Origin of the sequence: Morganella sp. HMSC11D09 (genome assembly GCF_001807955.1) — a bacterium.
Lineage (GTDB): Bacteria > Pseudomonadota > Gammaproteobacteria > Enterobacterales > Enterobacteriaceae > Morganella > Morganella morganii.
The window spans coordinates 127,390-176,752 of sequence record NZ_KV791684.1 but is presented as its reverse complement, the minus strand read 5'-3'; the positions used below and the strand labels follow the sequence as shown (position 1 = coordinate 176,752).

Below are 49,363 nucleotides of genomic sequence, written 5' to 3'. Positions count from 1 at the left end.
GATGCCAACTTTAAGGAAACGCAGCTCAGCAGTGTGCGCATCGGGCAACCGGTCACCATTACCAGTGATTTTTACGGCGATAAAGTGACCTTTAACGGCACGGTAGCCGGGCTGGATATGGGTACCGGCAGTGCCTTCTCTCTGCTGCCTGCGCAGAATGCCACCGGGAACTGGATCAAAGTGGTGCAGCGTCTGCCGGTCCGGGTAGAGCTGGATCCGCAGCAGGTTGCCAGATATCCGCTGCGTATCGGGTTATCGATGAACGTGACTATCGAAACCAAAAATACCGATGGCCCGGTTCTGGCCAATGTCCAGCGTGATACCCCGGCCTTTAAGAGTGATGTGCTGATCCCGGATCTGGCACCGGTCAATGCGGTGATTGCACAAATCATTACCGATAACGCCAGTTAATCAGCGCGGGGCTTTATTGTGGCTAATCAACCATTAACAGGCATGAAACTGGTCTGGGCGACCATCGCGCTGTCGATGGCCACCTTTATGCAGGTGCTGGACTCCACTATTGCCAACGTGGCGATCCCGACCATTTCCGGCGATCTCGGTGCTTCTGTCTCTCAGGGCACCTGGGTTATTACCTCATTCGGGGTATCCAACGCGATTTCCATCGCGATTACCGGGTTTCTGGCCAAGCGTTTCGGGGAAGTACGGGTGTTTATCTGGTCCACCGGGCTGTTTACCCTGACGTCACTGCTGTGCGGGTTATCAGAAAGCCTGGAAATGCTGATTTTCTTCCGCGTGTTACAGGGCGGGGTGGCCGGGCCGATTATCCCGCTCTCACAAAGCCTGCTGCTGAAAAGTTACCCGCCCGCCAAACAGAATACCGCGCTGGCACTCTGGTCGATGACCATCATTCTGGCGCCGGTGTTCGGGCCGATTATGGGCGGCTATATCAGTGATAACTTCCACTGGGGCTGGATTTTCTTTATCAACGTACCTATCGGTATTGCGGTGGTACTGGTCAGCCTGATGCTGCTGCGCGGTATGGAATCGAAGGTGACAAAGGTTCCGCTCAATGTGATTGGCTTGTCGCTGCTGGTGGTCGGGATCGGCTGTCTGCAAATCCTGCTGGATAAAGGGAAAGATCTCGGCTGGCTGGAGTCAGATGAAATTGTCGCACTGGCCATTATTGCAGCCGTTGCGCTGGTCTTCCTGGTGATCTGGGAACTGACGGATAAAAACCCGATTGTCGAGTTGTCGCTGTTTAAGTCGCGTAACTTTACCATCGGCACACTGTCGGTCAGTCTGGCGTATATGGTCTATTTCGGCGCAATTGTACTGCTGCCGCAGCTGCTCCAGGAGGTGTACGGCTATACGGCTGAATGGGCAGGGCTGGCGCTGGCGCCTATCGGGCTGGTGCCGATACTGATTTCCGCGTTTGTCGGTAAAATCTCCAATGTGGTGGATTTGCGCTGGATTGTAACCTTTAGTTTCGTGGTGTATTCCGTCTGTTTCTACTGGCGCGCCTATACTTTCGAGCCACAGATGGGGTTCTATGCCTCGGTCTGGCCGCAGCTGGTGCAGGGTTTTGCAGTGGCCTGTTTCTTTATGCCGCTCACCACCATCACGCTTTCCGGTCTGCCGCCGGAGAAACTGGCCTCGGCCTCCGCGCTGGCCAATTTCTTCCGGACACTGGCGGGATCTATCGGTACATCGATCACCACCACGCTGTGGAGCCGTCGCGAATCGTTACATCATTCTCAGCTTACGGAATCCATCACCGCGTATAATCCGGAATCGGTACAGATGTATCAGGAGATGGCGCAGCACGGGTTATCAGAAGCGCAGACCTCCGCCTATCTGGCGAAGGAAATTACCGCCCAGGGGCTGATTATCAGTGCCAATGAGATTTTCTGGCTCTCCGGCGGCGTCTTCATCGGATTGATTGTTCTTATCTGGTTTGCCCGGCCGCCGTTTGCCACAAAATCCTGATAAGGACTACAGTAATAAGGAAGCGTAACCGGTAAGCTGCCGGTTGCCGGACGCAATGAAAAGGGGTTTTTCATGACATTTAAGCGAATTATACTTGCCGGTGCGGTCGCGTCGGCCACATTACTGGCTGCCCAGATTGCTTCCGCCTGCACCCGGCTGGTGTATCTCGGGGATGATGCGCAGGTGATCACTGCCCGGTCAATGGACTGGAAAAGTGATGTCGGTACCAATTTATGGATCTTCCCGCAGGGGATGGAACGCGATGGTGCCGCCGGGCCGAATTCCGTGAAATGGGTGTCAAAATACGGCAGTGTGGTGGCATCCGGCTATGATGTTTCCACCACCGACGGCATTAATGAAAAAGGATTGTCCGCAAACCTGCTGTGGCTGGTCGAATCTGTGTATCCGACACCGGAAAGCAACAAACCGACCCTGAGTATCTCTGCCTGGGCACAGTATGTGCTGGATAACTATGCGACCGTTGAAGAAGCGGTTACCGCGCTGGAAAAAGAGCCGTTCGCAGTGATCACCGATAAAGTCCCGGGTGAAGAGCGCCTGGCGACACTGCACCTTTCATTATCCGACGCTTCCGGTGACAGCGCCATTATTGAATATATTGATGGTAAGCAGGTAATTCATCACAGCCGTAAATATCAGGTAATGACCAACTCTCCGGTATTCAGCGAGCAACTGGCGCTGGACAGCTACTGGCAGCAAATCAACGGCACCGTGATGCTGCCGGGCACCAACCGTTCCGCTGACCGTTTTGCGCGCGGGTCTTTCTATATTAATGCGATTCCGAAAGCGACCACGCCGAATAAAGCGGTGGCGTCTGTATTCAGTGTGATCCGCAATGTGTCTGTGCCGTTCGGGCTGAATACCGAAGAAGAGCCGAATATCTCTTCCACCCGCTGGCGTACGGTGGTGGATCACAAACGTCAGATTTATTTCTTTGAATCGGCGCTGACACCCAATATCTTCTGGGTTGACCTGAAGAAAGTGGATTTCAGCAAAGAAAACGGCAAAGTGAAGAAACTGGATTTGGGTCCTGAACAGCAAAACATTTATTCCGGTGATGTGGCAAAGGATTTCACCGATGCTAAACCGTTTGTCTTTCAGGGGATAAACGAAGTTATCGCCCGTCAGAAATAAAAGTCATTTACGCCTCACCGGAAAGGATATAAGATGTATTTAAAATGCATCTTTAAGGTGAGGCGTAAAATGGAAAACTTAGTCTGCTATAAAACCCTGCCGGTCTGGCAAAAAACCACTATCCCGATGGCCTTTACGGATCGCCATAATACGGCGGAAGGTACATGGGCGCAGCTGACGGTTCTGGCGGGGGAGATGGATTTTGTCGTTTTCGGTGAAAATGGCGAAGAGACCCGCTACCACTTTGATACCGCGCATCAGCCGCCGCGTCTTGACCCGCAGGTGTGGCACAAAATTGAATCCGTCAGTGATGATATTTCCTGTCAGCTTGCCTTCTGGTGTCAGCCTGAAGATGAATTCTATAAAATCCACGGACTGACCCGTCCGCACTCCGAAGTCCGTGAACTGGTGACAATGACAAAACCGGGTAAAACACTCGATTTAGGCTCCGGACGCGGGCGCAACAGCTTTTTCCTGGCGCAGCTCGGTTATGACGTGACGGCCATGGATATCAATCCGCAGCACATTCAGGCGATTGAGGATGTGAAAGCCGCTGCGGGGATCAGCAATATCCGCACGCAGGTGTATGACATCAACCAGCATGCATTACAGGATGATTACGACATCATTATTTCCACTGTGGTGCTGATGTTCCTGAAAAGAGAGAATATTGCTGCGATCATCGCCGATATGCAGGCGCATACCCGCCCGGACGGGTATAACCTGATTGTCTGCCCGGTGGAAACAGAGAATATGCCGTATGATGAACTGCCGTTTGACTGCTTCCTGAAACCGGACGAGTTATCCGGTTATTATGCGGACTGGGAGATCCTGAAATACAACGAAAACCCGGGACATCTGCACCGCACTGATGCGGCAGGCAACCGGATCCGATTAAATTTTGCCACCCTGATTGCCCGCAAAAAAGCCTGATTAATATTACCCCCGCGGCGCGTCACCGGTTTTTTCCGGCGGCGTGCCGTTCTGCATCAGGATCCGCTCCAGCAGTACCGAATACAGCGGACGTCCGCCCAGATACTGCGCCAGCAGTGTTGCCCCCAGACATGTGATAATCATCGGCAGGATCAGCTGATAGTTATCGGTCATCTCCAGCACCAGCACAATACCGGTCAGCGGCGCACGGACGGTGGCGGCAAAGAGCGCCCCCATCCCCGCAATGGCGAAGGTCGCCGGTTCAATCTGATACTGCGGAAACAGCAGCATGGCGGCATAGCCGAAGAAACTGCCGAATAGTGTGCCGAGTGCGAGTGTCGGCGCGAAGATCCCGCCCGGCGCACCGGAACTGAAGCAGATAACCGTGGTGAGCACACGGAACAGGAAGATCATCAGAATACCGGTCAGGGAGTAGTGCAGCGCAGCGACATCCGGGATCACCGCGAACCCGCCGCCGGTTACCTGCGGCCAGTACAGCCCGGCAATGCCGCATAACCCGCCAATCAGACCGCCGGTGGCAACAAAACGGGATGTTTTATCCTGATAAAAACGGCGGAACTGTGTCTGCATGGTGAGCAGAAAGCGGTTAAACATCACACCAATCACACCGAAAACCATTCCCAGCACCAGATAGAGCCAGAGAGTATTCAGCGGGGCGGCATGGTATTTGCCGATATCCAGAATCGGCGCGCCGCTGTTAAAGGTCTGAAAAACAATGCTCGACATGATCACGCCGATAAAAACGGCTTTGATGGAAATCAGGCTGTAACGGAACTGCGGACGCATTTCCTCAATGATAAACAGGATCCCTGCGAGCGGTGCGTTAAAGGCGGCGGTCAGACCGGCGGCGGCACCGGTGGCCAGCAATGTGTGGCGGGATTCCTGGTTTTTCACCCCGGCCAGCGCACTGACCAGCCCGCTGATATTTGCCCCTAACTGCACGGTCGGGCCTTCACGCCCCAGCACCATACCGGAGCCGAGAGTACCCAGCCCGCCGATAAATTTTACCGGCAGCACCCGCCACCAGCGTACCGGGCGGACATCCTGCAATGCCCCTTCAATTTCCGGGATCCCCGACCCGCCGGATTCAGGCGAAAAACGCCGCACCAGCCAGTAACCTGACATGGCCAGCAGGGCGGAAACAATAAACATCAGCGGGATAAGTATTTCTTTATTATCTGTCAGTGAAGACAGAGAGCTGACCCGGTATTCACCAACCCAATTGACCCCGCGTTCAAACAGCACACCGGTAAAACCGGCGAGTGCGCCGACGGCAGCCGCCAGCAGCAGGACAGTAACAGGTGCGAGATTGCGTTCTTTAAGGCGTTTGAGCACACGATAACGGCGTTTAAGCGTGGCTGTCGTATGCGGTAAAGCATCTGACATGGCTGAACATGATCCATTCTAAATAAAAATTAATCACTATTTTAATTCAATTTGTGACAAGTGACACCCTTCACAGATTCAAAAATCCAACGCAAATCCGGACATTTTTTGTTCGCATTCCCGGCATTTTTCCGCTTTATTAATAAATGATAAATAAATGTTATTTATATGTAATGCGTAAAATAAAAAAGTAACAGGGCCGGTCAGGAGGGGTGAATGGATTTGATAACAGAGTGGCTGGGCGCGCTGAACGGCGTGGTATGGGGTGTGCCGATGCTGGTGGGAATACTGGGTGTCGGCTTATATATGCAGATTCGGCTGGGTTTTTTGCCGATTCGTAAACTGGGAACCGGGTTCAGATTATTATTTCAGCGCAATGAATCACGCGGGGAAGGGCAGATCTCCCCGTTTAACGCGCTGATGACGGCATTATCCGCCACTATCGGCACCGGCAATATTGCCGGTGTGGCAACAGCAGTGGTGATGGGCGGGCCGGGGGCGCTGTTCTGGATGTGGATGACGGCACTGGTGGGTATGGCGACAAAATACTCAGAAGCCGTGCTGGCGGTTCGTTATCGTGAAGTGGATAAATACGGGCAGTATGTCGGCGGCCCGATGTATTACATCAAAAACGGCCTCGGCCCGAAATGGGTCTGGCTGGGAACACTGTTTGCGGTATTCGGTGCCTGTGCCGGGTTCGGTATCGGGAACACGGTTCAGGCCAACTCGGTGGCGGATGTGCTGGAGAGTAACTTCGGCATCAATAAATGGGTGACCAGCGTGGCGCTGGTGCTGCTGGTCGGTGCGGTACTGATTGGCGGGATCCGCCGTATCTCAGACGTGGCCGGTAAACTGGTACCGTTTATGACCGTCGGCTACTTTGGTGCCGGTCTTGTGGTGCTCGCGCTGAATATCAGTGAAATTCCGGCGGCGTTTTCCCTCATTATTACTTCTGCCTTTACACCGGTGGCGGCACAGGGCGGGTTTGCCGGGGCGACCGTCTGGGCGGCTATCCGTTTCGGGGTGGCGCGCGGCGTATTCTCCAACGAGGCGGGTCTGGGCAGTGCGCCGATAGCGCATGCTGCCGCGAAAACCCAGAACCCGATCCGTCAGGGGCTGATCGCCATGCTCGGTACCTTTATTGACACCATTATTGTCTGCTCGGTAACCGGCCTGACCATTGTCATTATGGGCGGCTGGCTGACAGCGGAAACCGGTGCCACACTGACCGCTTCCTCTTTCAAAGCGGCGATTCCGGGCGGAAACTATATTGTGGCGATTGCACTGACGATTTTTGCCTTCACTACAATCCTCGGCTGGAGTTTTTACGGTGAGAAGTGCGTCCAGTATCTGTTCGGCGTGAAGGCGATTAAGGTTTTCCGTGTGCTGTGGCTGATAGCACTACCGATTGGCGCCACACAGTCTCTGGAGTTTGTCTGGCTGCTGGCGGATACCCTGAATGCCATGATGGCGATCCCGAACCTGATAGCACTGATCTTATTAAGCCCGGTGGTATACCGTCTGACGCGTGACCACATCCGGGATGTTAATGCGGACAGTATTGATATGGCGAATGAGTTATATCAGAAGAAATAACGGTGGGAATTGTAAATAACGGGCAGGAAACTGCCCGTTATTTTTCTGATGCAGCAACTGATGTGATGATCAGGGTTGCAGCCAGAACAGGCCGCTGCCGTCCAGAGCGGTAAAGGTTTTATGCAGCATCAGGCTGTCTGCCTGCGGATCGAGCTCAGGAAACAGTGCCGGATGCAGCATTTTGGCAATAGCTTCCACCGCAATAATATTGAACGGAGTGTCATAGTATTGCTGATACAGTGCCAGTACCTGTTTCTGCTGATACGCCGTGAGATACTGCAGTTTCGGCCGTGCCATCAGTTTTTCCAGTGCCGGTACAGCCCGCTCCTCAGAGCCGGTATAGCCGAGCGGTACTGAAGCACTGCCTTTGCGGGTATTTTCCCAGTCGGCGACGGTCATCAGATAAAACTGCGGGTCGGCAGCAATAATCTGTTCTTCACTCACCTCACCGCCCATACCGTTTTTAAACCAGTCTGCACCGAGGTTATGACCTCCCGCAGCGGCAACAAACTCCCCGAAGTTACCGTTACCAAAGGTTTTACAACAGCTGTTTTCCCCGGCAAGACCCGCCGCTCGTTCAATAAAGACTGTGGGCTTTTTGTCTTCCGGAATATTTGCAACCCGCGAGCGGATAAGATCCAGCCGCTGACGGTAAAAATCATTAAATGCTGCCGCCTGTTTTTCCTGCCCGAAGACCTGCCCCAAAAGCGTCATGCTTGGCATGGTGTTTTGCAGCGGATACTGACGGAAATCGATAAATATCACCGGAATACCGCTTTTTTCCAGCAAATCCAGGGTGCCGCTTTCGGTCAGTTTACTTTGCAGTCCGGTATCGAAAATCACCAGATCCGGCTGATAAGTCAGTGCTTTTTCGACACTGAAATCCGATGTGTAAGGGTTCGGAAATACCGGAATATCTTTCAGCTGCGGAAATTGTTTTTCATAAGCAATACGCAGGTCCGGCGCTTTTTTGGTCAGTGCATCATCCCATGCCGCAATACCTTTCAGCGGTTCAGACGGATGCAGAATATTCAGCGCAACCAGTACCCGGCTGTCTGCCAGCATGATACGGGATACCGGGGCATTGACGGTGACTGTCCGCCCGGCAATATCCGTCACCGTTATCAGTTCCGCTGTTGCATTGAGCGGAAACAGTGCCGCGAGTGCGGCACAAAGGGTGATGATAAGGGCCGGAAAACGTCCGGCAGCGTGGAATATGCGTTTCATTATATGAATGACCTTTAAAACTTCACGGAAGCCTGTGCAAAGAAAGTGCGCGGCTGCCCGGCGTAAATGCCGTAGTTATTATCTGTTGAACGGGTAAAGCTGGCCTGATCAAACAGGTTTTTCACCCCGGCGGCAAGTGTCAGATCTGACCATTGCGGGCCGAAATGATACTCCGCACGCGCATCCCACATCATATAGCCCGGAATAATGCCGTAACGTCCGTCTGCACTGCCTTCGGTAATGTAATTTTTCCCGGTTCCCGGTGACTGCTGTTTTGACTGCGCATAGGTGTTGAGATTCCACACCCAGTTTCCGGTTTCATAGCGGGCACCGGCAGTAAAGAGCTGGCGGGAGTAGAACGGCAGATCTTTATCCGCAAAATTACCGCGTTTGCTCACTGCTTTTGTGTAGGTATAAGTGCTGTAGATACTGACGCCGTCGAGCCATTTCGCGGTTTCACTCAGGTCATAATTCAGTGCCAGTTCTACCCCCTGATGGGTGGTCGCACCGAGGTTGGTCCAGCCGGTCGAGTTTTCAATGTATTGCAGCTGATCATTGAAATCGATATAGAACAGGGTCATTTCCGCAGACAGCAGACCATCATCAAACCGTGTACCGGCTTCATAGTTATGGGCTTTTTCCGCACTCAGGCCGTTTGCCGGATCATTACCCGCGCCGCCGGTATTGAGCTGGAAATATTGCAGGCTGCCGAATGAGCTGCCGGCGTTGGCGAACAGTTTCCACTGATCATCAATATGATAAATCACCGACAGTGCCGGTAACGGTTCGCTGTAGCTCTTGCTGCGGAACTGGTTACGGAAACCGTCATCGAGATGAATTTTTATATTTTCATAACGCAGGCCGGGAATAACCGTCCAGTTACCAACATTAATGGTGTCATCGATATAGATGGCATGGGCCTCTGTACCGCCGGAGGTGTGCTGATAGTAGCTGTCGGTCTGAGGGCGTGAGCTTTGAGAACCGGTCGGATACCAGCCGGAGCGGTAGGCTTTTTCATCCGCCGTTTCATTCAGATAGCGGTAACCCAGGGTGATTTCGTGGGACTGGTTATCAAAGCGGAACAGCTGTGAATAGCTCGGTTCAATGGCGTAAGCTGTGTAGTGACGCGGATAGGAAACAAGGCGGCTCTTACCGGCACTAGCATTTGTTCCCTCACTTTCAATATAACTGCCCCGGTAACTTTTGCTGAACCAGGTCAGTAATTCAAACTGTTTATCATCTTCCTGGTGGCGGTATTTAAAGGACATATCCTGACGGTTGCCTTCAAAACGGTCAAACGGACGGACAGACTGGTAAGGATCGGCTTTGTACTGTGCCTCTGTCAGGCCGCCCGGCATCCCGGATTGCGCATGGTAATAGTGAAAGTTTGCCAGCAACTCATCAGTGTCACTGAAGGCATAGCGGGTTTTCAGGATGATGTCATCAATATCGGTATTGTCATTATTCTTGCGGTAGCCCTGGCCGTGCAGACCGGAGTAGAGCAGCAGCGCACCTGCAGAACCGTCTTCTTTTGAGCCACCGACAGAGGCATCGGTCAGGGTTTTCAGCCCGCCGGTGCGTGCACCCTGTGTTTTGACGGACGCGGAACCGCCGAAGCGTTCCAGAATAGGTTTAGTGACAAAGTTAATCACGCCGCCGACGTTTTGCGGCCCGTAGCGGACAGAGGTGGCACCACGCATCACATCAATGCTGCTGATTGAGCCTAATGAGAGTGGTGACATCGATAACTGCGGCTGCCCGTAGGGGGCAGCGGCCAGCGGAATACCGTCGAGCAGAATGGTAGAGCGCGGGGACAACCGTGCCGGAAGCCCGCGGATACCGACATTGAGTGAAACGTCACTGCCGCCGGTGCCGTTACTGTCCCGCACCTGAACACCCGGAATACCACGCAGGGCGTCCGCTATGGTTTCTGCCCCTGACTCATCGATTTGTTTTTTGGTTTTGATGGTCCGTGCGCCGCCGTGGTTCAGCAGCGTATCGCTGTTATCAGTGTTATCCAGCCAGTTGCCGACAACCACAACCGGGTCTTCGGTATCTGCGGTGGCGGCGATACTGCCACCGCTGATAACAGCGAGCGCCAGTGCCAGCGGCGTGAGGCGGGCAGGGCGGCAGGATGCGTTACAGGAATCAGTCATCACTCAGTTTTCCGTGAGAATTTAAGAAGACAAATGATAATAATAACTATTACCTGTGCGCAATAATTTTTTAACGGAAAGTTACTAATATGCTGATTTTTTGGTTCGAAATTCGGGGGTTAAATGATAGTCGTGAGAATTATTTTTGGTGTGAATGTGATCTTGCTGTTTTAGCGGGGAAAGGGCGGTTTTATGGATTAATCCGCCTGTTTTATTCTTTCGTTCCATATCTGGATGCAAGTGCATTTATCCATCTTCTGGTCAGTTGCCTTACCGGTTTATATCACGCCACCTTACCCCAAAATACCGGATAATTCCTTACTCCATATTGCATCTGTAAATAATGTAAATGTTAATCATTCGCGATAGTGATGTGTCGTGCCGGTTAATTTTTGCTTTAGATCAAGCAAAGGAATGATAGTCAGGAAAACCCCTTTTCACCGGTCTGAAATGGCGTATTCTTATGTTGCATATAAAATACAACTTATAAGGAAGCAAGAGCATGTACTGTGTGCAATGTGAACAAACGATGCGTACACCGGTGGGTAATGGCTGTGCCTATGCCCAGGGCATGTGCGGTAAAACCGCAGAAACATCTGACTTACAGGATCTGCTGGTGGCAGTACTGGAAAGTCTTTCAGCGTGGGCGGTTGCTGCGCGTGAATCAGGTATCATCGATCACGACACAGACAGCTTTGCGCCGCGTGCATTTTTCTCCACATTAACTAACGTTAACTTCGATTCTGAGCGCATCATCGGTTATGCGCAGGAAGCGATTGTGATGCGTGACAGCCTGATGAAACGCTGCCTGGCGAAAAACCCGGCACTGGTTCTGAATCACCCGTTAGCAAACCTGCAACTGAAGGGCACGGATATTGCGTCACTGGTGAAACAGGCGGATGAATTTGCCCTGAATAAAGATAAGCAGGCTATCGGTGATGATATCCACGGTCTGCGTATGCTCTGCCTGTACGGCCTGAAAGGGGCGGCGGCATATATGGAGCACGCCCATGTGCTGGGCAAATACAGTGATGAGATTTACGGCCAGTACCATGAAATCATGGCGTGGCTCGGTACTGATCCGTCTGATATGGGTGAGCTGCTCAACCAGTCTATGGCGATTGGTATGATGAACTTTAAAATCATGGAAATGCTGGATGCCGGTGAAACCGAAGCTTACGGTCACCCGACGCCATCTTCCGTGAACGTCCGTCCGGTGGCAGGTAAAGCGATTCTGATCTCCGGTCATGACCTCAAAGATCTGCATATGCTGCTGCAACAGACAGAAGGCACCGGTGTGAACATTTACACTCACGGTGAAATGCTGCCTGCACACGGCTATCCGGAACTGAAAAAATACAAGCATCTGGTCGGTAACTACGGCAGCGGCTGGCAGAACCAGCAGACTGAGTTTGCCAAATTCCCGGGCCCGATCCTGATGACCTCCAACTGTATTCTGGATCCGAATCCGGGCAGTTATACCGACCGTATCTGGACCCGCAGTATCGTCGGCTGGCCGGGCGCGAAACACCTGACCGGTGATGATTTCAGCGATCTTATCGCGCAGGCTCAGGCGATGGACGGCTTCCCGTACAGCGAAATCGAGCACCTGATCACCGTCGGTTTCGGCCGCGAAACCCTGCTCAATGCAGCGGATACCGTGATTGACCTGGTGGCTACCGGCAAACTGCGTCATGTATTCCTCGTCGGCGGATGCGACGGCAGCCGCGGTGAACGCAGCTACTACACCGATTTCGCCCGTCAGGTGCCTCAGGACTGCCTGATTATGACCCTGGCCTGCGGTAAATACCGTTTCAACAAACTGGATTTCGGTACCCTGGAAGGATTACCGCGCCTGCTTGATGTCGGTCAGTGCAACGATGCGTACTCCGCGATTATGCTGGCGGTGAAACTGGCTGAGAAACTGGGCTGCGGCGTCAATGATCTGCCGCTGACACTGGTGCTCTCCTGGTTTGAACAGAAAGCGATTGTGATTCTGCTGACCCTGCTGGCGCTGGGTGTGAAGGATATCTTCACCGGCCCGACTGCTCCGGCATTCCTGACTGACAATCTGCTGAATGTACTGAATGAAAAATTCGGTATGCGTCCGATTACCACTGTTGAAAATGATTTACACGCTGTGTTAGGCGCGTAATTGCTGTAACTGTTAGCACCGGAGAGGGCGGTCACGCCTTCTCCGGCACGGAGTCAGGAGAGCCCGATGACAATGCCGACGTCTTTATGTCCGAACCGCATGCAGGTCCATTCTGTCAGGCAGGAAACCCCGGATGTGTGGACTATCAATCTGATTAACCACGATTTTTATCAGTATCACGCAGGGCAGTATGCGCTGGTGAGTATCCGCAACAGTGATGAGACACTGCGTGCTTATACCTTATCCTCCACACCGGGACTGAGCCCGTTCCTGAGCCTGACGGTGCGCCGTCTGGATGACGGACAGGGTTCCGGCTGGCTGACCGGCGAGGTGAAACCGGGTGATTACCTGTGGCTGTCTGATGCACAGGGTGAATTTACCTGTGATGCCCGCCCGGCAGAGCGCTATCTGATGCTGGCCGCCGGTTGCGGCGTGACACCGGTGATGTCGATGACCCGCTGGATCCTGCACCGTCAGCCGGAAAGTCAGGTGACGGTGATTTTCAACGTGCGTGATAAACAGCAGGTGATTTTTGCTCAGGAATGGCAGCAGTTGCTGACTGCATTCCCGGCCCGTCTGCGCCTGATCCTGATGGTGGAAAACAGTGATGAGACGGATGAATTGTTATCCGGCCGCCTGTCAGAGGAAAAACTGAAGGTGCTGATCCCGGATATCGCACAGCATACGGTGATGACCTGTGGTCCGGCGCCGTATATGAAGAATGTGCAGACATTCTGTCAGGCACTGAATGTGGATCCGGGCAGCTTCTTTATGGAGCGTTTCGGGCCGGAGCCGGAAGCGGAAGCCGGAGAGCAGATGGTCACCATGACCATTCAGTCCCCGCTGCGTCAGGTGAAAGTGCCTGTCGGTATGACCCTGCTGGCGGCGATGGAAGCGAACAGTGTGCCGGTAATGGCGGCATGCCGCGCCGGTGTCTGCGGCAGTTGTAAAACCCGCGTCCGCAGCGGTGAATATACCACCACCAGCACCATGACGCTGACCCCGGAAGAGATTGAACAGGGTTATGTTCTGGCGTGCAGCTGTCAGATTCAGGGCAATGTTGAATTAGCCTGATTGAGAATCATTCTGTATAATTGCAAAAAAGCGCCGTTTTCAGCGGCGCTTTTTCTGTTTCCGGCGGATAAACGCCGGGTTTCCGCTATGCTGTAAATGTGATCATAATAAAAAAGGATTTTCAGCAATGAATAAGACAGAGTTTGTAACCCGTGCCCTGACTGACGTTCTCGGTGAACATATCGGTGATGAATCCCTGGTTGAACAGTATTTTTCCCGTGATTATGTTCAGGTGGTGAATGGACAGACAATTGAGTTTCCCGCATTTCTTGCTCATCTTAATGCCCTGAAAATGGCAACCCGCAGTATTACCATAGAGATTAAATCCATCGCAGAAGGCGGATCCTGTGTGCACACTCAGCATATCGCTAAGGCGGAAAAAGTCAGTGGTGAGCATGCCGCTTTTGAGGTTTTCGCCTGTTTCCGTCTGGCAGACGGCAAAATTGTCCGCTGTGAGGAAGTGACACGACAGCTGACCGGTGATAAGAGCGATAATGATCTGGGTTCCCGGACCTGATTTGTAACCTCAATGGTTTCTAAACGAAATAGTAATAGTCCTCGCCATATAATTTCTGAGAGTTATAATTCGCGCCGCATTTAAGGTGCAGTATCTCGTTAGGCGAGGCTCCTATACAAACAAAGGTTGCTGATCTGACGACGTCGAGAGACGCCCAAGATTAGGACAGGTTATATCGAACAGAAGGTATAACCCGAAGTAACTTCCCGCAGTCTGCGGGATACGTTGTATAGTGCTAAAACCGAGACGTGAGATAGCCTACGCATTCTCTCATCTGGTTTCGCCCCTATTGGAGTGCTGTTTGAAGTCCATAACAGACATTAGGGTCACACATCATGAAGTTAACCAACTACGAAAAAGCGGACGCGCTGGTCATTTCCGCGCCATCCGTTAATCCGCCACACCATACCGATCGTCCGCAGCGTAATGATGAAGACGCAGTCAGTGCTTACATGAGTCAGGCGTATATCCGCGTGACCGTGTCAGACACGATTGCTGCCGTCAAACGCACCCTGCGTGAGGAACTGGAAGGTGAGCAGATCCCCACTTATTTATATGTACTGGATGAGGATAATTACCTGAATGGTATCCTGCCGGTCAAAGCCCTGCTGACCGCAGCGGAAGATATGTTTGTCGCCGATGTGATGCGCCAGACGTATTTTTCGGTGTCACCGGAGCAGTCCCGGCACGACGTGTATGAGCTTATCAACAACAGCGGGATTGATACTGTGCCGGTGGTGCAGTTCGGCAAGCTGGCCGGTATTCTGCGTCCGCAGGATATCGCGGAGCTGATTGAGGATGAAAACACCCAGGATGCGGCATTACAGGGCGGCTCCCAGCCGCTGGATGAGCCTTATCTGAGCACCAGTCCGTTCACGCTGTGGCGTAAGCGCGCAGTCTGGCTGCTGATGCTGTTTGTGGCGGAAGCCTATACCGGTACGGTGCTCAAGGCATTCGAGGAGCAGCTGGAAGCCGCTATCTCGCTGGCTTTCTTTATCCCGCTGCTGATCGGCACCGGCGGTAACAGCGGTACTCAGATCACCTCAACCCTCGTCCGTGCCATGGCACTCGGGGAAGTGAGCCTGCGCAATATCGGCGCGGTGCTGCGCAAAGAGCTGTCCACGTCACTGCTGGTCGCCTTTACCATGGGATGTGCGGGGATGATCCGTGCCTGGTTCCTGGGGGTCGGGCCGGAAGTGATGATGGTGGTCAGTCTGACACTGGTGTGTATCACAGTCTGGAGTGCGGTGGTGTCTTCCATTATCCCGATGGTGCTCAAGCGTCTGAAAGTGGATCCGGCAGTGGTTTCCGCGCCGTTTATTGCCACACTGATTGACGGCACCGGGCTGATTATCTACTTCGAGACAGCCAAACTGATTATGACTGATCTGGTGTAAGGTCGCACGGGGATGATATTGCAGCTGCACTGTTATCCCACACCAGCGTACTTTTACAGTGACGGCACAGGTACTGACTTTCCCCGCGCAACACTTTGTTATGGCGGCGGACAGTCAGTTCATGTGCCGTTTTGCATTGGCAGCGGTAAGTGAATGTCCGGGCGCGGACAGACGTCACATCAAAGCGGTGTGTACGGACGGCCGGAACACCCAGCACCTCTGTCATCATCCACTGCCATTCCCGCCCGTGAGGCGCCACGCGTCCGAAACGGCGGTAAACCAGCAGATGCGCCAGCTCGTGAGGAACCACATCCTGTATAAATCCGGGGCCGTTTTCCGTCAGTAACACCGGATTGAGGCGGATTTCCCATGTTTGCAGGCAGGCACTGCCGGCGGTGGTGCCGCGCTGACGATAGTTCAGTTCAGGCTCCGGATAATCCGTCTTCAGCACCCGGCAGGCGCGGGCCAGATAATCACGCAGGGTCTGCATGCAGGCCTGCTGTAATGCGGTGGGGACTCGGGTCGGTTTCATAGCCGGAAGCTTAGCGATACTGACGTAAAGCTGCAACCGTTATCAGCATGTTGTATATGTTGCAAAATAATATTATATTTAATTATATAATGTCGTAAGGAATAAATTCATGACACCAACACTGCTTACCGATATGCAGGAAGCCGCCACCGGCGTTGCTGCCCTGCTGAAAACACTGGGGAATCCGGATCGTCTGCTGCTGCTCTGTCAGCTGAGTCAGGGGGAATGCAATGTCAGCGAACTGGAGGAGCGGACCGGCATCAATCAGCCGACGCTGTCACAGCAACTGACGGTTCTGCGCAATGAAGGACTGGTGCACACCCGGCGTGAGGGAAAACGTATCTATTATTCCGTGGCAGATGAAAAAGTCCTGATATTGCTCACCACGCTGTATCAGCTTTATTGTCCTGAAAAACAAGGAAAATAATATGATTATTGATAGCGCGGCTTTTACGCCGGTCAGTGCGGCACTGGGCGGACTGATGATCGGCATTGCGGTTGCTGTACTGTTACTGTTTAACGGGCGGATTGCCGGGATCAGCGGGATCTTCGCCAATATGTTCACAAAGCAGAGCGGCTGGCGGATAGCGTTTATTGCCGGGCTGGCAGGGGCACCGTGGGTTTACAGGTTGTTTGCCGGTCAGCCGGATGTGGTGATCGCTGCGGATTATCCGCTGCTTATTGCGGCCGGTCTGCTGGTCGGTTTCGGCACGCGGCTGGGTAACGGCTGTACCAGCGGACACGGTATCTGCGGTATGGCGCGGTTATCAAAACGATCATTTGCTGCCGTGGCGGTGTTTATGGTCAGTGCTTTTCTGACTGTCTGGCTGATGAAATAAGGATACGCTATGCCTGTTATCACTGCATTAATCAGCGGGATTTTGTTCGGCCTCGGTTTGCTGGTGGCCGGGATGGGTAATCCGCAGAAAATTCTGGCGTTTCTGGATATTACCGGCAACTGGGATCCTTCACTGTTGATCACCATGGCGGTAGCGATGGCGGTCAGTATGGTTGCCTTTACGGTGGCTAAAAAACGTAAAAAGACCGTATGCGGCACGCCGCTTGAGTTACCGGCGAACAGTAAAATTGATAAACGGCTGCTGACCGGCGCACTGCTGTTTGGTATCGGCTGGGGGCTGGCGGGGATCTGCCCGGGACCGGGGATTGTTTTATCCGGGATGCTCAGTATCAAAGGGCTGGTATTTACTGCGTCAATGATTGCCGGGATGGTGATTTTTGCACTGTATTCATCACGGCAGTGCAGTAAATCATAATGTATTTACGGATTCAGAACATAAAAAAACCGGCTGAAAAGCCGGTTTTTTGTGCCTGTTAATATAACAGGGAATTATTTCAGACCAGCGGCTTCGCGCAGCTGCTCTGCTTTGTCGGTTTTTTCCCACGGGAACTGAGGACGCCCGAAGTGACCGTATGCTGCGGTTTCCTGATAAATCGGGTGCAGCAGATCCAGCATCTGAATCAGACCGTACGGACGCAGGTCGAAGAACTCGCGCACCAGCAGCGTCAGTTGCTGGTTGGAAACTTTACCGGTACCGAAGGTTTCTACCATAATGGACGTCGGCTCTGCCACGCCAATTGCGTAGGAGACCTGGATTTCACAGCGGTCAGCAAGACCGGCAGCGACAATATTTTTTGCCACATAACGGGCCGCATAGGCTGCGGAACGGTCAACTTTTGACGGATCCTTACCGGAGAATGCGCCGCCGCCGTGACGTGCCATGCCGCCGTAGGTATCGACGATGATTTTACGGCCGGTCAGACCGCAGTCACCCATTGGTCCGCCGATAACAAAACGGCCGGTCGGGTTGATGAAATATTTGGTGGTCGGATCCAGCCACTCAACCGGCAGAACCGGTTTGATGATCTCTTCCATCACCGCTTCATGCAGATCTTTCTGTGAGATATCTTCAGAGTGCTGGGTTGACAGCACAACCGCATCAATCCCGGCGATTTTGTTGTCATCGTAACGGAAGGTGATCTGGCTTTTCGCATCCGGACGCAGCCACGGCAGCGTACCGCTTTTACGTACCTGAGCCTGACGCTCGACCAGACGGTGAGCATAGGTGATTGGTGCCGGCATCAGCACGTCAGTTTCGTTTGAGGCATAACCAAACATCAGACCCTGGTCACCGGCACCCTGCTCAAGCGGGTCAGCGCGGTCAACGCCCTGGTTGATGTCGGCAGATTGTTTGCCGATAGCACTGATTACCGCACAGGAATCAGCATCGAAGCCCATGGATGAGCTGGTATAGCCAATCTCACGGACAGTACGGCGCGTGATTTCCTCAATATCAACCCATGCCCTGGTGGTGATTTCACCGCCGACCAGAACCATACCGGTTTTGACATAGGTTTCGCAGGCAACACGCGCTTTGGGATCTTGTTCTAAAATCGCATCAAGGACTGCATCCGAAATTTGGTCGGCAATTTTATCCGGGTGTCCTTCAGATACGGACTCAGAAGTGAAAAGATGTGTAGTCATTATTTTTCTCTACCTTAAGTGAAGTGAACTTTCGGTACATTGATGGATGTATTAACTTCTAGACGGCTATTCTAATGTATAATCGGCAGTGGTTCCAGAAATTTTATAGTGCCTCCGGTTTTTCCGCTGGTTTTTTTCACTTTTCAGAATGTGTTACGTGACTGTTTTTATTTTTTACACTTATCCGTCATTTTGATTTTGCATTTTTGTGTCATAACCGGTATAAACTGCGGCCAGTAGCTGTGAATTTTTCTTCAGTTATAAACGGCAGAAACTCAGGTTTTCTGTATGATTCAGGCGGGGGTTACGGTGTGTAATCCTGTGTGGGGGTAAATGGGTTAATGAACCATTATCTGCTGCTTGTTGACGTTCAACAGCCACGTGCTTTACAGCATGTGTCCGCGTCTTTTTCTGTTCTCTCTTCCTCTCTGACTGACACGTGCTCTGCACGGTGTTTTCCGTATCCGTTACACTCAAACAGACCGGATAACGCAAGCAGGCGGGTCACTCTGCGGTAAGCCCGTAAATCTGTGTCCGGTTTTTGCCGGATGATGTAATCCATTTTGAATTTTTACTTGTCAACAGGACAGATTTATCCCACGGTGAAGGGGGATAGGCGTATGTCAGCCATACAGGTAAGTTTCACTCCAGAATCAGGAGATGACTAATGAATGATAATATCGCGCTGAAGATGCAGCAGACCTATAACATCGCATACTGGGGCGGCAGCTATTACGGTGTGAATGACCTCGGTCATGTCACCGTCTGCCCGAATCCGGAGATGCCGCAGGCCGCCGTTGATCTGGCTGAGCTGGTTAACCGTGTGCAGAAAGAGCGGGAGCACATCCGTCTGCCTGCATTATTCTGCTTTCCGCAGATTTTGCAGCATCGTCTGCGTTCGATTAATGCCGCGTTCCGCCGTGCCCGCGAATCCTATGGTTACAAAGGTGATTATTTTCTGGTTTACCCGATTAAGGTCAACCAGCAGCGGCGCGTGATTGAAACCCTGGTCAATGCCGGGGAGCCGCTGGGACTGGAAGCCGGTTCCAAAGCAGAGCTGATGGCGGTACTGGCGCACGCCGGTATGACCCGCAGTGTGATCGTCTGCAACGGCTATAAAGACCGCGAGTATATCCGTCTTGCCCTGATGGGCGAGAAACTCGGTCACAAAGTGTATCTTGTGATTGAAAAAATGTCTGAAATCGCCGTGGTGCTTGAAGAAGCCAAAAATCTGGATGTGGTACCGCGCCTGGGCGTGCGGGCGCGTCTGGCGTCTCAGGGATCCGGTAAATGGCAGGCCAGCGGCGGCGAGAAATCCAAGTTCGGTCTGGCGGCCACCCAGGTACTGCAGCTGATTGATATGCTGCGTCAGGCAGACAGCCTCGAGAGCCTGCAGCTGCTGCATTTCCACCTCGGTTCGCAGATGGCGAATATCCGCGATATCGCGACCGGTGTCCGTGAATCCGCCCGTTTTTATGTTGAACTGCATCAGCTGGGTGTCAATATTCAGTGCTTTGATGTCGGCGGCGGCCTCGGGGTGGATTATGAAGGTACCCGTTCGCAGTCTGACTGCTCTGTGAACTACGGGCTGAATGAGTATGCCAATAATGTGATCTGGGCTATCGGCGATGCCTGTGAAGAGCACGGCCTGCCGCACCCGACAGTTATTACCGAATCCGGCCGCGCCCTGACGGCGCACCATACCGTACTGGTATCCAATGTGATCGGTGTTGAGCGCAACGAGTTCTCCCCGGTGGCGGCGCCTGCCGAAGACGCACCGCGTCCGGTTGCCAGCCTGTGGGAAACCTGGGAAGAGATGCAGAGCAAGGGCAATACCCGCTCTCTGCGCGAATGGCTGCACGACAGCCAGCTCGACCTGCATGATATTCACACCCAGTACGCGCAGGGCATGCTGTCCCTGACTGAACGCGCCTGGGCGGAAGGGCTGTATCTGAATATCTGCCGCCGTATCCAGCAGGATCTGGATCCGGGTAACCGCGCACACCGCCCGATTATCGATGAACTGCAGGAACGCATGGCGGATAAATTCTATGTGAATTTCTCGCTGTTCCAGTCACTACCGGATGCGTGGGGGATTGATCAGCTGTTCCCGGTACTGCCGATTGAAGGGCTGGATAAGCCGCTGGATCGCCGCGCGGTGCTGCTGGATATCACCTGTGACTCCGACGGTATTATCGACCACTATGTGGATGGTGACGGGGTGGCGACCACCATGCCGATGCCATCTTATGACCCGGAAAATCCGCCGATGATGGGCTTTTTCATGATTGGTGCTTACCAGGAAATCCTCGGCAATATGCATAACCTGTTCGGCGATACCGCTGCACTGGATGTGTATGTCGGCGAAAACGGTCAGGTGCGCTATCTGGAAAGTGAAGAGGGCGATTCCGTGGCGGATATGCTTCAGTATGTGAAGCTGGATCCGAAAATTCTGCTCGAACGCTTCCGTGATCAGGTGAAAATCTCTGATCTGGATGAAGAGGAGCAAAAGGCCTTTACCGAAGAGTTCGAGAGCGGCCTGTACGGTTATACCTATTTAGAAGATGAATAATACCCGGCGGGATAATACGTCCGGTTTTGTGTCAGTAAGACATTAATAAAGGAATCATTATGATTAACAGCACATTAGGTAATCAGACCGATAACTCACTGGTCTCTAATGCGTTTGGTTTTCTCCGCCTGCCGCTGAATTTCCAGCCGTACACCAGTGACGCTGACTGGGTGATCACCGGTGTTCCGTTTGATATGGCGACCTCCGGCCGCGCGGGTTCCCGTCACGGACCTGCAGCCATCCGTCAGATTTCAACCAATCTGGCCTGGGAAGGTAACCGCTGGCCGTGGACATTCGATATGCGCGAGCGCCTGAATGTGGTGGATTGCGGTGATCTGGTGTTCGCGTTCGGCGATGCACAGGATATGAGTGATAAGTTACAGGCACACACAGAAAAAGTGCTGGCGTCCGGTAAAAAATGTCTCTCTTTCGGGGGCGATCACTTTGTGACTCTGCCGCTGCTGCGCGCGCATGCCAAACATTTCGGTAAGATGGCGCTGGTGCATTTCGATGCCCATACCGACACTTACGGCAACGGCAGCAAATTTGACCACGGCACCATGTTCTATCACGCCCCGAATGAGGGACTGATTGACCCGGCGCATTCCGTGCAGATTGGTATCCGTACCGAGCATGAAACAGATAACGGTTTCACCGTGATTGATGCGGCGCAGGTCAATGACCGCACCGTGGATGATGTGATTGCTCAGGTGAAAGCGATTGTCGGTGATATGCCGGTTTATCTGACCTTCGATATCGACTGTCTGGACCCGGCATTTGCCCCGGGCACCGGCACACCGGTTATCGGCGGGCTGACAACTGACCGCGCGCTGAAACTGCTGCGCGGCCTTCAGCCGCTGAATATCGTCGGCATGGATCTGGTGGAAGTGGCACCGGCGTATGATCAGTCCGATATTACGGCACTGGCCGGCGCAACCATCGCACTGGAAATGCTCTATCTCCAGGCCGCGAAGAAAGGCTGAAACCGGTTTCACCACCGTTAAAACAAAAGACCCGCAGTGCGGGTCTTTTTGCATTTCAGCGGGATTATTTTTTCTTCGCGTATTTCAGTGAATCCAGCGCGACGGCAAAAATAATGATGCTGCCCTTGATAATGTACTGCCAGTACGGGTTGATGCCGATATAGGTCAGACCGTAGTTTATCAGGGTAAAAATCAGCACCCCGGTCACCACACCCAGCACAGTCCCGACCCCGCCGGAGAAGGACACGCCGCCCACCACACAGGCCGCGATGGCATCCAGCTCATACATAAAGCCGAGGTTGTTGGTTGCACTGCCGATACGTCCGGCTTCCAGCAACCCGCCGAAGGCATAGAACACGCCGGATAAGGCGTAAATCATAATCAGGTTCAGGCCGACATTCACGCCGGACACTTTAGCCGCTTCCGGGTTACCGCCGATGGCAAAAATGTTTTTGCCGAAGCGGGTTTTATTCCACAGGATCCAGACAAAAAAGACGGCTATCGCGGCATAGAACGTAATATATGACAGCTTAAAATCACCGAAACGGATAAATCCCTGGGCAAATTCAGAGAATTTCGGATCAAACCCCGCTACCGGTGAAGCACCGACAGAGTCGTAATACAGGGAGTTGATACCGTAGACGATGATCATGGTACCGAGTGTGGTAATAAACGGCGTGACATTGAGATAGGCAATAATCAGGCCGTTAACCAGACCGATAACTGCTCCGACCGCACACACCAGCAGGATCACCATCGGAATAGACCAGGTTTCCATCTGCGGGAAAACTTTGTTCACGTTTTCCATGGATTGCAGCAATGTCGCCGCAATCACCGCCGCCAGCCCGACCTGGCGCCCGGCGGATAAATCCGTACCCTGGGTGACAATCAGCCCCGCGACACCCAGCGCGATAATAATCCGCACCGAGGATTGGGTGAGGATATTACTCAGGTTCATCAGGCTGAGGAATGTCGGATCCTGAATGATAATAATCGCCAGTAAGACCAGCAGAACCACATAAATCCCCCCGTCCTTCAGATAGGACAGGAAGCTTTTTTTATTTAATGCTGCGCTCATTGTTAATATCCTTAAAGGTGAAGGGAGGCGAGACGTAAAATCTCACTCTGCGAAGTGTCACGGGTGTTGACGATACCGGCGACCTCACCGTTGCTCATCACCAGAATCCGGTCTGTGATCCCCAGCAGTTCCGGCATTTCGGAGGAAACGATAATGATCCCTTTTCCTTTTTTGGCCAGTTCAGTAATCAGCTGATAAATCTCAAATTTTGCCCCGACATCAATACCCCGCGTCGGTTCATCCAGCATTAACACTTCCGGTTGTGTCAGCAGCCAGCGGCCGATAATTACCTTCTGCTGATTTCCGCCGGACAGCGAGCCTATCTGGGTGTGATGGCCGGGGGTTTTCACCCGCATGGCATCAATCACCCACTGGGTATCACTTTTCATTTTGCTGTTATCCAGCAGACCCAGTTTATTTTTATATTTGCCCATGTTTGAAATCAGCGAGTTAAAGCTGATATTTAACCAGGCATAGATTCCCGTGGCGCGGCGCTCTTCGGTGACCAGTGCGAAACCGTGATTAATGGCTTCATTCGCACTGTTGTTCTTAATGGTTTTCCCCCTCAGCGTGATGGTGCCGGAGGATTTCTCGCGGATCCCGAACAGGGTTTCGAGAATATCCGTCCGCTTGGCACCGACCAGACCGGCGATACCGAGGATTTCCCCCTGATGCAGATCGAAACTGATATCGCGGATAGACGGCTGGCGCAGAGACGTCAGGTTTCTGACTTCCAGCATGACATCTCCCGGCGTGCTCTGTTTTTCCGGGAAACGCTGGCTGAGTGTGCGCCCGACCATGGCGGCAATAATATTATCCATCGTCAGCCCTTCGAGGGGCTGTGTGGAGATCCACTGGCCGTCACGCAGAATGGTTATCTCATCACAGAGACGGAAAATTTCTTCCATTTTGTGGGAGATATAGACGATGCCGCAGCCGCGATCTTTCAGCTTGCGGATAATGGTAAACAGATGATTGACTTCTTTTTCGGTCAGGGAGGAGGTCGGCTCATCCATGATCACAATTTTTGCGTTATAGGAAAACGCCTTGGCGATTTCGATCATCTGCATTTGCGAGACGGACAGATTGCGGACTTTTTCCCGCGGATCGATATCGATATCCAGCTCATCAAAGATGGCCTGGGTGTCTTTCAGCATCTTGTTCTGATCGACAAAAAACCCTTTGGCGGGATACCGTCCCAGCCACATGTTGTCCATCACCGAGCGCTGAAGCACCAGGTTCAGCTCCTGATGCACCATGGACACGCCGTGTTCCAGTGCCTCTTTTGAGCCTTTAAAATCAATTTCCTGTCCCTGAAACAGGATGCTGCCGCTGTCTTTTTTATAAATCCCGAAAAGGCATTTTAATAATGTGGATTTACCGGCACCGTTTTCGCCCATCAGGGCATGAACGGAGTGCGGTCGTACCCGTAAATTGACATTATCGAGTGCCTTAACGCCGGGAAATGATTTATTGATATGCATCATTTCCAGCAGATATTCGCCTGAGCTGTCGGCCATACATACACCTGGCTAATGTTATCGTTCCGGACACGCCCGCAGCACGGATGCTGCGGGCGGAAAGAATCACCGCTTATTTTATAAACTGTGACAGGTTCTCTTTATCCACGCCGACATACGGCACACGGATAACATTGTTTTCAATCTTGTAGCTGGTGCCTTCCGCTGCTGGTTTGCCTTCCGCCAGGTTTTTGGTGATAGCCATGGTGGCTTTCGCCTGGTTTTCCGCGTCATTCAGCACCGTACCGGCCATTGCCCCGGATTTCACCATGGAGAGGGCTTCCGGCAGGGCATCCACACCAAAGACCGGGATGTTGGTTTTGTTGTGTGCTTTCAGGGCTTCAACCGCGCCCATTGCCATCGCGTCATTGTTGGCAATGACCACTTCGATTTTGTCTGCATTCGGGCCGGAGAGCCATGCATCCATTTTATCTTTGGCCTGTGCGGTATCCCACATTGCGGTATCGAGCTGAAGCTGCTCTGTCGGGATGCCTTTCTCATTCAGGGTTTTGACCGAATAGGTGGTACGGGCTTCCGCATCCGGGTGACCCGGCTCACCTTTAATCAGCACATACTGAATTTTGCCGTCTTTGTTCAGATCCCACGCCGGGTTGGCTGCCCAGTGTTTGGCAATCAGCTCACCCTGGATAACCCCGGATTCTTTGGAGTCGGTACCGACAAACCAGGCTTTGTCGTAGCTGTCGAGGGCTTTGCGGGAAGGCTCTTTGTTGAAGAACACCACCGGAATATCATTGGATTTTGCTTTGTCGATGATCACCGGGGCGGCGGCAGGGTCAACCAGGTTGATCGCCAGTACTTTAACGCCCTTGGCCAGTAACACATCAATCTGATCATTCTGTTTGGACTGGTCGTTTTGTGAATCATTCATCAGAAGGGTGATTTCCGGTGAATTTTTTGCATCTTTTTCAAGGGCTTTACGAACGATAGACATAAAGTTGTCATCGTATTTGTAGATGGTCACACCAATACGGGTATCAGCCTGTGCCTGTGCCGCAGCACCAAACAGCATGGCGGCGGCAACGCCTGCCAGGACAAAATGCTTCTTCATTCTCTGCCTCCGGGTCGGGGGATAGGGTACAGTTTTTATTTATGACGCCACCTGTTATTCAGAGGAAAGGCAGGGGCGGTGTTTATCATTCTTCCGGCAAATGATAATAATAATTTATAAATAAAACGGCATGCCGGTAAGAAGATGGCAGAACCTGGGACATGACGATAACGTCAGGAAACGCCCGGATCATAAAATGAGAGTTGTTATCCGTCTGTGAATAGACTCACAGATTGAAAACGTTTACATGGAGAAAGATCACCGGTAGGCAGAAGAGTGACGGATAACCAGGGTCGGCATAAACACATGGGACTCCGGCGGCGGCAAGGTTCCGGCGGCGCCCGCTAAGGCAAGTTCTGTCGCCAGCATGGCCATGGAGACCACCGGGTAGCGTACTGTGGTCAGCTTCGGAGTGGTGAAACGGGCGGCGGGAATATCATCAAAGCCGATCAGGGAAAACTGCTGCGGCACGCGGATACCGTTTTCATTCAGCACCGACATAGCGCCGGCCGCCATGGCATCGTTATAGGCAAACACAGCGGAGAGTGCCTGATTACGGCTCAGCAGCTCTATCATGGCGGCCTCACCGCCGTCAGAATCCGGCGAACCGGCGGCATACCAGGCTGCACCAGTTGTCAGTCCGGCGGCTTTCATGGCACGGGTATAACCCTGATAACGCAGGGTATTATCTTCTATCTCATGGGTGGAGCCGAGATAACCAATGCGCTGATGCCCCTGAGAGATCAGCAGACGGGTCGCCATTTCCCCGCCGGACAGGTTATCCAGCCCGACACAGCGGTGCTCAAAACCGGGAATAACGCGGTTAATAACGGTCATGCCGGGCACCTGACGGAGAAAATCACTCAGTTCCGCATCACTGAGCGCTTTGGAATGCACCACCAGGGCGTTGCAGCGCTGGCGGATCAGAACCTCTATCGCATGGCGCTCCTGTTCGGCCTGATGGTAGCCGTTGCCGATCAGCACATGCTTGCTGTGCTGCTGGGCGACTGTGTCCACCGCTTTGACCAGCGCGCCGAAAAACGGGTCGGCCACATCCATCACCACCACGCCGAGAATATCACTGCTCTGGCTGGCCAGTGCCTGTGCATTGGCGTTTGGCCGGTAATCCAGCTCAGTCACGGCGTTCATCACCAGTTCCCGGGTCTCTGAGCGGGTGGCCGCCGTATTGTTCAGCACACGGGATACCGTGGCAACGGAGACACCGGCGCGTTTTGCAACATCACGGATAGTTACGGGGTGTATAGATGTCATCAGAAATTACAGGTCAGAGGTAATGAAACATGTTGCCATCTTAACCCGGAGTGCGTGATGACCGTGTGATTCATCTCACAGCAAAAGAAAGCGTTTACATTGATTTTTTCGGATTATCCGCCTGTAACGGGAAGCTGAATCCCTTCACCAGAGTCTGTAACAGCGTTTTGGGTTACATTCACTGAAATTATTAATATATAAATGATACTGATTGTTTTGTTTCCGGCGGGTGGGTTATGCAGGACAGGGAATGTTACGGAATGAGACTCCGATGAATTTTGTTACAGCGATGTGTTGTCACATGGCAGGACAGTTGCTCATTATGTGCTTACCGGCTTGCAACCCGGGTAAAAACGCGTATGTTTTTAAATGAGTATTAATATCATAACGAAATACCTCACTCATAAGGAGCACATCATGGCACTAACGGGTAAAGTGGTTCTGGTTACCGGCGCTGCACAGGGGATTGGTCGTGGTATTGCACTGCGCTTAGCCAAAGAAGGGGCGGATATCGCGCTGGTGGATCTGAAAGAAGAAGGGCTGGCGAAAGTCAAAAAAGAAGTGGAAGCCCTGGGCCGCAAAGCGGCGGTATTCACCGCAGATATCAGTCAGCGCGATCAGGTTTTTGCGGTTGTTGATAAAGCAGAACAAGCATTGGGCGGTTTTGATGTTATCGTCAATAACGCCGGTATTGCACAGGTTAAAGCCATTGAAGATGTGCTGCCGGAGGATATGGATCGTATTTTCCGCATTAACGTCGATGGCACGATGTGGGGAATTCAGGCCGCAGCGGCCAAATTCAAAGCACGCGGACAGAAAGGGAAAATCATTAACGCCTCATCCATTGCCGGACATGATGGTTTTGCCTTACTCGGCGTCTATTCCGCCACTAAATTTGCGGTCCGCGCACTGACACAGGCGGCGGCCAAAGAATTTGCCAGCAGCGGGATCACCGTGAATGCTTACTGTCCGGGGATTGTCGGCACGGATATGTGGGTGGAAATTGATGAGCGTTTCTCTGAAATCACCGGCGCACCGAAAGGGGAAACCTACAAAAAATATGTCGATGGTATTGCGCTGGGCCGCGCCCAGACTCCGGATGACGTGGCGGCACTGGTTGCCTTCCTGGCAAGCGATGACTCGGATTACATCACCGGCCAGGCGATTCTGACCGACGGCGGTATTGTTTACCGCTAACTTATTGCGTTTATATTCACAGACATCCGCCGCATGCTGAATGCGGCGGATTTTTTTATGTATACTGATCCGCAGGATAACGCTGCGGGTGACAGGCATGAAATACGATCTGAATGACCTTTATTATTTTGTGAAAGTGGTGGAATACGGCGGATTTTCCCCGGCGGGTGAGGCGCTGGGTATTCCGAAATCCCGGCTCAGCCGCCGTATTGCTGACCTGGAGCAGAAGCTGAATATTTCACTGATCTACCGCTCCACCCGGCAGTTTCATGTCACTGAGATCGGCCAGACCTTCTACCAGCAGTGTAAAAATGTGATTGATGAGGCGGAGATCGCCGAAGAGATTATCTGCTCGGTACAGGGGCATCCGCGCGGCAGCGTGAAGTTTTCCTGTCCGGTCGCGCTGTTACAGGCTTATCTTCAGGATCTGCTGACAGATTTTATGGTGAAATACCCCGATATTGATGTGCAGATCCTGGCAGTTAACCGTCCGGTGGATGTGATCAGCGAAGGGTTTGATCTCGCACTGCGGGTGCGCTCCCTCCCGCTGGATGATTCCGGGCTGACCATGAAAGTGCTGGGCTATTCGCGGCGTATCCTGGTTGCTTCACCGCTGTTATTTACCGGAAAAGCGGCACCTCAGCATCCGGACGAACTGACAGAATTCCCGATCCTCGCCAACAGCGAACAAAAACAAAACTACACGCTGACACTGACCGGCGAAGACGGCAGCAGCATCACCAAACACCTCACAGCACGCCTCGCCACCACTGATGTCATGACACTGCACCGCGCGGCATGCAAAGGGCTGGGCATTGCCCGTCTGCCGGAAGGTGTGGTTCTCAATGATTTGACTGCCGGACGGCTTGTCCGTGTTCTGCCGGGCTGGCAGTTCCCGCAGGATGTGATTCACGCAGTTTTCCCGTCCCGCAAAGGGCTGTTACCCGCCGTGCAGGCACTGCTGAATTATCTGGCGGAACATGTACCGCAGACGGCGGCGTTTTCGGGGCAGGAGTAAATTATTCGGCTGATTAACAGCAATAAAAAAGCCACATAAAAATGTGGCTTTCTGAATCAGGTTTTTACAACTTTTTCTGTTGGGGAATGTCGCTGCCATTCTCCGGGTGATTATTTTGCTCTTACAGACCGGACCATCACCGAAGGTGCCTGCGCGAACCCGTATTCCTGACGAAATGCTTCATATTTACCGAGCCGGGGGCGTATGCCGGCTCCCGCAGAAATCACTTTCTGACCCGCTTACTGTAGCGCACTTTTTTTCATGCATCAAGTTGCTATAAATTACTCAGTAAACAGATAGCTGTAGTACAGGAAAGACCGGCATTCCGGAGTTCTGCGGAGGCTGATATCAGTGTTGTGCCGGTTGATAACAGGTCATCAACTAAAATGACAACGCGATTGTTGTCAATTGTATAATTAAAGTCCGGATTTAATTTCCATGGCGGAAAATAGTGTCTTATTTTATTGGGAACATGCTTCATCGAAAAAACAGTATTAGGGGCTGATTTTCTCAGTTCAGCTAATATTCTGAAAACCATTTTTTTGTGGGAGTCTGCAATATCCGGGGAAGTCGTATCATAGTATGCAAGTACATCACGGGCAGTCCGTTTGATAACGAAATGAGTATGCATTGTTATACCAAACAGGCGGGAAATTCTTCTGGCGAGGATGCAGGAAACATTTGATGATGATGGCATTGCAAATAAGGCACACGGTTTTTCCGGTATTCTTTGCCTTATTTTATTCAGGATAGTGGTAAAAGAAGGTTTGAACTTACAGAGTTCTTCGTTTGTGATCCTGTAGTTATAAATACCTTTTAATGAATATATTAACGGGTTTCCGTCACGGTCAGTGTCACCAAATTTAGTTCGCCGGTAAATACTGTAAACGGTTATCTTTTCAGCATTACCTATAGCTGTTATTTTCGGGTTTTTTCCTGTGGCGGTGATGACTCTGTGTTCATGATCAGGATTAAAGCTAACCCTTTTATCTGCTGAAATATCAATGCCCAATGGTATGGCTTCCCTTTAATATCAGTGATATTTGAACGGTAACACAGCATGGGTAGCCAATATTTAAACGACAGTGATATTGAAGACAATTCACGGAAACGAAAACAATGAGGCAAATAACCACGCTATTCGCCTCATTTTGTGAGGCAAATAGCGGTCGTATTTGCCTCATCGGTCTTACTCAGCGGGGATATGTCCGAAACGGCCGCTGTTGAAATCCTCAATGGTTTCGCGGATTTCCTGCTCGCTGTTCATCACAAACGGGCCGTAACCGACAACCGGCTCATCAATCGGCTCGCCGCTGAGGAACAGGACAACCGCATCTTCGGTGGCTTCCAGCAGAATGGTGCTGTCAGTGCTGTCAGTGCCGTCCAGGATCATCAGCTCGCCGGTGTGCAGTGGTGCGCGGCTGTCGACATAAATACTGCCGTGCAGAACGATCAGTCCGGCGTTGCGGCTGGCTTTTGCCGCCAGTCCGGTGACTTTTCCGGCTTTCAGGCGCAGATCCCACACATCCATTTCCGTGAAGGTCCGGGCCGGACCGCGTGCTCCGGCATATTCTCCGGCGATCACCCGTAATGTCCCGGCGTCATTCGGCAGTGCCACTGCCGGAATGGCGTTATTTTCCAGTAACTGATAACCCGGTGCGGCGGATTTTGCGGAAGCAGGCAGATTCACCCACAACTGCACCATATCCAGCGTGCCGCCTTCCCGCATAAAGCGGTCAGAATGGTATTCCTGATGCAGAATACCGGATGCGGCAGTCATCCACTGCACATCACCTTTACCGATCACGCCGCCCTGACCGGTGGAGTCATGGTGAGCCACCTCGCCGTCATAGACGATAGTTACGGTTTCAAAGCCGCGGTGCGGGTGCTCACCAACTCCCCGGTTGGCGCCTTCTGATGGCGGGAAATCCGCCGGACCGGCGCGGTCGAGCAGGATAAACGGATTCAGATGTTTGCCGTGATTGCTGTAGGAAAACATCTGGCTGACCGGAAATCCGTCGCCGACCCAATGGCCTTTCGGTGCGCGGTAGGTGCCGATAATGTTTCTCATGATGTCTCTCCTGATAATTATGTATAAACAGATAATAAGGGCGCGAACTATCAAGGAGTAGTCATGAAAACGGGTTTCACTGTTGCAGAAACAGAACAGTCAGCCCCGGGTTATCCGGTGTGTAATGATTCCCGGCACCACTGAGCCAGCCGGGCGATCGCATCCTCCACGTCCTTATCACAGCCGAACCCGGCGTTGAGCCGGAAACAGCGGTCATAGCGGTTGTCGGTGGCAAAGATATGGCCCGGCGCAATGCCGATCCCCTCCGCCCGTGCATTGAGAAACAGCTCCCGCACATTCAGGCTGCCTTCCGGCATGGTGACCCACAGAACATAACCGCCTTCCGGTTCGGTCACGGTGGTGCCCGGCGGAAATTCCCGCAGCACAACACGGCGGATGTTCTGCACCTGTGCCGCCAGTTCACGGCGCAGGCGGCGCAGATGAGCATCATAGCCACCGTTGCTCAGCAGTTCGCTGATAGCTGCCTGCGGCAGGACCTGAGAGCCCATCGAGGAGGTGTATTTGAGGGAGGTGATTTTGCGCATGTAATGCTGACTGTGAACCCAGCCGATACGCACGCCGGGTGCGATGGTTTTGGAAAATCCGCTGCACAGAATGACATTGTGACTGAATGCCCGCATCGGGAACGGGCGCTGCCCGCCGAATGCGGCATCACCGAAAGTATCATCCTCAATAATGATCACACCGTTTTCATCCGCCTGACGGGTTATCTCCGCTTTGACTTCATCCGGAATCGTTTTGCCCAGCGGATTATTGACGTTGGCGAGTGTCACAAAAGCTTTTACCGCTTTGCGGCGGAACAGGGCGGTGAGTTTATCGCAATCGACATAACCGTTTTCACAGGCATCCACTTCGGTCAGCCGCAGATTGAGATTACGCAGCATCTGCAGCAGTACAAAGTAACAGGGGGATTCCACTGCCACCGCATCCCCGGGGCTGAGCGTGGCGCGCAGTGCCAGTGATAAGGCTTCAATACAGCCGTTGGTGATAAGCAGGGTTTCCGGTGTGATATGGCAACCGTAACTGACTGCACGGCGGGCAATTTCCTCTTTCAGCGGTGCATAGCCGGTGCCTTTGACCGAATCCCCCAGCAGGAACGGCTTGCTGTAACTGAGCTGACGCATGATAAGACTCAGTTTTCTGACCGGATAGAGTTCCCGCCGCCCGTTAGCCAGATCGAGCCGGACACGGCACTCTTCGCCGACCATCGACATATGCAGTTCCGTCTGTTCATCCAGCGGGGCAAAATCGGCGGTGTGTGTCTCTGTACTGCGGCTTTCCGCAGCGGCAGGCTGAACCGGGGCGACAAAAAAGCCGGATTTCGGCCGCGCCACCGCAACATGCTCATCTTCCAGCGTGCGCAGCACTTTCAGGGCGGTGGTCAGGCTGACATTGTACTGTGCGGCCAGAACACGGACGGACGGCAGACGGCTGTCCGGCGGTAAAACGCCCTCGCGGACAGCCTGTTTTATCTGATCGGCCATCTGCCGGTAGCGCGGAAGCTGTACCATCTGTTCTGCCTCATTCTTACGGGTTCTGTGTGTTTCTGTAAGAGTACGTTGAGAGTAAATTATGACGCAAGGGTTTCTCCGGCTGACTGTGAGGTTTATATGACAACATTTGACAAAATCACCTGTTTACTGGATTCACGGGCGGTTTCCTTTGAGGTGATCGAGCATCCGGCGGAAGGCCGTTCTGATGCGATAAGCAAAATCCGGGGGAATAAACTGAGCCAGGCGGCGAAAGCGATGGTGTTACAGGTTACCGGCAGCACACCGGACATCCGCTATGTGCTGGCGATTGTGCCGGGAGACTGCAAAGTCAATTTTAAAAATGCCGCGAAACTGGCGGGTGGGAAAAAAGCCTCATTTGCCGCGCCGGAAACGGCACAGGCACTGACCGGCTGCCCGATGGGTGCGGTCCCGCCGTTCAGCTTTAATGACGAACTGACGCTGTATGTTGATAAGCGTCTGACCGGTGCCGGACGGGTATTTTTTAATGCCGGTGAACTGGTGAGATCGGTGTCTCTGGCAGCGGATGACTATTTCAGTGTGATCGGTCATGATCGCATTGCGGATATTGCGGTACCTCCCGCCGCAGAATAACAATGATAACGGAGAATAACGATGGAATATTGTGTTGCTGAACTGACGGATATGGATCAGGTAAAAGCCTTATTAAAACGTTATCATCTGACCACCATCAGTGATGAAGACAAGCCGGACGGTTTTGTCACCACACAGATGAGTGATGAACAGATGGTTGATCTGATTGAAAATGAGCAGGGATTATTTGTCGCCAAACAGGACGGAAAGGTGGTGGCGTTTGTGATGGCGGCATCCTGGCAGTACTGGTCACCGTGGCCGCTGTTTGCCCATATGATTGATAAACTGGGTGATTATGAGTTTGCCGGTCAGACGCTGACCACAGAGAACTCGTATCAGTACGGCCCGGTCTGTATTGATGCATCACTGCGCGGGCAGGGCGTGCTGGAAGGGCTGTTTGCTTTTGCGCTGGAAAAAATGTCGCAGCGGTTTGATATCCTGGTGACCTTTATCAACAAGGTTAACCCGCGCTCTTATGCAGCCCACACCCGCAAGCTCGGGCTGACGGTGCTGGATGAGTTCGGATTCAATAATAACCATTATTACTGGCTGGTCTGCGAAACCCGCTGAACAGTCCGGAAAAATAAGAAACCCGCCGCAGCCGCTGAATAATCAGGGCTGCGGCGGGGTTTTCAGAGATGATTACACTAATTCTTTCACGTCGAAGTTAACTTCGCCGCTTAAATCAGCATCATAATCAACGCCGTCCAGACCAAAGCCGAATAAACGGAGGAACTCCGCTTTATAGCCCTGATAGTCGGTTAAGTCGTTGATATTATCATCTGTCAGCTGCTGCCAGATTTCACGGCAGGTGTTCTGCACATCATCGCGTAATTCCCAGTCATCCAGGCGCAGACGCTGTTTTTCATCGGTTTCCGGCGCAGAACCGTTAAACAGTTTAGTAGCAAATAAGCGCTGAGTCTGTTCAATACAACCTTCGTGAATGCCTTTCTCTTTCATGATCTTAAACACGATAGAGATATATAACGGCATAACAGGAATAGCGGAAGAGGCCTGAGTCACGACAGATTTCAGAACGGCAACATACGCTGCGCCGCCTTTGGCCTGCAGTTTCTGATTGATCGCTGCTGCTGCGCGATCCAAATCTTCTTTGGCTTTGCCCAGTGTACCGTGCCAGTAAATCGGCCATGTTAAATCGGTACCGATATAGGAGTAGGCAACAGATTGTGCATTATCTGCCAGAACACCGGCTTCCTCTAATGCATTCATCCACAGTTCCCAGTCCTGGCCGCCCATGACTTTAACGGTGTCTGCGATTTCCTGCTCATTGGCCGGTTCAACAACGGCTTCGATCAGCACGTCTTTGTTGGTATCGAGCGCGACAGATTTGTACGGTTCGCCGATAGGTTTCAGCGCTGAGCGGACAATTTCACCGGTTTCCGGCATTTTGCGGACCGGAGATGCCAGAGAATAAACAACCAGATCGATCTGACCCAGATCCTGTTTAATTAAATCAATAACGTTCTGACGGCATTCATCAGAGAAGGCATCACCGTTAATGCTTTTTGCATACAGGCCTTCTTCTTTGGCGGCTTTATCAAAAGCGGCTGCGTTGTACCAGCCGGCAGAACCGGTTTTGTTTTCACTGCCCGGCTTTTCAAAAAATACACCGATAGTCGCTGCACCGCTGCCGAAAGCGGCATTGATACGGGAAGCCAGACCGTAACCGGTGGATGCACCAATCACCAGAACCTTTTTAGGCCCGTTTTTCAGTTCGCCGCAGGATTTCACACGGGCGATTTGCTCACGAACATGGGCTTCACAGCCCGCCGGGTGAGCGGTAGTGCAGATAAAACCACGAATTTTAGGTTTGATAATCATAGTTATTTTTTCTTGGTAGCCAACAATCAGGGGGTAATATACCTGATCTTCTCAGTTTACTTAAGACAATGCAGCGATAAACCCGCAGAGCAGACCAGTTAATTCCCGCTTTGTTATCCGGAATGCGGTGTATTTTATTATTGTGACGGACTGATCCATTTTCTGCCGGATAGCCTCCGGTATTTCCGCTATGATAGCCGTCATCATAACGGACAACCCGTCAGCGGAGTTACTGTGGCATTTGACATTTTCCGGAATATCCTGCATTACGGCTGCCATTTTCTGGTGCCGGTTCTGTTTGCCCGGCTGTTCTGGCGGCAGCACTGGAAAGCGGCGGCGATGATTATGATTGCCACTATGGTGATGGATGCGGATCACCTGCTGGCAGATCCTGTCTTTGACCCGGACAGATGCAGTGTCGGTTTTCATCCGCTGCATACTGTGTGGGCGGCGATTGTGTATCTTATTCTGCTGCTGATCCCGTCATGGAAAGTACGGGCGGTGGCGGTCGGCTGCCTGTTCCATCTGTTTACCGACGGGATGGATTGTTACATGGGTAGTCTGAAGCAGGGCACGGAATATGCGGCGGTGCAGGCATTAAAAAACCCGCCGGGGGCGGGTTTTTGTGCGGCTGAGATCATCAGAACGGATTTTTCAGTGCAGGGACCGGGACTTCCGCTCCCGGTAAACTGACTGCCGGGGCTTTGATATCAAGCGTTGGCGCGGAGGTTCCCGGAACGGAGATGCCCACTTCCGGGGCCGTGATTGACGGTGCGTCAACATCCACAGACGGCATGGCGGATTCCGCCGCTGACGTTATCTCTTTTTTCACGGATGACATCCGGCTGTTTTCAGCCTGCGGGCGTGCCGGAGGCACTTTCCCGTTACGATCAGAGGAAACCGGTGTGCTTTGTTGTCCCTGCGGGGCGGTTTGTCCGCTCTGTCCCCCGGCGACCAGTTGTGCATCCGGTCTGCGCATCTGACCGTTATCCGGCCTGAACTGTTCCGCACCGGTCTCTTTATTCACCATTGTGCCGTCAGACGGTGCACCGGAAACCATCCCGGGTCACTGTGCGGCTGCCGTTGCGCGACACTTTCGCGGCTCAGCAGGTACGGCTTACAGTGCCTTAATCTATTAGTGTTATCCGAAGCGTGACAGGGATAGAAATAAAAAGCCCGGCGAAGGTGCGCCGGGCAGGAATATGAACATAAAATGTTTATTCGGATAAACTGTCTTTCATTACTTTTTGGAAAGTTTCCCATCCGCAATAGCCGTTTTTATCAACCGGACAGTTTTTCAGTTCCAGTGTGACTTTTTGCGGCGGAGTTTTTAAAGAAAGATAACTGTTATTCCGCAGCTGATCAGATGACTGGTAAATATAATCAATCTTCACATAGGATTTATTATCCGCTTTATTTGTCCAGCGCTGGAACACTAATTTGCCGCCGATTGGCGTATGTTCATACTGTTCCGGCAACTGATACGGTTTAAATTCCAGGGCGGAGAGCAGGGAGGCAATATTGGAATCATGCCCGGCCAGGAAGGTAAATTTCGCTTCACTGCCCGGCGCAGCGGCGGCAAAGTGCTGATTAATATAGTTCAGCAGCGGATGTGCCACGTTTTTCGCGATAATACGCGGGGTGAAAAGAGATTCCTGATAGCCGTTTTTCAGGGTATTCAGCGCAGTCCACTGCTCCGGCGTGGTGACTTCGCCCCAGGCGACCTGGTCTGCCGGGAAACCTTCATAATATTGCAGGTCGATGGCATCCACCGCAGAGTTTGCCATTTTCAGCGGGCCTTTCACGCCCGGCTCTTTGCCGGCTTCAATAATAAAGCTGTTTTTGCCGTCGGCCAGTGAACAGAGTTTGTTGGTTTTGCACTGTTCTGAGTCTTTGATATTCAGCACCTTATTCAGTGCCTGATAACCCGGTGTCAGATCCAGCCCTTTATAATGACTCTCCATTGCAGCGAGGGCAGTCTGTTTAAACTCTGCGCTGTCATTGGTGATGATCGGGTTAAAAACCGGATCCATGGTGCCGATTTCCGGCTGGTGGTTCACGGTGACGGTACAGCCCGGGAAAGCACCGGCGGTAAAGAACTGCGCGGTGGCAATCGTGCGCTGAAGGCTGTTGGCGTAGACATTCAGCTCTTTTTCACCGGTCGGGCACAGGGTGTCCGGCAGCAGTTTGTTCTCATCCAGCCACTCGCGGAAATAGTGGCCCATATAGACTTCCAGTGCGCCGCCTTTGGTGGTCAGATAACCGCTCTGCGCATCCCACGCAGGCCAGGTTTTATCGGTGATTTCGGTCAGAATACCGGTATTCACAATCGGCGTGCGCAGGTTGTGGCGGCTCATCACCAGAACCTGTTCCAGTGTCATATCAGCGGAGGATGTATCAGCAAAAGCGGGCAGGGCGGGAGTCAGTAATGCGGCTGCAAGTGAAAGCGTCAGTAAGGTTTTTTTCATCCGGAACACTCCTGTTGTCATTATTTTCGAACCGATATTAATGACTGAAGCGATTCATATTTACCGGGAGCAAACTCTCAAAACAGTGATCAGCACCGGAAATAGCGCTTAAGTAAAGGTGCGGTGAAATTTTTCTTCAGATAAAAGCCTCTGGGCAGTGTTTGTATCGGTTGTCCGTGCGGACCGATAGCTTCTGTGAGTGCCCGGCTGTTGGCCGCTTTCGGGCGGATCTGCATCACCTGACCATGACGGGCGGTGATCTGCTCCACTTTCCCCAGCACAATCATATCCATCAGCTCTTCCCAGTCCGCCCGCAGCAGACGTTCTTCCTCCTCCGACGGTGACCACAGCAGCGGTGAACCGACACGGCGCTCTGCCAGCGGGATATGACGCGCACCTTCCACCGGCACCCACAGCACGCGGGAGAGCTTATGACGCACATGACAATCCGCCCAGGTAACGCCGCTGTTGCCGGTCAGCGGGGCGACACAGACAAAGGTGGTTTCCAGCGGCATGCCGGATTCATCCACCGGAATGGTTTTCAGCTCTACCCCGAGGTGAGCAAAATCCTGCTCTGCCTTACTGCCTGCATCTGCGCCCAGCCAGTATTCCAGCAGCATGCCGACCCAGCCTTTATCGCGGCGCAGATCCGGCGGCACCGGTATACCGGCACAGTCCGCCAGCTCACCGAAAGTGGCACCGGCAAGGGATTGGGCGCGGCTGAGCAGCTCAGATTCGCTGGCCGGGGGTAACGGCGGCTGAAAAAGTTGAGTCATGTTATGTGCTTAAAAGTTGAACAGTGTTATCAGGTAAAATAATACATAGGCATGAATGAAAAATAAATATTATCTAATTTATTGATATATAGCTATTAATTTTCGCCACCGCAACAAGTACAGAAGGTTGTGCACCAGCATCCTCAGACAATAAACAGGATCTTACACTGAGTTATCCACAGCTTTATGGGATAAGTGAAAAACAGCCTCACTACTGGTTTGATTTACAGGCTTGACTTCCGCCTGTTTTCGCGTTTCAGCAGGGGTTTTGCTCACGGATAAGTCACAATCTGTGGATAACACCGGGTGTGGTTATTTTTTGTGCTGTGTAAGTCTGTGAAAAAAAATGCCGGTGTTTTTTTCAGATGATTCTCTGTTTTTATTTCCGTACTGATATGATTTAACAGGGTTTATTTAAAGATTGTGATTTTATCAACAGGGGGCAGTTAAAAACTATACCCCCATTACCCTTGCGTTTTTCACAACTATATCCACAGAAAACGTGAATAAAAGCCGGTTTTTTATCAGAGGGTGTTTATAACTTTGCCTTTTTCTGTGAATTAACTTTCCGGGGGGATAAACCAGGCGGATTTAAAATCAAACCAGCCGAAGGTATTCATTTTGACGCCCCGCATACTGCGCTGCCCCTGTAATTCAAGCCAGTGATGGAACAGCGGGAACAGCATCTGCCTGTCAATGATCTGCTCACACCATGCCGCCAGAGACAGGGAACGCTGCCGCCATTGCTTCAGCGGCGCACGCAGGTCATCGCCCAGACAGCGGCGCAGCAGCGGCAGCTCGTACAGGGTGGCGAAAACCGAAAAATCCAGCGGCTTATAAAAGTTGGCGGTCGCCAGCCAGAAATCACTGTCACAATCGCCGTTAAACCAGGTGTCGTAATCAGTGATATTAATCGTCAGTTTTACACCCTGTTCTGCCAGTAACTGCTGCAATAATTTGCCGATAGCATGGTATTCGTGATGATCCTGATAATAGGTCAGTGTCAGTTCTGTCAGGTCAGCCGGTTTTTCACAGGGCGGGATAAGTTTGCTGTGATGCCAGCGCAGCAGCAGCCCGTAAGCGGGCCACCAGTGGCGCTGATACAGGGGTTCGCAGTGATACAGCAGATTGACCGGGGTCATCAGGCTGTTGAGCCAGCGGCGGATATCTTCCCGCTCTCCTTTTGCCGAACGCGTGTCGTGCAGCAGGAAATAGCAGCCTTCCTCCATCCGGCTGTCGAGAGAATCCCGCTCCGGCCCGTCCGCACCGATATGCAGGGTGGTACAGACCATTTTTTCTTCCAGCTCCGGCACCACCAGCACAGAAACTTCATCCAGCAGGGCGCGGAAGCCGTAATAATGGTCAAAGGCACGGATTGTCAGTTTACGGTCATTGTTACAGATCACCTGATACGGGCCGGTGCCGACAGGGCGGCGGGCGAAATCCGGCAGTTCCTGCCACTCATGGGGCAGAATGGCGGCGTGCGGGCTGCCGGTCAGTACCGGGAACCAGCTGTCGGCCTCATTCAGTGTGATATCGATAATGTAAGGCATATCGGAACGGACAGTGCGGATATGGCTGAACAGCGGGGGTGTGTCACGCAGGCGCTCAAAAGAGGAAATGATATCCACCATCTGCAACTCACGGCCGTGATGGAAAAATATCGCCGGGCGCAGCCAGAAACGCCACTGTTTGTCGCCGGTCTGCTGCCAGTGATGCGCCAGCGCCGGGACAGCTTCCCCGTTTTCCTCATTTATTGCCGTCAGTCCGTTAAAAATCTGGCTCAGCAGATGGACTTCCGAGCGGCGCAGCGGCGAGCCGGGCAGTAAATTATAAAAAGGTCGGTAATAGACAATGCGCAGCAGACTTTTTCCCTGCCGGAAGCTGCGCTCCAGCTGGGATAACACCATCTGGCGCATCGCGTCCTTATCATTGACCATCGCCACCAGTTTTTCGATATTGTCCTGTTCGATCAGCTGTTCGGCACGGGCGTGCTGGAGGTCCCGTCCGCTTTGCAGAAAACAGAGACGTGAGCGCTTACCCCGTCCGGTTTCTGCCTGCCAGCTGAGCCAGCCCGCTGTCTGCATACTGCTGAGCAGAGAGCGGACATGACGGCGGGAACAATGCAGGATATCGGCGATCTCCTGAAGCGTGGTATCGGTCTCCTGTCCCTGATGATGCTGCCACAGGCGGATAAACTGGTGCTGGAGGCGTGGTGTGCTCATAAAAGAGGAACTCCGGTCGGTTTTCTGTCCATTTTTATTTCCATATATTACGTCCATACTCAATGTCATTAAAGCAGCTCATGACGTCAGTGTGATACCTGACTCACTCCCGATTCTTGAGTAATGGTGACTTTTACCGCCAGCCGAAAGGCTGGTTTTTTTCTGTCCGGTGATCCGGAAAAAGAGGCGGGGAAAACGGGGAAAAAAGCTGCCATCACAAAAGGGGGTGATGGCAGGGGTTCAATGGTGGAAATGGATCCGGTTATCAGTTCATAAATGCAGGCAGTTTTTCCTCAAAACGGGAAATCATGTCGTCATGCTGTAAGGTGAGGCCGATACTGTCGAGGCCGTTCATCATGCAGTGACGACGGAAGGTATCAACACTGAACGGATATTCCAGCTCACCGGCGATCACTTTCTGGTTCTCCAGATCAACAATAATCTGTGCACCTTCTGTTTTTTGTACCCAGTCAAAGAGCGCATCAATCGCGTCTTCGGGTAATTTCACCGGCAATAATTGGTTGTTGAATGAGTTACCGTAAAAAATATCCGCAAAGCTTGGCGCAATCACCACTCTGAAGCCGTAATCTGTTAAGGCCCACGGCGCGTGCTCACGGGAGGAGCCGCAGCCGAAGTTTTCACGGGCCAGCAGAATGGATGCGCCCTGATAACGCGGGGCATTGAGGATAAAATCCGGGTTCGGCACCTGTCCGTCATCATCGAGAAAACGCCAGTCATTGAATAAATGCTGTCCGAAGCCGGTGCGGGTCACTTTCTGCAAAAACTGTTTCGGGATAATGGCATCGGTATCCACGTTGGCGGCATCCAGCGGTGCGGCAATGCCCTGATGTACAATAAATTTTTCCATGGTTTTCTCCCTCAGCGCATCTCAATGGTACGGATATCGGCGAAACTGCCGGTGACAGCGGCTGCGGCGGCCATGGCCGGGCTGACCAGATGCGTGCGTCCGCCGCGCCCCTGGCGGCCTTCAAAGTTGCGGTTGCTGGTGGAAGCACAGCGCTCCCCCGGTGCCAGACGGTCATTGTTCATCGCCAGACACATCGAGCAGCCCGGTAAACGCCATTCAAACCCGGCATCGGTGAAGATTTTATCCAGACCTTCCGCTTCCGCCTGGGATTTCACCGGCCCGGAGCCCGGAACCACTATCGCCTGCACACCCGGCGCGACTTTGCGCCCTTTGGCGACGGCAGCAGCCGCGCGTAAATCCTCAATCCGTGAGTTGGTGCAGGAGCCGATAAACACCTTGTCGATTTTCACATCGGTTAATTTTTTGCCCGGCGTTAAATCCATATACGCCAGCGCTTTTTCTGCCGAGGCTCTTTCCACCGGGTCGGTAAAGCTCTCCGGTGCGGGAATGGCCCGGCTGATATCAATCACCTGACCGGGATTGGTGCCCCAGGTGACCTGCGGGGCGATATCAGCGGCATTGATAATAATTTCCGCGTCATATTTTGCATCCGGATCACTTTTCAGTGTCTGCCAGTAAGCCACAGCTGCATCCCAGTCCGCGCCCTGCGGGGAGAACTGACGGCCTTTCAGATAATCAAAGGTGGTCTGATCCGGCGCAATCATTCCGCCTTTGGCGCCCATTTCGATTGCCATATTACAGACGGTCATCCGGCCTTCCATGGAGAGTGCCTCAATGGCATCCCCGCAGAATTCCGCGATGTAACCGGTGCCGCCCGCGCTGCCGGTGTGACCGATAATCGCCAGTACAATATCCTTGGCGGTGATACCGGGAGCCACTTTGCCGCGCACTTCAATTTTCAGGGTTTTGGCCCGCGCCTGTTTCAGTGTCTGGGTGGCTAACACATGTTCCACCTCGGAGGTGCCGATACCAAAAGCCAGCGAGCCGAATGCGCCGTGGGTGGCGGTGTGGGAGTCACCACAGACAATGGTCATGCCAGGCAGGGTGATGCCCTGTTCCGGCCCCATCACATGCACAATACCCTGAAACGGATGGTTCAGATCATAGAGACGGACACCAAAGGCCTCACAGTTTTTGATCAGCTCCTGCATCTGGTTACGGGCCATTTCACCACAGGCATTGATATCTTTGGTCTGCGTGGAAACGTTGTGATCCATGGTGGCGAAGGTTTTTTCCGGGCGGCGCACCGGGCGGTTTTTTGCCCGTAATCCGTCAAACGCCTGCGGAGAGGTCACCTCATGCACCAGGTGGCGGTCGATATACAGGATCGGTGTTTCGTTTGCTTCTTCACGAACCACATGGGCATCATATAATTTCTGATATAAAGTTTTTCCTGTGCTCATCTTAAGCCCCTTCTGTAATCAAACGCGCGATAATGTCGCCCATTTCGTCTGTGGTCACACTCTTGCCGTTTCCGGCCACATCCCGGGTGCGGTATCCGGCATTCAGTGCCTGATTGACCGCATTTTCGATGCTGTCCGCCGCTGCATCCTGCCCGCAGCTGAAGCGCAGCATCATGGCAGCGGATAAAATCTGGGCCACCGGGTTGGCAATATTCTGCCCGGCGATATCCGGCGCAGAGCCGCCTGCCGGTTCATACAGACCGAATTTTTTCTCATTCAGGCTGGCGGACGGCAGCATGCCCATGGAGCCGGTGATCATGGCGCACTCGTCGGAGATAATGTCGCCGAACAGGTTGGAGCAGAGGATCACATCAAACTGCGACGGATCTTTGACCATCTGCATGGCGGCGTTATCGATATACATGTGTGACAGCGCGACATCCGGATACTCTTTGGCGATTTCTGTTACCACTTCGCGCCATAATACGGAACTTTGCAGTACGTTGGCCTTATCAATCGATGTTACCTGGCCACGGCGTTTTTGGGCGGAGGCAAAGGCGATACGGGCAATACGCTCGATTTCAAAGCGGTGATACACCTCGGTATCATAAGCACGCTCATATTTACCTTCGCCTTCACGGCCTTTAGGCTGCCCGAAATAGATCCCGCCGGTCAGTTCGCGGACACACAGGATATCGAATCCGCGTGCGGCGATATCACTGCGCAGCGGGCAGAACGCTTCCAGCGCAGGATAGAGCCGTGCCGGGCGCAGGTTACTGAATAATTTGAAATGTGCCCGCAGCGGGAGCAGAGCGCCGCGCTCCGGCTGGGAGTCCGGCGGCAGTTTTTCCCATTTCGGGCCGCCGACAGAGCCGAACAGTACCGCATCGGCCTGTTCGCAGCCTTTCAGTGTGGCCGGCGGCAGCGGGTGGCCATGGTTGTCGATGGCAATGCCGCCGACATCATATTCACTGGTGGTGATGGTCAGGTTAAAGCGGGTGCGCACCGCATCCAGCACTTTAATCGCCTGCGCCATAATTTCAGGGCCGATTCCGTCGCCCGGTAAAACTGCAATATGAAATTGTTCCGACATAATTACACCGCTTCCTTTGTCTCTGTATTGTTGTTATGAGTATCGTTGTGCATGTTGTTATCTGACTGTATACGCCGTTTTTCTTCTTTTACCTGTCCGGCGCGCCAGATGCTGTTGATGGCGTGGATCATGGCCTGGGCGGAGGATTCAACAATATCGGTCGCCAGCCCCATACCGTGGAATTTACGGCCTTCATACTCCACCACGATATTCACCTGACCCAGTGCATCCGTTCCCTGACCTTTGGCAGTCAGCTGATAGGCGGCGAGGGTCAGCGGGTAACCCGCGATACGGCGGATGGCTTCATAAGCCGCATCCACCGGGCCGTTCCCCTGGGCGGATTCCGAGATAATGTCATCCCCGGCCTGCATTCTGACCATCGCGGAGGCTTTGACACCGGTACCTGACTGGGTGTTGAGGAACGCCAGCGAGAAATGTTCCGGCTCCTGGTGCTGCTGCTTCATAAACACCAGCGCTTCCAGGTCGTAATCGAAAACCTGACCTTTCTTGTCCGCCAGTTGCAGGAAGTCGGCGTATAATTCATCCAGGTTATAGTCACCTTCCTGATAACCCATTTCCGCCACCCGGTGTTTCACCGCCGCGCGGCCGGAACGGGAGGTCAGGTTGATTAAGTTATCTTTCAGGCCGATGCTGTCCGGCGTCATGATTTCGTAGGTTTCGCGGTTTTTAATCACGCCGTCCTGGTGAATACCGGAGGAGTGGGAGAAGGCATTGCTGCCGACCACGGCCTTGTTCGGCGGTACCGGGGTGTTGCATAACTGGCTGACCAGCTGGCTGGTGCGGTAAATCTCTTTGTGATTGATCCCGGTGCGCACGCCCAGCATTTTTTCCCGCACTTTAATCGCCATAATCACTTCTTCCAGCGCACAGTTCCCGGCGCGTTCGCCTAACCCGTTGATCGTACCTTCAATCTGGCGGGCTCCGGCCTGTACGGCGGTGATGGAGTTGGCAACGGACATGCCCAAATCATCATGGCAGTGGACAGAAATGATGGTTTTGTCGATATTCGGCACGCGGTTGAACAATTCACTGATAATGCCGCCGAACTGGTACGGTGTGGTGTAACCGACGGTGTCCGGAATATTGACCGTGGTGGCTCCTGCGTTAATCGCGGCTTCCACAATACGGCATAAATCATCGATATCGGTGCGCCCGGCATCTTCGCAGGAAAACTCAACGTCATCGGTAAAGCGGCGGGCATGTTTAATCGAGCCGACCGCCATATCGATGATGTCAGCAAAGGTCTTGCGCAGTTTGGTTTTGACGTGAATACCGGAGGTGGCGAGCACCATATGCAACCGGAAGGCTTCCGCGACTTTCAGGGATTCCGCTGCGGCATCAATATCGCCGATCACACAGCGGGATAATGCCGCGATACGGCTGTTTTTGATTTCGCGGGCGATAGTCTGCACTGACTGAAAATCACCGGGAGAGGAGACAGGGAAACCGGCCTCAATAATATCAACCCCCATGCGTTCGAGCTGGAAAGCAATCTGTAACTTCTCTTTGACACTGAGACTGGCCTGTAATGCCTGCTCCCCGTCACGCAGTGTGGTATCAAAAATGATGACGTTATCGCTCATGTTGTGATCCTCTCGGTTATTTCTTGTTCTGTTTTCCGGTTTGCAGGTATAAAAAAACCCGCGACATTGCGCGGGTTTTTCAGGTCTCAGGGAGAAAGTTATGAGGAACTTCCGGCCACGAACCCGCCACGCGCAGTTAAGGCGATAATTAGCAGGCTGTTTAGGCGGAAAGTGAAAGACATAGTAATAACCTTCTCAGTAAATTCAGTGGCACGGAGCACAGGGCTTATCCGTGGCGATGTATTATTGATACTGAATATAAAATGCCCTGTCAACTCACGAGGTTCGCCGGAGATTCCGGTCAAAGGATAAAAAAAGCACAAAAAGCAGATAAACTGACTAATTTATAAAAATTAATCAGCGTTTTCATCTATAAGCCAGCTAAATAATTGGGCTAATATTTTTGCAGATTTTTTTACGGAGAATCAGAATCAGTTGAGTAGGCGGGTAACAGGGGGGCCGGCGGTCAGGCAGCCACCGGTAACCGGTGAGATATTCATTGAACAGTTTATTCTTTCCGTTATGTCAGTAAAAAAAATCGGATTTTTTATGCTGACAGAAGACAATTTTATTATGAATAAACACAATCTTTGTTTTATTATCTCACTGCATGGAAACTAAATGAATAAAGCGGTATTGATTTATTACTGGCATGAATAATTTACTGGCTTTAAATATTTAAATAGTATGCATTGTGATGATGATGCGCACCCGCGTATTCAGAACCATACAAGGAAGAGACTCAATTATTAATTGGATAATCAATTGAGATAATAGATTTCAATTTTGTATTGATCTGCCGTTTCATCATGGCGGCAGGTGGCTTATTGAAGTCATTATAATCATTTATTGGAGTTTAAGATGACTGAATACACCTCAGTGGCAGATGTAAAAAAAGAATCCGGTGAAACACAGCTGCGTAATGTGGATCTTAATCTGCTGACTGTTTTTGATGCGGTTATGCAGATGCAGAATGTGACCCGGGCTGCTGAACTTTTAGGTATGTCGCAACCGGCTGTCAGCAATGCGGTGTCAAGACTTAAAGTTATGTTTAATGATGAATTATTTGTCCGTTTCGGACGGGGAATTCAGCCGACAGCGCGCGCCAAACAGCTGTTCGGGCCGGTCAGGCAGGCATTGCAGCTGGTGCATAATGAGCTGCCGGGTGCCGGTTTTGAACCGGGCAGCAGCGAGCGGACATTTAATCTGGCCATCTCCAGTCCGCTGGATATCCGCCTGACAGACAAAATAATCGAACAGGTTAAACTTCACAGTGAAAATATCGATGTTAATATTCAGTCTTATATGAATTCACATATCGAGAATAACCTGAAATACCAGGAAACCGATTTTGCTGTCAGTTATAATCGTTTCGATAAACCGGATTACAGTCATCACTTATTATTTAATGACCAGTTATCACTGGTCGCCGCCCGCAATCACCCGCGTATACAATATACGGTAACAGAGAAACAAATATTTACCGAGCAGCATGCCGTGGTGTCGCTGGATTTAATTGATTCATTCAGTTCACCGTATTATGAAAATAATGAATTACTCCGGGCTATTGTTTATCAGGGAACCAATTTAGTCAGTGTACTGAATATTGTCTCTAAAACAGAGCTGGTGGCGATTGCACCGAAATGGCTGATTCAGCTCTATTCTCATGTGCTGCCGATTCAGGAAGTGCAGCTGCCGTGGGATAAAGTCAGCCGTCCGGCGTTTCTGATCTGGCACGAGGCGTGTACCCGCGATAAAGGGCATCAGTGGATGAAGGCACTGCTGACGCAGTTCACACATCATATGTAATCGATCATTTAATTTATTTCACGCCCCGTCAGGCAAATGTACCTGCCGGGGCTTTTTTGTGATCCCGTCATTGCAAAGATAACTAAATTTGCTTTTGTTCCCGGAGACAACAGGCTACACTTGCGGAAAAATTTAAGCTTACAACTGTAAGCTGAAAAATTATTACATAACGTGAAACCGTACAGTCTGACGGCTCAGTAAAGGAAACGCGTGTGACAACAACAAATTTGCATCACTATCATTTAGTGACGCGGCTGCAACAGCAAAAACAGCGCCGGGGTGACAAAATCGCACTGCGACAGTGGTGTGAACAAGGTCAGCATATCGATTTTACCTGGCAGCAGGCCGGGACGTTCAGTGAAAATCTGGCGGAAGCCCTGCTGGCAGAAGGGGTTGAAGTGCAGGAGAATGTCGCCGTTTTCTCGCACAACAGCGCTCTGTGGACATTAACCGACCTGGCGATTCTTCAGTGCCGTGCCATTGTGGTGCCGCTCTATGCCACCAGCAGTGATGACCAGGCGGCCTATATTCTTAATGATGCGCAGGTGCGCATCCTGTTTGTGGATGGTCAGAAGCAGGCGGAAATCGCGCTGTCACTGCTTTCTCTCTGCCCGTCGCTGCAGAAAATCATCATAATGAACCCGGAAAACACGGCAATCCCGTCGCATCCGGCGGTCTGCACACTGCGTCAGTTTATGAACGGCCACGACGGCAGTTACGCCGCAGAGCTGCGCCAGCGCATCGCTGATTGTTCCCTTGACGATCTTTTCACCCTGATTTACACCTCCGGGACCACCGGCGAGCCGAAAGGCGTGATGCTGGATTACCGCAACATGGCCGCCCAGCTTTATCTGCATGATGAGCGGCTGACACTGACCGAAGATGATGTCTCACTCTGCTTCCTGCCGCTGACGCATGTTTTTGAGCGCGCCTGGAGTTTCTATGTGATGCACACCGGCGCACTGAATGTCTATCTCAGTGATACCAATCTGGTGCGCAAAGCGATGGTATCGGTGAAACCGACCGTGATGTGTGCGGTGCCGCGTTTCTATGAAAAAGTATTCAGCGGTATTTACGAAAAAGTGGCACAGGCGCCGTGGTATAAACGGGCGTTATTCCACTGGGCGGTACGGACCGGTAAAAAGACCCTTGATGCACAGCAGCGCGGTGAAAAACAGTCGTGGCTGGCTGCGCGGTGTGATCAGTTCGCACAGAAAAAAGTGCTCGGCAAACTGCGTGATGTGCTCGGCGGTAATGTCCGTTTCTTACCGGCGGCGGGTGCGCGGCTGGATGATGAAATTATCCGCTTTTTCCTCGCCATCGGCATTAACATCAAATACGGCTACGGCATGACAGAAACCTGTGCCACGGTATCCTGCTGGGAAAACAGCGGTTATCAGCTCGGCTCTATCGGTGTGCCGCTGCCGGATGTGGAAGTGCGTATCGGTGAGGAAAATGAGATTCAGGTACGCGGGCCGGTGGTGATGCGCGGCTATTACAATAAGCCGGAAGAGACCCGTCAGGCCTTTACGGCTGATGGCTGGCTGCGGACCGGTGACGCCGGTGCGCTGGATGAGCAGGGCAATCTGTTTATCACCGAACGCCTGAAAGATCTGATGAAAACCTCGAACGGCAAATATATTGCGCCGCAGATGCTGGAAGGCACGCTGGGTCAGGATCGCTTTATCGAACATATCGCGGTGGTGGCGGATGCACGTAAGTTTGTCTCCGCACTGATTGTGCCGTGCTTTG

The 49,363-nt window shown here is 52.4% G+C and carries 43 protein-coding genes and 1 riboswitch (1 of these 44 cut by a window edge); of the genes, 22 read left to right on the top strand and 21 right to left on the bottom strand.

Features of this window, described 5'->3' with window-relative positions; genetic code table 11:
- The 4 genes from HMPREF3119_RS19770 to tehB all read left to right on the top strand — a co-directional run.
- On the top strand, positions 1-411 hold a 411-nt coding region (locus tag HMPREF3119_RS19770; RefSeq protein WP_246829260.1), incomplete at its 5' end, for an HlyD/EmrA/EmrK family protein.
- A 42-nt stretch (positions 412-453) separates the two neighbouring features.
- The gene (locus tag HMPREF3119_RS08650; protein ID WP_004237751.1) at positions 454-1,947 is read left to right on the top strand and encodes a DHA2 family efflux MFS transporter permease subunit; all 1,494 of its coding nucleotides are present in this window, start codon (positions 454-456) and stop codon (positions 1,945-1,947) included.
- A 72-nt stretch (positions 1,948-2,019) separates the two neighbouring features.
- Positions 2,020-3,099 (top strand): linear amide C-N hydrolase, encoded by a 1,080-nt coding sequence (locus tag HMPREF3119_RS08645; protein WP_004237752.1) that lies wholly within the window; start codon positions 2,020-2,022, stop codon positions 3,097-3,099.
- Between the two features lie 69 nt (positions 3,100-3,168).
- Positions 3,169-4,032, top strand: a complete 864-nt coding sequence (gene tehB / locus HMPREF3119_RS08640; protein ID WP_046024150.1) for an SAM-dependent methyltransferase TehB — start codon at positions 3,169-3,171, stop codon at positions 4,030-4,032.
- A gap of 6 nt (positions 4,033-4,038) precedes the next feature.
- On the opposite strand, the gene clcA is transcribed toward tehB, so the two are convergent.
- The gene (gene clcA, locus HMPREF3119_RS08635) at positions 4,039-5,439 is read right to left on the bottom strand and encodes a H(+)/Cl(-) exchange transporter ClcA (RefSeq protein WP_004237754.1); all 1,401 of its coding nucleotides are present in this window, start codon (positions 5,437-5,439) and stop codon (positions 4,039-4,041) included.
- A 216-nt stretch (positions 5,440-5,655) separates the two neighbouring features.
- On the opposite strand from clcA, the gene HMPREF3119_RS08630 reads away from it, so the two are divergent.
- Positions 5,656-7,035, top strand: a complete 1,380-nt coding sequence (locus HMPREF3119_RS08630; protein ID WP_024474815.1) for an alanine/glycine:cation symporter family protein — start codon at positions 5,656-5,658, stop codon at positions 7,033-7,035.
- Between the two features lie 69 nt (positions 7,036-7,104).
- Here the strand turns inward: HMPREF3119_RS08630 and HMPREF3119_RS08625 are convergent, their stop codons facing one another.
- Positions 7,105-8,262 (bottom strand): ABC transporter substrate-binding protein, encoded by a 1,158-nt coding sequence (locus HMPREF3119_RS08625; RefSeq protein WP_070579358.1) that lies wholly within the window; start codon positions 8,260-8,262, stop codon positions 7,105-7,107.
- Between the two features lie 14 nt (positions 8,263-8,276).
- Positions 8,277-10,418 (bottom strand): TonB-dependent receptor family protein, encoded by a 2,142-nt coding sequence (locus HMPREF3119_RS08620; RefSeq protein WP_070579356.1) that lies wholly within the window; start codon positions 10,416-10,418, stop codon positions 8,277-8,279.
- A gap of 502 nt (positions 10,419-10,920) precedes the next feature.
- On the opposite strand from HMPREF3119_RS08620, the gene hcp reads away from it, so the two are divergent.
- The 4 genes from hcp (at position 10,921) to HMPREF3119_RS08600 (ending at position 15,561) form a co-directional block, all read left to right on the top strand.
- On the top strand, positions 10,921-12,573 hold the full coding sequence (hcp, locus tag HMPREF3119_RS08615) for a hydroxylamine reductase (RefSeq protein WP_036415520.1): 1,653 nt from the start codon (positions 10,921-10,923) through the stop codon (positions 12,571-12,573).
- A 66-nt stretch (positions 12,574-12,639) separates the two neighbouring features.
- Positions 12,640-13,647, top strand: a complete 1,008-nt coding sequence (gene hcr / locus HMPREF3119_RS08610; RefSeq protein WP_004240934.1) for an NADH oxidoreductase — start codon at positions 12,640-12,642, stop codon at positions 13,645-13,647.
- 127 nt (positions 13,648-13,774) lie between these two features.
- Positions 13,775-14,164 carry a nuclear transport factor 2 family protein gene (locus HMPREF3119_RS08605; RefSeq protein ID WP_070579353.1) on the top strand — a complete coding sequence of 130 codons (390 nt, stop codon included), beginning with the start codon at positions 13,775-13,777 and terminating at the stop codon, positions 14,162-14,164.
- A gap of 87 nt (positions 14,165-14,251) precedes the next feature.
- Positions 14,252-14,424: riboswitch (M-box (ykoK) riboswitch) on the top strand.
- Positions 14,425-14,499: 75 nt separating this feature from the next.
- Positions 14,500-15,561, top strand: a complete 1,062-nt coding sequence (locus HMPREF3119_RS08600; protein ID WP_070579349.1) for a magnesium transporter — start codon at positions 14,500-14,502, stop codon at positions 15,559-15,561.
- Here the strand turns inward: HMPREF3119_RS08600 and HMPREF3119_RS08595 are convergent.
- Entirely contained in the window at positions 15,542-16,093 is a 552-nt protein-coding gene (locus HMPREF3119_RS08595; protein ID WP_004237763.1) for a SprT family zinc-dependent metalloprotease, read from the bottom strand. The two genes, HMPREF3119_RS08600 and HMPREF3119_RS08595, sit on opposite strands and share 20 nt — an antisense overlap.
- Before the next feature lie 109 nt (positions 16,094-16,202).
- Between HMPREF3119_RS08595 and HMPREF3119_RS08590 the strand changes: the two genes are divergently transcribed.
- The 3 genes from HMPREF3119_RS08590 to HMPREF3119_RS08580 are packed head-to-tail and all read left to right on the top strand — an operon-like array spanning position 16,203 to position 17,367.
- Complete coding sequence (locus HMPREF3119_RS08590) at positions 16,203-16,520, top strand: ArsR/SmtB family transcription factor (protein WP_004237764.1); 318 nt, start codon at positions 16,203-16,205, stop codon at positions 16,518-16,520.
- Position 16,521: 1 nt separating this feature from the next.
- Positions 16,522-16,932, top strand: a complete 411-nt coding sequence (locus tag HMPREF3119_RS08585) for a YeeE/YedE family protein (RefSeq protein WP_004237765.1) — start codon at positions 16,522-16,524, stop codon at positions 16,930-16,932.
- A gap of 9 nt (positions 16,933-16,941) precedes the next feature.
- Positions 16,942-17,367, top strand: coding sequence for a DUF6691 family protein (locus tag HMPREF3119_RS08580; protein ID WP_004237767.1), 426 nt, complete (start codon positions 16,942-16,944; stop codon positions 17,365-17,367).
- A 74-nt stretch (positions 17,368-17,441) separates the two neighbouring features.
- Here the strand turns inward: HMPREF3119_RS08580 and metK are convergent, their stop codons facing one another.
- The gene (gene metK, locus HMPREF3119_RS08575; RefSeq protein ID WP_004237769.1) at positions 17,442-18,596 is read right to left on the bottom strand and encodes a methionine adenosyltransferase; all 1,155 of its coding nucleotides are present in this window, start codon (positions 18,594-18,596) and stop codon (positions 17,442-17,444) included.
- A 667-nt stretch (positions 18,597-19,263) separates the two neighbouring features.
- On the opposite strand from metK, the gene speA reads away from it, so the two are divergent.
- Both speA and speB read left to right on the top strand, forming a co-directional pair.
- Positions 19,264-21,168, top strand: coding sequence for a biosynthetic arginine decarboxylase (gene speA / locus HMPREF3119_RS08565; protein ID WP_004237771.1), 1,905 nt, complete (start codon positions 19,264-19,266; stop codon positions 21,166-21,168).
- A 59-nt stretch (positions 21,169-21,227) separates the two neighbouring features.
- A complete protein-coding gene (gene speB, locus HMPREF3119_RS08560; RefSeq protein WP_004237772.1) occupies positions 21,228-22,151 on the top strand; it encodes an agmatinase in 924 nt (307 codons plus the stop codon).
- Between the two features lie 64 nt (positions 22,152-22,215).
- Here speB and mglC read toward each other — a convergent pair whose 3' ends face one another.
- The 4 genes from mglC to galS all read right to left on the bottom strand — a co-directional run bounded on the left by mglC (position 22,216) and on the right by galS (position 27,090).
- Positions 22,216-23,229 carry a galactose/methyl galactoside ABC transporter permease MglC gene (gene mglC, locus HMPREF3119_RS08555; protein WP_004237773.1) on the bottom strand — a complete coding sequence of 338 codons (1,014 nt, stop codon included), beginning with the start codon at positions 23,227-23,229 and terminating at the stop codon, positions 22,216-22,218.
- An 11-nt stretch (positions 23,230-23,240) separates the two neighbouring features.
- The gene (gene mglA / locus HMPREF3119_RS08550; protein ID WP_004237775.1) at positions 23,241-24,749 is read right to left on the bottom strand and encodes a galactose/methyl galactoside ABC transporter ATP-binding protein MglA; all 1,509 of its coding nucleotides are present in this window, start codon (positions 24,747-24,749) and stop codon (positions 23,241-23,243) included.
- Between the two features lie 73 nt (positions 24,750-24,822).
- On the bottom strand, positions 24,823-25,818 hold the full coding sequence (mglB, locus tag HMPREF3119_RS08545) for a galactose/glucose ABC transporter substrate-binding protein MglB (protein ID WP_070579344.1): 996 nt from the start codon (positions 25,816-25,818) through the stop codon (positions 24,823-24,825).
- A 258-nt stretch (positions 25,819-26,076) separates the two neighbouring features.
- A complete protein-coding gene (gene galS / locus HMPREF3119_RS08540; RefSeq protein WP_032098325.1) occupies positions 26,077-27,090 on the bottom strand; it encodes an HTH-type transcriptional regulator GalS in 1,014 nt (337 codons plus the stop codon).
- A gap of 417 nt (positions 27,091-27,507) precedes the next feature.
- Here galS and HMPREF3119_RS08535 point away from each other — a divergent pair, with 417 nt between their 5' ends.
- Together HMPREF3119_RS08535 and HMPREF3119_RS08530 are read left to right on the top strand one after the other, a co-directional pair.
- Entirely contained in the window at positions 27,508-28,287 is a 780-nt protein-coding gene (locus tag HMPREF3119_RS08535) for an acetoin reductase (protein ID WP_004237779.1), read from the top strand.
- Between the two features lie 97 nt (positions 28,288-28,384).
- Positions 28,385-29,305 carry a LysR substrate-binding domain-containing protein gene (locus HMPREF3119_RS08530; RefSeq protein WP_024474829.1) on the top strand — a complete coding sequence of 307 codons (921 nt, stop codon included), beginning with the start codon at positions 28,385-28,387 and terminating at the stop codon, positions 29,303-29,305.
- A 274-nt stretch (positions 29,306-29,579) separates the two neighbouring features.
- Here HMPREF3119_RS08530 and HMPREF3119_RS19120 read toward each other — a convergent pair whose 3' ends face one another.
- From HMPREF3119_RS19120 to HMPREF3119_RS08520, 3 genes are all read right to left on the bottom strand, one after another.
- Positions 29,580-30,317: a phosphoribosyltransferase gene (locus HMPREF3119_RS19120; protein WP_115072384.1), complete on the bottom strand. Its 738-nt coding sequence runs from the start codon at positions 30,315-30,317 to the stop codon at positions 29,580-29,582.
- Between the two features lie 177 nt (positions 30,318-30,494).
- Positions 30,495-31,376: a pirin family protein gene (locus HMPREF3119_RS08525; RefSeq protein WP_070579340.1), complete on the bottom strand. Its 882-nt coding sequence runs from the start codon at positions 31,374-31,376 to the stop codon at positions 30,495-30,497.
- A 110-nt stretch (positions 31,377-31,486) separates the two neighbouring features.
- Complete coding sequence (locus tag HMPREF3119_RS08520) at positions 31,487-32,908, bottom strand: aminotransferase-like domain-containing protein (protein ID WP_004237783.1); 1,422 nt, start codon at positions 32,906-32,908, stop codon at positions 31,487-31,489.
- Between the two features lie 99 nt (positions 32,909-33,007).
- Here HMPREF3119_RS08520 and HMPREF3119_RS08515 point away from each other — a divergent pair, with 99 nt between their 5' ends.
- Positions 33,008-33,502, top strand: coding sequence for a YbaK/EbsC family protein (locus HMPREF3119_RS08515; RefSeq protein ID WP_046024160.1), 495 nt, complete (start codon positions 33,008-33,010; stop codon positions 33,500-33,502).
- A 21-nt stretch (positions 33,503-33,523) separates the two neighbouring features.
- Positions 33,524-34,072, top strand: coding sequence for a GNAT family N-acetyltransferase (locus HMPREF3119_RS08510; protein ID WP_024474833.1), 549 nt, complete (start codon positions 33,524-33,526; stop codon positions 34,070-34,072).
- Positions 34,073-34,144: 72 nt separating this feature from the next.
- Here HMPREF3119_RS08510 and fabV read toward each other — a convergent pair whose 3' ends face one another.
- Positions 34,145-35,344 carry an enoyl-ACP reductase FabV gene (gene fabV, locus HMPREF3119_RS08505; RefSeq protein ID WP_004238434.1) on the bottom strand — a complete coding sequence of 400 codons (1,200 nt, stop codon included), beginning with the start codon at positions 35,342-35,344 and terminating at the stop codon, positions 34,145-34,147.
- Between the two features lie 234 nt (positions 35,345-35,578).
- Here fabV and HMPREF3119_RS08495 point away from each other — a divergent pair, with 234 nt between their 5' ends.
- Positions 35,579-36,037 carry a DUF6122 family protein gene (locus HMPREF3119_RS08495; RefSeq protein ID WP_004242057.1) on the top strand — a complete coding sequence of 153 codons (459 nt, stop codon included), beginning with the start codon at positions 35,579-35,581 and terminating at the stop codon, positions 36,035-36,037.
- Here HMPREF3119_RS08495 and HMPREF3119_RS08490 read toward each other — a convergent pair.
- From HMPREF3119_RS08490 to sgrR, 4 genes are all read right to left on the bottom strand, one after another.
- A complete protein-coding gene (locus tag HMPREF3119_RS08490) occupies positions 35,985-36,404 on the bottom strand; it encodes a hypothetical protein (protein WP_036416772.1) in 420 nt (139 codons plus the stop codon). The two genes, HMPREF3119_RS08495 and HMPREF3119_RS08490, sit on opposite strands and share 53 nt — an antisense overlap.
- Before the next feature lie 157 nt (positions 36,405-36,561).
- A complete protein-coding gene (agp, locus tag HMPREF3119_RS08485; RefSeq protein ID WP_015422921.1) occupies positions 36,562-37,812 on the bottom strand; it encodes a bifunctional glucose-1-phosphatase/inositol phosphatase in 1,251 nt (416 codons plus the stop codon).
- 89 nt (positions 37,813-37,901) lie between these two features.
- Positions 37,902-38,588, bottom strand: coding sequence for a DNA mismatch repair endonuclease MutH (gene mutH / locus HMPREF3119_RS08480; RefSeq protein ID WP_036416775.1), 687 nt, complete (start codon positions 38,586-38,588; stop codon positions 37,902-37,904).
- Positions 38,589-39,148: 560 nt separating this feature from the next.
- Complete coding sequence (gene sgrR, locus HMPREF3119_RS08475) at positions 39,149-40,813, bottom strand: HTH-type transcriptional regulator SgrR (protein WP_070579337.1); 1,665 nt, start codon at positions 40,811-40,813, stop codon at positions 39,149-39,151.
- A 123-nt stretch (positions 40,814-40,936) separates the two neighbouring features.
- Between sgrR and HMPREF3119_RS19370 the strand changes: the two genes are divergently transcribed.
- Positions 40,937-41,089, top strand: coding sequence for a hypothetical protein (locus tag HMPREF3119_RS19370; protein ID WP_168162282.1), 153 nt, complete (start codon positions 40,937-40,939; stop codon positions 41,087-41,089).
- Here the strand turns inward: HMPREF3119_RS19370 and leuD are convergent.
- The 4 genes from leuD to leuA are packed head-to-tail and all read right to left on the bottom strand — an operon-like array spanning position 41,079 to position 45,802.
- On the bottom strand, positions 41,079-41,681 hold the full coding sequence (leuD, locus tag HMPREF3119_RS08470) for a 3-isopropylmalate dehydratase small subunit (RefSeq protein WP_004238441.1): 603 nt from the start codon (positions 41,679-41,681) through the stop codon (positions 41,079-41,081). The genes HMPREF3119_RS19370 and leuD overlap by 11 nt on opposite strands.
- A gap of 11 nt (positions 41,682-41,692) precedes the next feature.
- Complete coding sequence (gene leuC, locus HMPREF3119_RS08465; protein ID WP_036416780.1) at positions 41,693-43,105, bottom strand: 3-isopropylmalate dehydratase large subunit; 1,413 nt, start codon at positions 43,103-43,105, stop codon at positions 41,693-41,695.
- Position 43,106: 1 nt separating this feature from the next.
- Positions 43,107-44,198 (bottom strand): 3-isopropylmalate dehydrogenase, encoded by a 1,092-nt coding sequence (gene leuB, locus HMPREF3119_RS08460; protein WP_004238443.1) that lies wholly within the window; start codon positions 44,196-44,198, stop codon positions 43,107-43,109.
- 2 nt (positions 44,199-44,200) lie between these two features.
- Positions 44,201-45,802 (bottom strand): 2-isopropylmalate synthase, encoded by a 1,602-nt coding sequence (gene leuA / locus HMPREF3119_RS08455; RefSeq protein WP_070579334.1) that lies wholly within the window; start codon positions 45,800-45,802, stop codon positions 44,201-44,203.
- 861 nt (positions 45,803-46,663) lie between these two features.
- Between leuA and leuO the strand changes: the two genes are divergently transcribed.
- Positions 46,664-47,611, top strand: coding sequence for a transcriptional regulator LeuO (gene leuO / locus HMPREF3119_RS08450; RefSeq protein WP_004238446.1), 948 nt, complete (start codon positions 46,664-46,666; stop codon positions 47,609-47,611).
- A 212-nt stretch (positions 47,612-47,823) separates the two neighbouring features.
- Positions 47,824-49,363, top strand: partial view of an AMP-dependent synthetase/ligase gene (locus HMPREF3119_RS08445; RefSeq protein WP_004242048.1) — the 5' portion only. 269 nt of this gene lie beyond the right edge of the window; the window shows 1,540 of its 1,809 coding nt (coding positions 1-1,540); it begins with the start codon at positions 47,824-47,826; the stop codon falls past the right edge of the window.

Bases quoted from the DNA above. Each gene is read 5' to 3' on its own strand.
- HMPREF3119_RS08510 (WP_024474833.1), top strand. From the start codon at position 33,524: ATGGAATATTGTGTTGCTGAACTGACGGATATGGATCAGGTAAAAGCC.
- HMPREF3119_RS08645 (WP_004237752.1), top strand. From the start codon at position 2,020: ATGACATTTAAGCGAATTATACTTGCCGGTGCGGTCGCGTCGGCCACA.
- hcp (WP_036415520.1), top strand. From the start codon at position 10,921: ATGTACTGTGTGCAATGTGAACAAACGATGCGTACACCGGTGGGTAAT.
- mglC (WP_004237773.1), bottom strand. From the start codon at position 23,229: ATGAGCGCAGCATTAAATAAAAAAAGCTTCCTGTCCTATCTGAAGGAC.
- leuC (WP_036416780.1), bottom strand. From the start codon at position 43,105: ATGAGCACAGGAAAAACTTTATATCAGAAATTATATGATGCCCATGTG.
- HMPREF3119_RS08595 (WP_004237763.1), bottom strand. From the start codon at position 16,093: ATGAAACCGACCCGAGTCCCCACCGCATTACAGCAGGCCTGCATGCAG.
- hcr (WP_004240934.1), top strand. From the start codon at position 12,640: ATGACAATGCCGACGTCTTTATGTCCGAACCGCATGCAGGTCCATTCT.
- leuB (WP_004238443.1), bottom strand. From the start codon at position 44,198: ATGTCGGAACAATTTCATATTGCAGTTTTACCGGGCGACGGAATCGGC.
- HMPREF3119_RS08530 (WP_024474829.1), top strand. From the start codon at position 28,385: ATGAAATACGATCTGAATGACCTTTATTATTTTGTGAAAGTGGTGGAA.
- tehB (WP_046024150.1), top strand. From the start codon at position 3,169: ATGGAAAACTTAGTCTGCTATAAAACCCTGCCGGTCTGGCAAAAAACC.
- HMPREF3119_RS08520 (WP_004237783.1), bottom strand. From the start codon at position 32,908: ATGGTACAGCTTCCGCGCTACCGGCAGATGGCCGATCAGATAAAACAG.
- fabV (WP_004238434.1), bottom strand. From the start codon at position 35,344: ATGATTATCAAACCTAAAATTCGTGGTTTTATCTGCACTACCGCTCAC.
- HMPREF3119_RS08620 (WP_070579356.1), bottom strand. From the start codon at position 10,418: ATGACTGATTCCTGTAACGCATCCTGCCGCCCTGCCCGCCTCACGCCG.
- HMPREF3119_RS08590 (WP_004237764.1), top strand. From the start codon at position 16,203: ATGACACCAACACTGCTTACCGATATGCAGGAAGCCGCCACCGGCGTT.
- HMPREF3119_RS19370 (WP_168162282.1), top strand. From the start codon at position 40,937: ATGGTGACTTTTACCGCCAGCCGAAAGGCTGGTTTTTTTCTGTCCGGT.
- HMPREF3119_RS08605 (WP_070579353.1), top strand. From the start codon at position 13,775: ATGAATAAGACAGAGTTTGTAACCCGTGCCCTGACTGACGTTCTCGGT.
- HMPREF3119_RS08490 (WP_036416772.1), bottom strand. From the start codon at position 36,404: ATGGTTTCCGGTGCACCGTCTGACGGCACAATGGTGAATAAAGAGACC.
- leuO (WP_004238446.1), top strand. From the start codon at position 46,664: ATGACTGAATACACCTCAGTGGCAGATGTAAAAAAAGAATCCGGTGAA.
- leuA (WP_070579334.1), bottom strand. From the start codon at position 45,802: ATGAGCGATAACGTCATCATTTTTGATACCACACTGCGTGACGGGGAG.
- HMPREF3119_RS08650 (WP_004237751.1), top strand. From the start codon at position 454: ATGAAACTGGTCTGGGCGACCATCGCGCTGTCGATGGCCACCTTTATG.
- mutH (WP_036416775.1), bottom strand. From the start codon at position 38,588: ATGACTCAACTTTTTCAGCCGCCGTTACCCCCGGCCAGCGAATCTGAG.
- agp (WP_015422921.1), bottom strand. From the start codon at position 37,812: ATGAAAAAAACCTTACTGACGCTTTCACTTGCAGCCGCATTACTGACT.
- HMPREF3119_RS08585 (WP_004237765.1), top strand. From the start codon at position 16,522: ATGATTATTGATAGCGCGGCTTTTACGCCGGTCAGTGCGGCACTGGGC.
- HMPREF3119_RS08580 (WP_004237767.1), top strand. From the start codon at position 16,942: ATGCCTGTTATCACTGCATTAATCAGCGGGATTTTGTTCGGCCTCGGT.
- HMPREF3119_RS08600 (WP_070579349.1), top strand. From the start codon at position 14,500: ATGAAGTTAACCAACTACGAAAAAGCGGACGCGCTGGTCATTTCCGCG.
- HMPREF3119_RS08625 (WP_070579358.1), bottom strand. From the start codon at position 8,262: ATGAAACGCATATTCCACGCTGCCGGACGTTTTCCGGCCCTTATCATC.
- mglB (WP_070579344.1), bottom strand. From the start codon at position 25,818: ATGAAGAAGCATTTTGTCCTGGCAGGCGTTGCCGCCGCCATGCTGTTT.
- speA (WP_004237771.1), top strand. From the start codon at position 19,264: ATGAATGATAATATCGCGCTGAAGATGCAGCAGACCTATAACATCGCA.
- leuD (WP_004238441.1), bottom strand. From the start codon at position 41,681: ATGGAAAAATTTATTGTACATCAGGGCATTGCCGCACCGCTGGATGCC.
- speB (WP_004237772.1), top strand. From the start codon at position 21,228: ATGATTAACAGCACATTAGGTAATCAGACCGATAACTCACTGGTCTCT.
- metK (WP_004237769.1), bottom strand. From the start codon at position 18,596: ATGACTACACATCTTTTCACTTCTGAGTCCGTATCTGAAGGACACCCG.
- galS (WP_032098325.1), bottom strand. From the start codon at position 27,090: ATGACATCTATACACCCCGTAACTATCCGTGATGTTGCAAAACGCGCC.
- HMPREF3119_RS08525 (WP_070579340.1), bottom strand. From the start codon at position 31,376: ATGAGAAACATTATCGGCACCTACCGCGCACCGAAAGGCCATTGGGTC.
- HMPREF3119_RS08630 (WP_024474815.1), top strand. From the start codon at position 5,656: ATGGATTTGATAACAGAGTGGCTGGGCGCGCTGAACGGCGTGGTATGG.
- sgrR (WP_070579337.1), bottom strand. From the start codon at position 40,813: ATGAGCACACCACGCCTCCAGCACCAGTTTATCCGCCTGTGGCAGCAT.
- clcA (WP_004237754.1), bottom strand. From the start codon at position 5,439: ATGTCAGATGCTTTACCGCATACGACAGCCACGCTTAAACGCCGTTAT.
- HMPREF3119_RS08515 (WP_046024160.1), top strand. From the start codon at position 33,008: ATGACAACATTTGACAAAATCACCTGTTTACTGGATTCACGGGCGGTT.
- mglA (WP_004237775.1), bottom strand. From the start codon at position 24,749: ATGGCCGACAGCTCAGGCGAATATCTGCTGGAAATGATGCATATCAAT.
- HMPREF3119_RS08535 (WP_004237779.1), top strand. From the start codon at position 27,508: ATGGCACTAACGGGTAAAGTGGTTCTGGTTACCGGCGCTGCACAGGGG.